We start from the raw sequence: 56,586 nt of genomic DNA on the forward strand, positions 1-56,586 counted from the left end.
GGCGAGCCGGGCGACGTACCCGACGCCGTAGGTGGCCATTGCGGCGATCAGTCCGATGGCCGGGCTGACGTCCGGGAAGAAGATCTTGTTGAAGACGATCGCGGCGGCCAGCGAGTAGAGCTGGAAGTCCATGAACTCCATGGCCGTACCGAGCCAGCCCGAGACGGCGGCGCGGGTCAGGTCGCGGGTGCTGCGCTGGGCGGAAGGCGTCTGCTGGGCGGCTATGACGCTGTCCTTCATCGTGAACTCCGTTGTTCGTGACCGAGGAAGCTGTGGGGGACGGGGGCAGGAGGGGTCAGGTACGGGGCCAGGTAGGGGGCGGCCAGGTAGGGGGCCGGACGCGGCGGCCTGATGCGGGGTCAGAGCTCGACGCGTCCGGCGTCCAGGGCGGGGAGCCGGTCCGCGACAGCTGCCGTGAGGGCGTCGTCGTCCGCCAGATCCGCCGCGCCCAGGACGCGCAGCAGCGCGCGTACCGTCTCGGCGGGGCGCATCGCGGTCCCCCAGCAGGCGGCGAGCGCCTCGGCGGCGGGATCGGAAGGCGCGCCGGAACGGGCGGGAGCACCGGCACCGGAGGAGGCGTCGGCCCGGCGGATGCCGTGCGCCCAGCCGGCGAGGGCGAGTTCCAGCACCGGGGTCACCGGGGTCACCGGGATCGCCGAAGGGCTCGCGCCGCGGGCGCGCAGTTCGCGCAGGGTGGGCAGCCAGCGCTCCATGATCTTCAGCGATCCGTCGGAGCCGATCTGCCGCAGCAGATGACGCATGGCGGGGTTGCGGAAACGTACGACGAGGTCTTCGGCGTACGCGACGGGGTCCGGGCCGCCCGCGGGGAGGGTGGGTGCCATCTCCGCGCACAGCGCCCGTACGAGACGCTCGCCCCAGTCCGTCGCCATGGTCTCGGCGATCGTGCCGAGTCCGGCGGCCAGGCCGAGGTGGGCGAGGGCGGAGTGGGAGCCGTTCAGCAGCCGCAGTTTGGTGAGCTGGTAGGGGGTCACGTCCGGGACGAACAGGGCGCCGTCGAGCTCCCAGGGCGGCCGGGGCGCGGAGAAGGAGTCCTCAAGGACCCACTGCCGGTACGGCTCGGCCGTCACGGCGAGCGCGTCCCGTACGCCGAGCGCGGCGGCGGCCGTCGCCCGGTCGGCTTCTCCGGTGGCGGGCACGATCCGGTCCACGACGGTCGCGGGGAAGGCGACGGCCCCGGCCATCCGGTCCAGGATCTCCGAGCGGTCCGGCCAGGCCGACGCACGGACGAAGTCGTGGACGACCCGGGCCAGTGCGGCGCCGTTGCCCGCCATGTTGTCGCAGGACACGACGGAGATCGGGGGCGCGCCCGCCCGCATCCGGGCGGCCAGGCCGGCGGCGAGCCGCCCGACCACCGTGGTGAGCGGGCCGTCGGGGGCGGCGGCGAGGTCGGCGGCGACGGGCCCCGCCGTGAGGTCGAGACCACCGGTCGACGTCGATCGGTGATAGCCCTTCTCCGTCACGGTCAGCGTCACGACCGTCACCTCGGGGTCGGCGAGCAGGGCGTCGACGGCCTCGGCGTCGGGCCCCATGGCCAGCGCGCCGACGACCGAGCCCACGACCCGTGTGAGGTGTCCGTCCGGACGGCGTTCGGTGAGCGAGTACAGGCAGTCCTGGTCCCGCAGGGCGCGCACGGTCCCGGCCGAGCGGGGCGCGACCGCGGTGATGCCCCAGGGCTCCCCGGAACGGGCGGCGGCGTGCTCGGTGTACACGGCCTGGTGGGCCCGGTGGAAGGCGCCGAGGCCGAAGTGGACGACACGGGTGCGCAGTTCGGCCGGGTCGACGGCGGGCCGCAGTCCGGGCGCGAGCCGGAGCAGTGCCGCACGGCTCAACTGGTCGTCGGTGCTCACCAGTCGTGCACCGACCCGTCGAGCTGGCGGGCGACCGGGAGGTAGCGCCGCTGGTAGGGGAAGCGCTCGGCCGCCTTCTCGTCGTACTCGACGCCGAGGCCGGGCTCGTCGGAGGGGTGGAGCATGCCGTCGGCGAACGTCACCCCCGTTCGGAACACCTCGGCGGCCTCGTCGGGGTGGCCCATGTGCTCCTGGATGCCGAAGTTCGGCACGGCGATGTCGAGGTGCACGGCGGCGGCCATGCTCACCGGCGAGAGATCGGTTGCCCCGTGGGAGCCGGTCCGCACCTGGTGGAGCGCCGCGAGGTCGAAGATCCGGCGCAGATGCGTGATGCCGCCCGCGTGGACGACGGTGGTGCGTACGTAGTCGATGAGCTGCTCGGTGATGAGGTGCTGGACGTCCCAGATCGAGTTCATCACCTCGCCGACCGCGATGGGTGTCGTGGTGTGCTGCCGGATCAGCCGGAAGGACTCCTGGTTCTCGGCCGGGGTCGGGTCCTCCATCCAGAACAGCCGGGAGGCCTCGACGCTCTTGCCGAACCGGGCCGCCTCGTTCGGGGTGAGCCGGTGGTGCACGTCGTGCAGGAGATGGAAGCCGAAGCCGAAGCGCTCCCGTACCGCCTCCAGATACCTGGGCGCGAAGTCGAGATAGGCCTCGGTGTCCCAGGGCTGCTCGTCCGGCAGCGCGGTCGCGGCGGGCTCGTAGACCTTGCCCTTGCGCACCCCGTACGTGCCCCCGACATCGGGCACGGCGGCCTGGGCGCGTACGGCCTTGTAGCCCAGCTCCAGATAGCGCTGGACGTCGTCGAGGAGCGAGGGCACGTCGGTGCCGCTGGCGTGCGAGTAGACGAGCACACCGTCGCGGGACCGGCCGCCGAGCAGCTTGTACACGGGCAGTCCGGCGGTCTTGCCCAGGATGTCCCACAGGGCGGTGTCGACGGCGGCGATCGCGGTCATGGTGACGGGCCCGCGCCGCCAGTAGGCGCCCTTGTAGAGGTACTGCCACATGTCCTCGATACGGGACGGGTCCCTGCCGATCAGCAGCGGCACCACGTGGTCGCGCAGATAGCTCGCGACGGCCAGTTCCCGGCCGTTGAGCGTGGCGTCGCCGAGGCCGGTCACCCCGTCCGTGGTGGTGATCCGCAGCGTGACGAAGGTCCGGCCGGGGGAGGCGACAAAGACCTCGACGCTTTCGATCCTGCTCACAGGCGCTCCTCGGTACTGTCGTGAAGTGCTTGTATACAAGCATCTGTCGTGCAGCACGGCAATACTTGTGGCGCAGTTCTACGTACGATGGGCGCATGGCTCAAACGAACGGGCGGACGAACCGGCGCGACATCTATCTGAAACTGCGCCAGATGGTCCTGACCCTCGAACTCGCTCCGGGCGCCGCCCTCTCGGAGAACGAACTCGCCGCGTCGATGGGCGTCAGCCGCACGCCGGTGCGGGAGAGCCTGATCCTGCTGGCCCAGGAGGGCCTGGTGCAGGTCTTCCCCAAGATCGGGTCGTTCGTGTCCCGGGTCGACCCCGGGCAGGTGGCCGACGCGCAGTTCCTCCGGGAGGCGGTGGAACTCGCCTCGCTGGACGATCTTCCGGCGGAACTCGACCCGGCGGCCGTCGGGGCGCTGCGGGACAACCTCGACCGGCAGCGGCGGGCGGACCTCGGCCTGGAGGAGTTCTTCGCTCTGGACGAGGCGTTCCATCAGGGCCTGATGCGGCTGAGCGGGCACGGGAACGTCTGGACGACCGTCGCCGCGGCCAAGAGCCACCTGGACCGGGCCCGCCGCCTCGGCCTCCACGAGAACGTGTCGCCGGCCGTGTTCGTCACCCAGCACCGGGAGATCTTCGACGCGATCGCCGACGGGAACCTCCCGCTCGCCCGCACGGCCATGCGTACGCATCTGCGAGCCGTCTTCGACGACATCGAGCGCATCCGCGCGCACTCACCCGAGCTGTTCGCCACCGACGCGTCGTCCGTGCCGGTGCGGCGGAACATCGTGGTCTGGGAGTGAACGCGCCGCGGCGCCGGCGGCCGGGTGAGTGGCGTGACGGCGGCCGGCACCGCGGCCTCGCGGCCTCGGAGATCTGCCCCTGTCCTGGCGGTGGTGCGACGGCATCCGCGAGGAGTCGGGCAGCCGGAGCCGGTGTCAGGTGTTCAGGGCCGCGAGCACCATGGACCTGGCCTCCTCCTGGATCTGCTGCAGGTGCTCCGGGCCGGAGAAGGACTCCGCGTAGATCTTGTAGACGTCCTCGGTGCCGGAAGGTCGGGCCGCGAACCAGGCGTTGGCGGTGGACACCTTGACCCCGCCGAGGGCGGCGCCGTTGCCGGGGGCCTCGGTGAGCACCGAGGTGACCGGCTCGCCCGCGAGGGTGTCGGCGGTGACCTGGCGCGGGGACAGCTTCGCGAGCAGCGCCTTCTCCTCGCGGGAGGCCGGGGCGTCGATGCGCGCGTAGGCGGGGGCACCGAAGCGCTCGGTGAGCCGCGCGTAGTGCTGGGAGGGCGTCTCGCCGGTGACGGCCGTGATCTCGGAGGCGAGCAGGGCCAGGATGATGCCGTCCTTGTCGGTGGTCCACACCGAGCCGTCGCGGCGCAGGAAGGACGCGCCGGCCGATTCCTCGCCGCCGAAGCCGAGCGTCCCGTCGGACAGGCCGTCCACGAACCACTTGAATCCGACCGGGACTTCGACCAGGGTCCGGCCGACGTCCGCCGCGACCCGGTCGATCATCCCGGACGATACGAGGGTCTTGCCGATCCCGGCCCCGGCGGGCCACTCCTCGCGGTGCGAGAACAGATAGGAGATCGCCACGGCGAGGTAGTGGTTGGGGTTGAGCAGGCCCCCGTCGGGGGTGACGATGCCGTGCCGGTCGGCGTCGGCGTCGTTGCCGGTGGCGATGTCGAACCGGTCGCGCTGCTCGATGAGCGACGCCATGGCGTACGGCGAGGAGCAGTCCATCCGGATCTTGCCGTCCCAGTCCAGCGTCATGAAACGCCAGGTGGGGTCGGCGAGCGGGTTGACCACCGTCAGGTCCAGCCGGTGCTGCTCGGCGATCCGGCCCCAGTAGGCGACCGAGGCACCGCCCAGCGGATCGGCGCCGATGCGCACGCCGGCGCCCCGGATCGCGTCCAGGTCCAGCACGCTCGGCAGGTCGGCGACGTAGGTGCCGAGGAAGTCGTGGCGGCCGGTGCCGGGTGCGGTCAGGGCGCGGGTGTAGGGGATGCGGCGTACGTCCTTCATGCCCGCGGTGATGATCTCGTTGGCGCGGTCCTGGATCCAGGAGGTCGCCTCTGAGCCCGCCGGGCCGCCGTTCGGGGGGTTGTACTTGAAGCCGCCGTCGGCGGGCGGGTTGTGCGAGGGGGTGACCACCACCCCGTCGGCGAGGCCGGAGGTGCGGCCCCGGTTGTGGGTGAGGATGGCGTGCGAGACCGCGGGGGTGGGCGTGTAGCCGTCGCCCTGGTCGATGAGGACGCTCACGTCGTTGGCGGCGAACACCTCAAGGGCCGTGACCCGCGCGGGCTCGGACAGGGCATGGGTGTCGGCGCCCAGGAAGAGGGGGCCGTCGGTGCCCTGGGCGGTGCGGTACTCGCAGATGGCCTGGCTGGTGGCCGCGATGTGGTCCTCGTTGAACGCCGTCGCGAGCGACGAGCCGCGGTGCCCCGAGGTACCGAACGCGACCCGCTGCCCGGGCTCGCCCGGGTCGGGGTGCAGCGCGTAGTACGCCGTGACCAGGCGTGCCACATCGACGAGGTCACCGGGTCCGGCCACCTGCCCCGCTCGCGCGTCCTGCATGTCCCGCTCCTTAAGCCTCAGGCAAGGTCGACCGTCGAGTCCGTTGCGTGCCGACCCATTCTCCCCTGCCCGGCCTTCCGGGACACACACCGCGCGGGACGCGATGTCGGCGCCCGCCGTGCCCGGTCGGCGGGGGCCCGGGACCCCGCAGGACGCCCGGGACCCCGCCCCCGACTACTCGACGTCCTTGACGACGGCGGTGAGCGTGTCCTCGTTCATGGTGTCGGGAACGTCGACACCGGAGGGGAGCTTGTAGGCCTGGCCGCGGACGGCCCCGCCCGGGAACTCACCGGTGTGGAGGTTGAAGTACCAGTTGCCGGGGTTGGCCCTGATGCCCTCCAGCAAGTCCTCGTCGTCGACGGTGACCGTGCCGAAGACGAACTTCTTGCCGTCCTCCAGCTTCTTCGTGAAGAAGGGGATCTTCACATCGCCGTTGACACCCTTGACGCCCTTGTGGAGGTGGCCCAGGGTCGGAGTCCCGGTCCCGGTGAAGGTGAACGCGTAGGAGACCTGGTCGCCCTGGATCCGCATCAGGGCGAGCGCGTGCCCGTCCTTGTCCCCCACCGCGGGACCGCCCTCGACCGGGACCTCGTCGGCACCGGTGAGGACCGAACCGAAGAAGGCCGCGTCCGCCTCGTTCTTCTCCCACCGGCCGACGCCCCGCGCACCGGCGTGCTCCGTACCGGATGACGCGTGCCCACCGGTGGCAGGGCCGCCGGACTCGGCGCTCGCGGCGGAGCCGGCGCCGCTCGCGCCGTCTTCCCCGTTGCAGGCGGTCAGCAGGAGCGCACCCGCGACGGCGGATACGGCGATCATTCCAAAGCGCTTGTTCTTCATGGCAGTCATGCCCTTCCCCGTGCTGCGACCGCGGCTGTTTCGCGGTCCGTCACCCACAACACGGACTGCCCTCACGACACCCCTCACCCCATGACAGCCCTGAGACACTCCTGAGACGGCTTCCGCTCACTCGCGACGCGCCCCTGACACGGAGCCCGGCACCGAGGGGCCCCGGAGCCTGTCGTGCCGGCCACCCCGAGGGCGATCCCGCTCACCCCAGGAAGCTCAGCCGGACCGTGCGGTCGGGGTTGTCCTTGTTGGTGTCGACCAGGCACACCGACTGCCACGTCCCCAGTTCCAGCCGGCCGGCGAGTACCGGCAGCGTGGCGTGCGGAGGGACGAGCGCCGGAAGGACGTGGTCGCGGCCGTGGCCGGGGCTCCCGTGGCAGTGCTGCCAGCGGTCGTCCGCCGGGAGGAGGGTGTGGAGGGCGGCGAGCAGATCCTCGTCGCTGCCCGCTCCCGTCTCCAGGACGGCCACGCCGGCGGTCGCGTGGGGCACGAAGACATTGAGCAGGCCGTCGCGGCCGCCCGCCGCCTCCCGCAGGAAGGCCTCGCACTCACGGGTGAGGTCGACGACCGTTTCCCTGGATCCGGAGGTGATGTTCAGGACACGGGTGGTGAAGGCATCGGACATGAACCAATCCTGACCCATACACCGGGCTCCACACCCGCGACGGCCCCGCACCCCTCGATCCGATCTCCGTCGCCCGTCGCCCGTCGCCCGTCGCCCGTCGCCCGTCGCCCGTCGCCCGTCGCCCGTCGCCCGTCGGCCCGCTCCGCGCCGCCTCCGCCGGCCGACCCCGTCGTACTCGACGCCACTCCGCGAGACGGCATTGACCGTACGAGGCCGAGCTGACTACGTTCGACGGCATGTTGCGTTCAGCTCTGCTCACCACGCGCGGTCACATCGACCTGCTGCGGGTGGCCTCCGCCGCGTGTCGCACCGGCCGCTGACGCCGTCCCACCGCTTTCCCCGCCGCGCCACAGCATGTCCCCGCTTCCGTACGCCCGCCCAACCCGGGCCGGAAGTCCGGCCGCTGAAGCGCGGCCTCACCGCTCCTGACGGCCCGGCCCCGCTCCCTCGGCTCTTCTCGTGCTCCCCCGGCTCTCTCGTGCTCTCTCGTGCTCTCTCGAAAGGCTGTTGCCGCGATGGCGACCGACGTTCACCGGCCGGAGGGCCCGCAGCGTGCTCCCGCCGGCTCCGACAGCGCCCGGGCGGGCAACCGGAAACACCGGCCGACGGCACCCGTCCCGGCCGTACGCGTGGCAGGGCTGACCCGCGCCTTCGACGGCCGCGCGATCATCGACAACCTGCAACTCTCCGTCGGCACCGGCGAGTTCGTGGTGCTCCTGGGTCGCAGTGGTTGTGGCAAGTCCACCCTCCTGCGCGTCCTTGCCGGGCTCGACCGCCACATCGAGGGCACCGTGCTCGTACCGCGTCGCAGGGCTGTCGCCTTCCGGGCACCTCCGCCGACGCCGTGGCGGAAGGTGTGGCGCACCGTACTGCTCGGACGGCCCGGCAGATTCCGACGTGCCGCCGCCGAACGGACACCGACCGAGGTCGGTCTCCTCAGCAGTCCCGGTTGCGGGCCCGGGGCATTCGCCGGCGATGAGGTCCAACGGGTCTCGCTGACAGACGTGTTGGCACGCGAGCCCGATCTTCTGCTGCTGGACGATCCGTTCGGCGCCCTGGACGTGCCGGCCCGGGTCAGGGCACAGCGACTCGTCGGCGAACTGTGGCAGCGCCGCGGCTGTGCCGTACTGCTGGCCACGCCCGACGTGGAGGAGGCCGTGCTGCTCGCCGACCGTGTCCTCGTGATGGACAAGGGTGCCATCGCGTACGAGGCCGCGGTCGAACTGGACCGGCCGCGTGATCGCACCGGCCCACGGTTCGCCGAGCTGTGCGCCGCACTGCGGGAGCACCTCGGCACCGAACCGGCCGCCTGAACCGGCCCGCCCGGGAAGATCCGCGCCGCCCGCACAGTTGGTAGAAGCGTGAACAACATCGGAGCGCGGGTACGGGAAGTCGATGTGGTCGTGGTGGGCGCCGGCCAGGCAGGCCTGTCCAGCGCCTATCACCTGCGGCGCACCGGCTTCGAGCCGGAGCGGGACTTCGTGGTCCTGGACCACGCGCCGCGGCCGGGCGGCGCCTGGCAGTTCCGGTGGCCGTCCCTGACGTATGGCAAGGTGCACGGCATGCACGCGCTGCCCGGCATGGAGCTGACGGACGCGGATCCCGACCGGCCCTCCTCCGAGGTCGTCGCCGAGTACTTCGACGCCTATGAGCACGCCTTCGACCTGCGCGTACGGCGGCCGGTCGACGTCAAGGCCGTACGTGAGGGCGACGCGGGCCGACTGCTCGTCGAGACGTCGGACGGTACGTGGTCGACGCGGGCGCTGATCAACGCGACCGGCACCTGGGACCGGCCGTTCTGGCCGCGCTATCCCGGTCAGGAGACCTTCCGGGGGCGGCAGCTGCACACGGCCCGGTACGCCGGCCCGCAGGACTTCGCCGGGCAGCGCGTCGTCGTGGTGGGCGGCGGCGCGTCCGGTACGCAGCACCTGCTGGAGATCGCCCCGTACGCGGCCGGGACCACCTGGGTGACGCGTCGGCCGCCGGTCTTCCGGGAGGGGCCGTTCAGTGAGGACGTGGGCCGGGAGGCCGTCGCCCTGGTGGAGGAGCGGGTCCGTCAGGGGCTGCCGCCGAGGAGTGTCGTGTCGGTGACCGGGCTGCCGCTCAACGACGCGATCCGGCAGGGCCTCGCGGACGGGGTCCTGGACCGGCTGCCGATGTTCGACCGGATCACTCCGGACGGCGTGGAGTGGGACGACGGGCGTCGCGTGGCAGCGGACGTCATCCTGTGGGCGACCGGTTTCCGCGCGGCGGTCGACCATCTGGCTCCGCTGCGGCTGCGCGAGCCCGGCGGAGGCATCCGTATCGAAGGGACCCGGGTGGCCGCCGATCCACGCATCCATCTGGTCGGGTACGGGCCGTCGGCGAGCACCATCGGCGCCAACCGTGCCGGCCGGGCGGCGGTACGGGACATCAGGCGGCTGCTGGCGGACGCTCCCCGGGTCACCGAGGCCGGCCCTGTCGCGCCGGTCACCCCGGTCGCCGTGGAGGCCGCCGGCTGACCGGCGGGATTCGGGGTGCGGGATACCTGCGTGGGTCGCGCCCGTGCGGGTCCGCGCCCACCGGTGTGATGACTTCCCGCGCCCCCGGAGGGGCGCGGCGGGCCCCGGGAGCGCCTCCCACGCCGTGGTCGCGGCCCGGCTCAGCCCGAGGACGCCGAGGCGCCCTTGCCGGCGCGGTTGAACTCGGCGACGTTCTTCTTGTGCTCCTCGTAGTCGGCCGTGAAGCGCGTGTCGCCCCGCTTGACGGTGACGAAGTACAGCCAGTCGCCCTGGGTCGGTGCGACCGCGGCACGCATGGCCTCCTCACCGGGATTCGCGATCGGTGTCGGCGGCAGCCCCATCCGCGCGTACGTGTTGTACGGGCTTTCGAGCTGCGTGTCGTTCTCGCTGGTCCGCAGGGTGCTGCGGTTGAGCGCGTAGTTGATGGTGGAGTCCATCTGCAGCGGCATGCCCCGGTCGAGCCGGTTGTAGATCACCCGGGCCACCTTGCCCATGTCCGCCTCGGTGGCGGCCTCCGCCTGCACGATGCTCGCGACGGTGACCGTCTGGTAGACGTTCATCGCGTTGCGCTCGGCCCCGGCCGTGACCGTGCCGCCGCCGAACTTCTTGTTCGCCGTGTCGACCATGTACGAGAGCAGGGAGGCGGGGGTCGACTTCTTGTCGAGGGGATAGGTCGCCGGGAAGAGGTAGCCCTCGGGGTTGCCGCTCGCGTCGTTCGGCAACTTGAGGCGGGCCTTGTCCAGGGACTTCTTGCTGGAGCCCGCGGGCAGGGCGAGGGCCTTGTCCATGGCCGCGTAGACCTGGCCGGTGCGCCAGCCCTCCGGGATCACCAGGGCCCGGGGTTCCTTCTTGTCGTCCGTGCTCAGCAGCGGCACCGCCACGGCGGTGGCCGCCACGACGGCGCCGGTCGCGATGAGGGCGGTCCGGCCCCGGCGCGTCAGTCGGATCGTTCTCCGTGGCGGAGTGGGCGGAGTGTAGTTCTGCATGCGGGCACGTTAACCCGCATATCGTCCTAAACTCGACATATCTTCATCTTGTTGGCTCCAGTTGGGCGTCCCGGCGGACCAGGGCGGCGTAACGCCCGTCCCGCTCCAACAGCTCCTCGTGCGTGCCCTGTTCGGCGGTACGCCCGCGGTCGAGGACCACGATCTGGTCGGCGCCCCTAATGGTGGACAGCCGGTGCGCGACGGTGATGGTCGTCCGGTTGGCGGACAGGGCGTCGATGGCCTCCTGGACGGCTCGCTCGGTGCGGGTGTCCAGGGCGCTGGTCGCCTCGTCGAGGATCAGGACCGGCGGATCGCGGAGGATGGTGCGGGCAATGGCGAGGCGCTGCTTCTCACCGCCGGAGAACCGGTGCCCCCGCTCCCCCACCACCGTGTCGTAACCGTCGGGCAGGGACGTGATGTGGTCGTCGATCTGCGCGGCCTTCGCGGCGGCGCGCAGCTCCTCGTCCGTGGCGTCGGGCTTGGCGAACCGCAGATTGTCGGCGACCGTGGCGTGGAAGAGGTACGTCTCCTGGGAGACGACGCCGATCCCGCGCGCGAGGGTGTCGAAGTCGAGGTCGCGCACATCCACCCCGTCGAGGGTGACGCGCCCGCCCGTGACGTCGTACAGACGCGGGACGAGGTGGCCGAGCGTGGATTTTCCGGCGCCGGTCCGGCCGACGACGGCGAGGCTGCTGCCGGCGGGCACGGTGACGTCGATGCCGTCGAGGATCGGGCCGCTCTTGTCGTCGTACCGGAACTCGACGCCCTCGAAGCGCACTTCGCCCTTGACCCGGTCGAGGTGGACCGGACGCTCGGGCTCGGTGATGTCGATGGGCAGGTCGAGGTACTCGAAGATGCGCTGGAACAGGGCGAGCGAGGCCTGGATCTGGACGCCGGTGGACAGCAGGCTGACGGCCGGGCGGAACAGGCCCTGCTGGAGCGAGACGAACGCCACCAGGGTGCCGATGGAGACCGAGGGGCCGCCGAGCTGGAGTGCCATTCCCGCGGCCCAGTAGATGACGGCCGGCATGGCGGACATGACGATGCCGATGACGGCCATCCGCCAGCGTCCGGCCATGTTCGACCGGACCTCCAGGTCGACGAGGCTCTCGGACTCCTCCGCGAAGGTGCGGGTGAGGGAGTCGGAGCGGCCCATCGTGCGGCCGAGCACGATGCCGCTCACAGAGAGCGACTCGGTGACCGTGGCGGCCATGACCGCCATCTGCTTCTGGCGCTGGGTGGTGATCTTCTTGCGTTCGTTGCCGACGCGACGGCTGATCCACACGAACACCGGCAGCAGGAGCAGCGAGACGACGGTCAGCCGCCAGTCGAGGGCGACCATCGCGACGATCGTGGCGACGACGCTGGTGAGGTTGGAGACCAGGGAGGTGGCGGTCGAGGTGACCGTGGCCTGCATCCCGCCGATGTCGTTCGCGATGCGCGACTGGACCTCGCCGGTACGTGTCCTGGTGAAGAAGGCGAGCGACATGCGCTGCAGCCGGTCGTAGACGGCCGTGCGCAGGTCGTGCATGACGCGCTGGCCGACCGTGGTGGAGATCAGGGTCTGCAGGACACCGAAGACACCGCCGAGCACGGCGCTGAGGATCATGCCCAGCGCGAGCAGGCTCAGCAGGCCGGTGCGGCCCTGCGGGATGGCGGTGTCCAGGATCTCCTTGAGCAGGAAGGGCGTGGCGACCGAGACCAGGGACGCGGCGCCGACGAGCAGGCCGACGACGGCCAGCCTGCCGCGGTAGGGACGGAAGAGCGTGAGGATGCGGCGCACCTGCCGGGGCTGTCCTGCCTCGACGGGTGGCGGCGTCCAGTTGATGTCGTCGCGGGGCATGGGCTCCTACGGGATGTCAGAAGAAGAGGACTGGCGGAGCATAGCTCATTGTTACCTATACTCACAATGAACTACATCCTGATATTGTTCCCGTCATGGACACCCCCGACGCCGACGGCCTGCTCGCCGAGCAACTGCTGCGGTTGACCCGCCGTGTGCACCGCATCCAGAAGCGCCATCTCCAGTCGCGGGGGCTCGGCGTCACCCCGGCCCAGTCCCGGCTGCTGCGTACCCTCGCCCACTACGGCTCGCCGCCGCGCATGGCCGATCTGGCCGAGCGGCTTGAGGTGGTGCCGCGGGCCGTGACCACCCTGGTCGACGGGCTGGAGGCGAGCGGCAAGGTACGGCGCGTACCGGACCCCACCAACCGGCGGGTCATCCGCATCGAGCTGACGGAGGACGGGGTGCGGGTGCTGCGGGAGCTGCACGGCGCACGCCGGGAGGCCGCGGAGGACATCCTGGAGCCCCTCACGGACGAACAGCGCGCGGTGCTGGGCGGACTGCTGGACACGCTGGTCGACGGTACCCCCGCCCCGCCCGACGGGGTCGAAGCCGTCCGGGGGCCGGGGCGCGACTGCTGAGAGCCCGTCACCCTGCCTGTCCCCCACCCCGAGAAGGCGTCCTGACGACGTCGGTCCAGACGGGCACGGAAGTCCACAGGTCCGGTGCCGGAAGTCCAACCCCCTGGCCACTTCCGCCCCTTGTCCCCCGGTCCGACCCCTAGGAGGGTGACAGCGCGGCGAACCCGCGCTCCCCCACCGAGGAGGTCCGATGCACGACGAGAACGCGACACCGGAACCCGACGAGAAGAACCCTGAAGGCCACTCCCGGCGCTCGGTCCTGCGCACGGCGGGCGTCACCGGAACGGGACTGGGCCTGGGGGTGGGCCTCGGCGCGTTCGCGGGTGGCGGCACCGCGCACGCCGCCGCGTCCGGGGCGCCGGCGGAAAGCGCCCCGGACGGCGAACCGGCCGCACCCGCCGCGCAGGGCCGAACCATGATCGGCGTGCCGTTCGAGCGGCGCGGCACCGTGCGGGTCGGGATCATCGGACTCGGCAACCGCGGCGGCGGCATGATCGACCTGTTCCTGGCCCTCGACGGCGTCCGGGTCGTCGCGCTGTGCGATCCGGTCAAGGACAAGACCGCGCGAGCCGCGGCCAAGGTGGTGGCCGCGGGCCAGCCCGCCCCGGCGACGTACACGAAGGGCGAGCACGACTTCGTCGATCTCTGCGCGCGCGGTGACCTGGACTTCGTGTACGTGGCGACGCCCTGGGACCTGCATTTCGAGATGGCGCGCACGGCCATGCTGAGCGGCAAGCACGTCGGTGTGGAGTGTCCGATCGCGATGCGGCTCGACCAGCTCTGGGAGCTGGTCGACCTCTCCGAACGCACCCGCAGACACTGCATGCAGCTGGAGAACTGCTGCTACGGACGCAACGAGATGCGGGTCCTGCGCATGGCGCACGCGGGGAAGTTCGGCCGGCTGCTGCACGGCGCCGGGGCCTACAACCACGATCTGCGCGGCCTGATGTTCGACCCGGACTACTACGAAGGTCCCTGGCGGCGGCTGTGGCACACCCGGCTGCGCGGCGATCTCTACCCGAACCACGGCTTCGGCCCGGTCGCCAACTACATGGACGTCAACCGCGGTGACCGCGTCACCCGCATCTCCAGCTTCGGCACACCCTCGCTCGGTCTCGCCGAGTACCGCGCCGAGCACATGCCGCCGGGCGACCCGAGCTGGAAGGAGACGTACATCGAGAGCGACCGGACCATCAGCCTCGTGCAGACCGCCAAGGGGCGGGTGATCCGGCTCGAACACGATGTGTCGACGCCACATCCGTACTCGCGGATCAACAGCCTCGGCGGCACGAAGGGTGTCTTCGAGGACTACCCGGAGCGGATCTATATAGAGCCGGACCACACGGACGACGCGTGGGGCGACTTCTCTGCGTACGCGGAGTGGGACCACTGGCTGTGGAAGGAGCACTCCGACCCGCCGGGCGGACACGGCGGGATGGACTACATCATGCTGTTCCGGCTGATGCAGTCCATCCGGCTCGGGCTCGTACCGGACTTCGACGTCTACGACGCCGCCACCTGGACCGCTCCGGTGCCGCTGAGCCACGCCTCGATCAAGGCGCACGGGGCACCGCAGGCGATCCCGGACTTCACCCGCGGTCTGTGGAGGAAGGAACGGCCTGGCATGGACTCTCCGAAGCCGCAGGACGACTGACGGCGGGACGGGTGACGGGGGGACGGGTGACGGGGGGACGGGTAACCGCTGGGCGATCAGCCGCAGGGCGGGTGACGGCGGTGCGGCTGGTGAGGCCTGCGCGGCTGGTGAGCACGCCCTGCACGGTCGTCAGGCGCCGGTCGTAGCACCCGTCCGAGCCGTACAGCCGGTAGCGCTCGCTCGTGGTGGCAACGGCATGCCGCTGGTCGCGCGGCACGTTCGCGGTGTAGGTCGCGTCGCCCGTGTAGCTGTCGTCGAGCCGGGACCATGCGGTGCGCCGGCCACCGCGGGTCTCCACGACGGACGCCCGGTCCCCCAGGGACAGCACGGTCCGCAGTCGGTCCCCCGCACCGAGCGTCGTGGTGCCGTCCATGGTGTACGTGCGGTCCGTACGGGTGGTCACCGCGGGCCCGCGCCCGTCCACGGTGACCTTCTCGTCGTCGGTCCAGGTGCCGTCGAGCGCGTCCGTGTTCTCGCCGTCGGTCCAGCGGTGCACGGAGGTACCGGTCAGCTCACGGTCGATCGTGGTCGCGACACGGCCGTGCGAGGTGTCGACGTACCCGGACACGGTCAGCCGGTGCCCGGCATCGCTGTCCAGCCGGTGCTCGGAACCGGGCGTGTACGTCGACGAGTTCGTGAGGTCGCCGGCCTGGTGGGCCGTGAGCTTCCCGGTGACCCGGGTGCTCTTCGCGTCCTGCCAGACGAGGACGTTCACCGGGGTGCTCCAGCCGCTCTGTCCCTCGGGAACGCCCACTACGGAGACGTCGATCCGGTGCGGACGGCCGTCGTTGAGCAGTCCCGCGAACGGGGTCAGGTCGTACTCGACGGGCTTGATGTCGAAGGCGCGCGGGCCCGGGATCACGTACCAGAGGAAGGGGTTGGACCAGCCTCCGGTCCATACGGTGGGGAACGGCGCGGCGATGCCCGCCAGTTTGCCGTCGACCTCGATCCGCACCTCGCGGTAGGGGCCGTCACCGGCCTTGCAGGAGTATGGAGCGGCGTCGGGGACGGTCAGATACCAGTACTCCTCGCAGCCGCCGCCCGACCCCGTGGCGTACACCTCGGCGACTATGCGTTCGCTGTTGCGGGGTGTGGTGAGGGTGCCGTCCTGGAGGGTGAGGACGCGGTCGGGGACCGCGGTGGCCTTGCCGGCGGCCCGCTTCTCGGCCGGATCGGCCGGGGCTGCCAGGTCTGCCGGGTCCGCAGGGTTCGCCGGGTAGAAGGCCAGAGTCACCTTGACGTCGATGATTCCGGTGTAGGTGTCGTCGACGACGTTCCCGATCAGCATCTCGACGTCGTGACTGTCGCGGAACGTGTCGCTGTAGCGCGTGACGTCCTTCTCCACGGACCACTCGATGCCGTCGGGCGAGGGCTGCGGAGTGGACGTACGGAACACCTCGACACCGCCGATGTGCAGATACCCGAGCCGGTCGTACTGTCGCCCCTTGACCTTGCCGTCGAGGCGCAGCACGACCTTGCCCCAGCGGTCGCCGCAGCCGCGCGGAGGCGCGTACGTGCCCTTGTACGGCGTGAAGTCGCGGAACTGCGCCTCGGCGACCGTCACTTCGCAGGACGCGCCGGCCGGCCTGGTGACGGGCGGGGCGGCGGTCAGCGGGTCGTGCCAGTCGGTGCCGAACTCGGCGGGCGGGTCGGCGAGCCGGGTGGCCGTCGGGGATTCCGTCGGCGGGGCTTCCGTCGGCCGGGCGGCCTGGGCCGGTCCCGCTCCGAGGAGGGTGCTCGCCACGAGGGTCGCTCCGGCGAGCATGGACATGATGAACCGTCTTCTCATGAGCGGTGTTCTACGGGGAGTCGGCCCGGCCCGCAATGCTGCCTCGGGTCGTGACGGGTGTCCGCCCAGCCGATGGCGGTCTGGCACCGGCTGTTAGCGGTCGGGCACCGGCCGTCGACGGCCGGCTTCGAGCTGCCGGCGTGGCTGGCGATCTGCCGACTGCCGTTGCCGGGGTCGGCCCGGGCCGTATGGGCTACGCCGACCGGGGTCCGCCGCCCGACTCGATGGACGGACCGGTGCTCGTCCTCCGTCAGGAGGACGCGGGCGGCACGGAGCGGTACTTCACCGGCTGCCGACAGGCCGCGCGCGTGGACAACGCGGACGAGGCGGGGAACGGAGACCTGGTGGTGAGGGCCGGTGGTGAGGGGCGGTCAGGCCTTGAGGTCCGCCCTGTCGCCCATCACCACGACCGGGTGCCGGTCCGGGTCGAGCGTGCGCAGCAGGTATTTCATGCCCGACTTGGACAGGCTCACGCAGGCCGACGTACCGCTGCCGTGGTCCATGTGCAGCCAGATACTGCCGCCCTTGGACTGCCCCTGAGGGCGGGTCGGGTCGTTCGGCGAAGTGCCCTTGACGCGGTTGTAGTCGATGGCGATGACGTAGTCGAAGTCGTTCCAGTGCGACTTGGCCCAGTAGTGCGGGGCCTGGAAGCCCGAGGACTGCGTGTACGGGAGCTTGGCGCCGGGGTCGTCGAGGACACCGCCCGAGTCGCTGAGCGTGAACACGCCGACAGGGCTGCGCTTGTCGCCCTCGTTGTGGTCGGTCGTCCAGCCCTTCTTGCCGTTGTGCCCTTCCCAGCTGCGGGTCTTGTCCCAGGTGGCGCCGGACTTGGTGTAAAGGACGATGGTGGACTTCGCCGAGTCCTTGCCCTGTCCGTAGACCGCGACGACCTGCCGGGAGTTCGCGGGGATCTGCTTCTGCAGCTTGTTCCCCACGTCGGGGATGCGCTTGAGGTCGACCGTGCGCGCCTGCTCGGGCCGGGACCCGTCCCCCGCCTGCCCGTCGCTCTTCTTCCCGCTTCCGCCGTCCGAACCGCCGCAGGCCGCCAGTGGCATGACCAGGGCGCCCAGGACCGCGGCCACGGCCGTCGTGCGCATCCCTCCGCGTATGTGCATCCGTCCATCGTCGCACCACGACGCGGGCGACCGTGCCCACCCCCGCGGCTTACCGGTCATATCCGGGCGGTCCGGGCCGAATCTTTGCCCCACGACGGAAAAGCGTTTGCCTGCGGACACGCTGCGACGCGAACCTTGCACGGTTTGTTGCCTCGCCACCTCCGTACTACGAGCCCTTTGGGACGTCATGCAGATTCAAGACCTTCCGTATCCCGACCCGGGTGTGCCGGACGCACGCTCGGGGCCCAGATTCCTGGTATGGCTCGGCCGGAATCAGCTCGGTGGACAGATGAAGGCCCTGGTCTGGGGGCTGCTGCACTTCCTGTCCGTGTCCGCACTGCCCTTCTGCGTCGGCTTCGCCGTCCAGGCCGTCGTGGACCGCTCCGGGGCCCGACTGGGCCTCGCGGGCGGGCTGCTCGCCCTGTGCGGCTTCGGTATCGCGCTGGGCGACACCATGCTGCACCGGGCCGCGGTCACCAACTGGATCACCGCGGCCGCGCGCGTGCAGCAGCTGCTGGCACGCAGGACCGCCCTGCTGGGCTCCGCGCTGACCCGCCGCGTCGCGGCCGGCGAGATCGTGGCGGTTTCGACAGGCGACGTCGAGAAGATCGGCTGGTTCGTGGAAGCCGTGTCGCGGTTCACCGCGGCCGCGGTGACGGTCGTGCTCGTCTGTGTCGCCCTCGTCGTCTACCAGCCGGCACTCGGCGTCGTCGTCGCCGTGGGCCTGCCCGTCCTGGCGCTGTCGGTGCTGCCGCTGCTGCCCCGGGCCACCCGCCGCGCCGACTTCCAGCGCGAGAAGGCGGGACGCGCCACCGAACTGGCCTCGGACACCGTCGCGGGCCTGCGCGTGCTGCGCGGGATCGGCGGCGAGGAACTGTTCCTCGACCGCTACCGCCGTGCCTCCCAGGAGGTCCGGCACGCCGCCGTGCGCAGCGCCCGCATGTGGGCGCTGATCCACGCGATCCAGGTCTTCCTGCCCGGTCTGCTGCTGATCGTGGTCGTCTGGCAGGGCGTCCACCTGGCCCGCGAGGGCCGGATCACCGTCGGCGAGATGGTCACCGTCTACAGCGCGGTCATGATCCTCACCTACCCTTTGCGACACTTCACCGAGATCGCGATGGCCTACTCCTTCTCCCGGCCGTCCGCCAGGCGCGCGGCGCGGGTGCTGTCGCTCGAACGGGCCACGGACGGCGAGGGATCGCGCGAGGCCGTCGTGCCGACCGGGGACCTGTACGACCCCGCGACCGGGCTGCTCGCGCCCGCGGGACGGCTCACCGCTGTGGTGTGCGGTGACCCGGACGCCGCGGGCGAACTGGCCGAACGGCTCGGCGGTCATACGGCGGAGTCCTCGGAACTGCCGTCGGCGCTGGTCGGAGGGGTACCGCTCGACGAGCTGCCCCTCGGCTCCGCCCGCAGTGCCGTCCTCGTCCAGGACAAGGATCCGGTCCTGCTCTCCGGAACGCTGCGCGAACTGCTCGACGTGCCCTCCTCGGGAGACGTCAGTCCCGAGGAGGCGCTGTCCGCGGCCCAGTGCGGCGACGTCCTGGACGCGCTCGCCCAGGGTTCGCTGGACGCCGATGACCCGATGGACGCCCGGATCACCGAACGCGGCCGGTCCCTGTCCGGCGGCCAGCGCCAGCGTCTCGCACTGGCGCGGTCGCTGGTCACGGCTCCGGGCGTCCTGGTCCTGGACGAACCGACGTCCGCGGTCGACTCGCACACCGAGGCGCGGATCGCCGAAGGGATCCGCTCCCTCCGCGAGGGACGCACGACGGTGGTCTTCACCTCCTCGCCGCTGCTCCTGGACCACGCGGACCGGGTCGTGCTCGTCCACGAGGGCGAGGTGGCGGCGGTCGGCGTGCACCGCGAACTGCTGCACAGCGACACGCGATACCGCGCCGTGGTGACCCGTGAGACCGACGACGAGGCCGCCGAACAGGAACTGAACCAACTGCAGGAACTGGCAGAGATCGAGGAGACGGCATGATCGGCGTGGCGCCCCCGGCCTACGATCCGGCGGCCCCGACGACAGCAGAGACCCTGCCCGTCGGCGCCCCCGCGACCGTACGTGCCTACGTGACCGAACTGTTCCAACGACATCGCCGGACCTTCCTGGTGCTCGTCACCGTCAACACGGTCGCCGTCGTCTCCTCGATGGTGGGCCCCTATCTGCTGGGCTCCCTGGTCCAGCACGTCTCCGAAGGCGCGACCGCCGCACGCGAGCTGCACCTGGAGCGCACCGCCGCGCTGTTCGCCGTCGCCCTGGTCGTGCAGGCCGTGTTCGTGCACCAGGTGCAACTGCGGGGGGCCATGCTCGGCGAGCGGATGCTGGCCGACCTGCGCGAGGACTTCCTCGTACGGGCCGTGGGGCTGCCGCCCGGCGTCCTGGAGCGGGCCGGCACGGGCGATCTGCTCTCCCGGATCACCACCGACATCGACCGGCTGGCCAACGCCATGCGTGAGGCCGTGCCCCAGCTGGCCATCGCCGTGGTGTGGGTGGCGCTGCTGCTCGGCGGCCTGGTCGTCACCGCCCCGCCGCTCGCTCCCGCGGTGCTGGTCGCCGTCCCGATCCTGCTGGTCGGCTGCCGCTGGTACTTCAAGCGCGCGGCGTCCGGCTACCGCTCCGAGGCCGCAGGCTACGCGGCCGTGGCCGCCGTGCTCGCCGAGACCGTGGACGCCGGGCGCACCGTCGAGGCGCACCGCCTGGGCGAGCGCCGCATCGGCCTGTCGGACCAGCGGGTCAAGGAATGGACCGCCTGGGAGCGGTACACCCTCTGGCTGCGGTCGGTGCTCTTCCCGGTCATCAACGTCACGCACACCACGGTCCTCGGCTCGGTCCTGATGATCGGCGGGTACTTCGTCCTCCAGGGCTGGATCGACGTCGGCCAGCTGACGACGGGCGCCCTCATCGCGCAGATGCTCGTCGACCCGGTGGGCCTGATCCTGCGCTGGTACGACGAGCTGCAGGTGGCCCATGTGTCGCTGGCACGACTGGTGGGCGTCCGCGAGATCGAGCCGGACGCGGGTGACGGGGCTCTGGCCCCCGACGGGCGTGACGTGCACGCCGACGAGGTGCACTTCGGCTACCGGGAGGGCGTCGACGTGCTGCGCAAGGTCTCCCTGGAGGTCGCGCCCGGCACCCGGCTGGCCCTGGTCGGCCCGTCCGGCGCGGGCAAGTCCACGCTGGGCAGGCTGCTCGCCGGGATCTACGCGCCCCGCACGGGCCAGGTCACCCTGGGCGGTGCCGAACTGTCCCGGATGTCCGCGGAACGGGTCCGCTCCCATGTGGCCCTCGTCAACCAGGAGCACCACGTGTTCGTGGGCGCCCTGCGCGACAACCTGCTCCTCGCCCGTACAAGTGCCGGCGACGCCGAGCTGTGGGCCGCCCTCGGCGCGGTCGACGCCGACGGGTGGGCGCGGGCGCTGGCCGACGGCCTCGACACCGAGGTCGGCTCGGGCGGGGTCGCGCTCACGCCGGCCCAGGCCCAGCAGATCGCGCTCGCACGCCTGGTGCTCGCGGACCCGCACACGCTGGTCCTGGACGAGGCCACCTCGCTCCTCGACCCGCGGGCGGCCCGGCACCTGGAGCGCTCCCTGGCCCGGGTCCTCGACGGCCGCACCGTGGTCGCCATCGCCCACCGGCTGCACACCGCCCACGACGCGGACGTCATCGCCGTCGTGGAGAACGGCCGCATCAGCGAACTCGGCAGCCACGACCAGCTGGTCACCGCGGACGGCGCGTACGCGGCGCTGTGGCGGTCCTGGCACGGGTGACCGGCCGCCCGGACGGTCCGTCCGTGATCGCTCCGCCCGTGGGCGGACCGACCGTGGGCGGACCGACCGGGCCTGCGGACCGACGCCGGCCGGGTCTGACCGGCCCTCCCCCGCACTTCCCTGAGCGGGCCGACGCGCCCGGCCGGGCTCCGTGGCGTTGCGCGGTGTCGCAGGTGGGTGGAAGTGTGGAGGTCGGCACCGGCTCGGGGAGCGCCCGGGAACCGCCCGGTTCCACGTGTTCCGTACGGGCGAGGCCTGGGCCGGGCGGTCCGCGTACCCGCCGCCGAACTCGGTGACAACAGGCCGGCCCGCACCACCTGGAGGTACCCGTGGACAGCGCCGACGGCTGGGGAGACGATGTCTACCAGCCCGACGGATCCGAGGTTCAGGACGACGCCGGACTGCTCGACGCCGAGGACACACTCGAAACCGACGGTGTGAGCGACCCTCTGGACCGCGGCTGGTCTCCTCCGGAACGCCCCTGGGCGGTGGAACGCAAAGACGTGACAGCGGCCGAGCGCCACCGCGGCGAAACCCTCGACGAACGTCTCGCGGAAGAACTCCCGGACATAGCGGCACCCGACGGCGACGGCATCGGGGACTGCCCCGACTCGGACGGCGAACCCCTGGACAACGAAGTGGGCGACGTCCGCTCCGGACGTCTCGTGGCCCCCGGGGAAGGAGCGCACGAGGACGGAGAGAGCGGGCTGATCGCCACCGACGTGGGCATAGACGGAGCGGCTGCCTCCGCGGAGGAGGCCGCCATGCACATCGTCGACGAGGACTCCCTGTCCGGCTGACCACGCCTCCCTCGCCGCCCTGTCCGCGCGCCCCTCCCCCACGCAAGGAGCACTCATGCAGCAGGACAAGCACCCCGACTACCACTCCGTCGTCTTCCGTGACCGCGCTGCCGGATACGCCTTCCTGACCCGGTCCACCGCTGCCAGCGACCAGACCATCGAGTGGGACGACGGCCGGACGTACCCCGTGGTGGATGTGGAGATCTCCTCGGAGAGCCACCCCTTCTACACGGGCACGGCCAGGACCGTGGACACCGAGGGGCGGGTCGCCCGCTTCGAGAAGCGGTACGGCGGCGGAGGCCAGGACAAGACGTCGGGCGGCGGCGACGCGTCCTGACCCCGCCGGAACGGGTGTGCCCCGGCGGCGGGTGACAGCTGCGCCCTGTCCGCCGGCCGCACCCCTCGATCCCCTGGCGCGGTCGCTCGGCCGCGCCGACTTCAGATGAAGTTGAGCGCGGCCGCGCCGCCCACTCCGCCCAGCACCATGAACGCCGGCATCAGCACCTTCAGCTCCACCCAGCTGCCCGCCCGGAACCGCAGCGCCTTGGGCGGCCCGATCGGGTACCAGCGCTTGCGGCCGACCGGGATCGGCCACAGTATCGGGCAGCCCGACACCGTCAACGCGTCCCCGATGTCGTGCACCAGCGCACCGAGGACGATCGGCAGTCCGAGCCACAGGTACTCCTGGCCGGGCTCGGTGAAGAGCCAGTCGGCTCCGTTGCCGGGCTTGTCCAGCACACCCGCGACGATCCACGCACTCGTCGCGGCCAGCAGCCAGACCAGGACGTCGGCGCTCGAACCACGCGTCGCCCGCCAGAGCAGCCCCTCGATGGCGAGCACCATGTGCACGAACAGAAGAGCCAGAACCGCCCAGCGGCCTCCCGTGATCGCGGCGACCGACGCTCCGGCACCGATCAGCACAGCCCACAGCCAGGTGTGTGTCAGCGTCCGGTGCCCACCCGAGCGCCGCGGGTCGCCGGGCTTCCTCGTCCCCTTGTAGACGGCGTACGAGAGCTTGTCGACGATCTCGCACAGGCCCCGTGACACCGGCCCGAAGGCCCGCGAGATGGTGGCGGCCTTGTGGTCCAGATCCGGGGCGAGGGCGGCGCCCGCGCAGATCAACGCCCCGGTCAGGAGCACCGGCCACGGCATCGTGTGACCGGAGGCGGCCGCCGCCGCTCCGACGCCCAGCCAGGCCGCCGCCCCGGAGAGTGAGTGTGCTGGTCCCATCATGGCCGTGCCCCGCCCCATTCCTCTTGTGCTGACCGCCAGTTGTCCCCGTGAGCTGACACCTGGTCGGCGACACAGCGTAGCGTTCGTGATCTTCGGCCTCGCATCCGATTCCCTCATCGGGTCGGATGACAGGCAAGATGGGTGTGTGACCCTTATCGATCAGCTGCCGCAGTCCGCAGATCCCGACGCCCTCTACGAAGCCTTCGAGTCGTGGGCCCGGGAACGCGGTCTCACGCTCTATCCCCACCAGGAGGAGGCGCTGATCGAGGTGGTCTCGGGTGCGAACGTGATCGTGTCGACCCCCACCGGGTCCGGCAAGAGCATGATCGCGGCGGGGGCGCACTTCGCGGCGCTCGCCCGTGACGAGGTCACCTTCTACACCGCGCCGATCAAGGCGCTCGTCTCGGAGAAGTTCTTCGAGCTGTGCAAGATGTTCGGCACCGAGAACGTCGGCATGCTGACCGGTGACGCGTCCGTGAACTCCGACGCCCCGGTCATCTGCTGCACCGCCGAGGTCCTTGCCTCGATCGCCCTGCGCGACGGCAAGCGTGCCGACGTCGGCCAGGTCGTGATGGACGAGTTCCACTTCTACGCCGAGGCCGACCGCGGCTGGGCCTGGCAGATCCCGATCCTCGAACTGCCTCAGGCCCAGTTCATCCTGATGTCGGCGACACTCGGCGACGTCTCCATGTTCGAGGAGGACCTGACCCGGCGGACCGGCCGTCCCACCTCGGTGGTCCGCTCGGCGACCCGTCCCGTCCCTCTCTCCTACGAGTACAAACTGACGCCGCTCACCGAGACGCTCACCGAGCTCCTGGAGACGAGGCAGGCGCCCGTCTACATCGTGCACTTCACCCAGGCGCAGGCCGTGGAGCGGGCACAGGCGCTGATGAGCATCAACATGTGCACGCGCGAGGAGAAGGACCAGATCGCCGCCCTGATCGGCAACTTCCGGTTCACCACCAAGTTCGGCCGCAACCTCTCCCGCTACGTACGGCACGGCATCGGAGTGCACCACGCCGGCATGCTGCCCAAGTACCGCCGCCTGGTCGAGAAGCTGGCGCAGGCCGGTCTCCTGAAGGTCATCTGCGGCACGGACACCCTCGGTGTCGGCGTCAACGTGCCCATTCGCACCGTGCTGTTCACCGCTCTGGCGAAGTACGACGGCACGCGCGTACGGACCCTGCGCGCGCGGGAGTTCCACCAGATCGCGGGCCGGGCCGGCCGGGCAGGCTTCGACACGGCGGGCTTCGTCGTGGCGCAGGCTCCCGAGCACGTCGTGGAGAACGAGAAGGCCCTTGCCAAGGCCGGCGACGACCCGAAGAAGCGTCGCAAGGTGGTGCGCAAGAAGGCCCCGGAGGGGTTTGTGGGCTGGACGGACACCACGTTCGAGAAGCTGATCTCGTCCGCGCCGGAGCCGCTGACCTCGCGTTTCCGGGTCACCCACACGATGCTTCTGTCCGTGATCGCACGGCCCGGCAACGCCTTCGCCGCGATGCGTCATCTGCTGGAGGACAACCACGAGCCGCGCAAGCAGCAACTGCGGCACATCAGGCGGGCGATCGCCATCTACCGGTCGCTCCTCGACGGCGGAGTCGTGGAGAAACTCGACACGCCGGACGCAGAAGGACGCATCGTGCGCCTCACCGTCGACCTGCAGCAGAACTTCGCTCTCAACCAGCCGCTGTCGACCTTCGCTCTTGCCGCCTTCGACCTCCTGGACCCGGAATCGCCTTCGTACGCCCTGGACATGGTGTCCGTCGTGGAGTCCACGCTGGACGACCCGCGGCAGATTCTGGCCGCTCAGCAGAACAAGGCCCGCGGAGAGGCCGTGGGGGCGATGAAGGCGGACGGTGTCGAGTACGAGGAGCGCATGGAGCGGCTCCAGGACGTCTCGTACCCCAAGCCGCTGGAGGAGTTGCTCTTCCACGGGTACGACACCTACCGCAAGAGCCACCCGTGGGTGGGCGACCATCCGCTCTCCCCGAAGTCCGTCATCCGCGACATGTACGAGCGGGCCATGACCTTCACCGAGTTCGTGTCCCACTACGAACTCGCCCGCACCGAGGGCATCGTGCTCCGCTACCTGGCGAGCGCCTACAAGGCCCTTGACCACACCGTCCCGGACGACCTGAAGTCGGAGGACCTGGAGGACCTGATCGCCTGGCTCGGCGAGATGGTGCGCCAGGTCGACTCCAGCCTCCTCGACGAGTGGGAGCAGCTCGCCAACCCCGAGGTGATGACGGCCGAGGAGGCCCAGGAGAGGGCCGACCAGGTCAAGCCGGTCACGGCCAACGGGCGCGCCTTCCGGGTCCTTGTCCGCAACGCCATGTTCCGGCGCGTCGAACTCGCCGCCCTCGACAAGGTCGCCGAACTCGGGGAGCTCGACTCCGAGGCGGGCTGGGACGCCGATGCCTGGGGCGAGGCCATGGACGACTACTGGGACGAGTACGACGACCTCGGCACCGGCCCCGACGCACGCGGCCCGAAGCTCCTGCTCATCGACGAGCAGCCGGAGAACGGTCTGTGGCGGGTCCGGCAGACGTTCGCCGACCCGAACGGCGACCACGACTGGGGCATCAGCGCGGAGATCGACCTCGTGGCCTCCGATGCCGAGGGACGTGCCATCGTCAAGGTCACCGCCGTCGGTCAGCTGTGAGCACAGGAGAACGCGACACATGACGAACCCAGCGGAAGGACTCGTCGATCTGCTCGACCTGGAGCAGATCGAGGTCAACATCTTCCGTGGCCGCAGTCCGCAGGAATCCCTGCAGCGGGTCTTCGGCGGGCAGGTGGCGGGCCAGGCCCTCGTCGCCGCCGGCCGCACCACGGATTCGGAACGGCCGGTGCACTCACTGCACGCGTACTTTCTGCGTCCGGGCCGGCCGGGCGTGCCCATCGTGTACCAGGTGGAGCGGGTACGGGACGGACGGTCGTTCACGACGCGTCGTGTCACCGCGGTGCAGCAGGGCCGCACGATCTTCAATCTGACCGCCTCCTTTCACAAGCCTGAAGAAGGGAGCTTCGAGCACCAGCTGCCGCCGGCCCGTGAGGTCCCGGACCCCGAGTCGCTCCCGAGCGTCACTCAGGAGATCAAGGAACATCTGGGCGCGCTCCCCGAGACGCTGGAGCGCATGGCCCGGCGCCAGCCCTTCGACATCCGCTACGCGGACCGGTTGCGCTGGACACCCGAGGAGATCGAGCACGCCGAGCCGCGCAGCGCCGTATGGATGCGCGCCGTCGGACCTCTGGGGGACGACCCGCTGGTCCACACCTGCGCGCTCACCTATGCGAGCGACATGACTCTCCTGGACGCCGTCCGTATCCCGGTGGAACCCCTCTGGGGCCGGCGCGGTTTCGACATGGCCTCCCTGGACCACGCCATGTGGTTCCACCGGCCGTTCCGCGCCGACGAGTGGTTCCTCTACGACCAGGAGTCCCCGATCGCGACGGGTGGCCGGGGGCTGGCCCGGGGGCGGATCTACGACCAGGAGGGGCGCCTGCTCGTTTCCGTCGTCCAGGAAGGACTGTTCCGTAAGCTGGAGGGCTGACCGGACACCGGGCCGGGTCAGAGGTTTCTGCGCCGCAGCCAGCCGAGGAGGCGCCCGGGGCGTCCCGGTTCATCGATCGCGGGTCGCTCCTCGGCAGACCGTCGTACGCCTGCCTGTCGTCGTGCTCCTGCTTGAGATCGCGCGTCAGCCACCTGTCGGGCGTCGGTCACCTGCCGCGCGTCGGTCAACTGCCGCACTTCGGCCGGGTATCGCTCTGCTGCCGGGTGTCGTGGCACAGCAGGATGTCGTGCCACGGCCGGGTGTGGCTCTGCGGCCGGATGCAGTGCTCCGGCCGGATGCCGTCCCTGGACCGGACGCCGTCCGACCACATGATGCCGCCCTTCGGCCGGACGCCGCTGCTCTCCCGGGCGCCGTTGCCCGGCCGGACGTCCCACTCCGGCCGGGCGCCGCAGCTTGGTGGCCTCCCGCAGCTCGACGGGCTGCCGGTGGTCGTACGGCGTGCGGTGTCCCCCGACAGGCGTCGATCGGTCGTACCCCACCTCCGGAGTCCCGGTCTCCGTCGTCGGCCGCGGGGCGGCCCTGCGGTCGCGTGCCTCCTCCAGTCCGTTCGCCAGGTCGGCCCGGAGCCAGCTGATCTCGTCCGGATCAGTCGCTGTCGTGATCCGGTCCGTGATGTGGGCGGCGGGCGTGTCGGGCGCACCGTGGGTGATCTGTTCGGGCCGGTACCGGTCCAGGTAGGCACGCTCGTACGGATCGGGGACGATCTCGGCGACCTGGACGGGGTCGAGCAGCGACGCCACGACTGCGGCACGAGCCCACGGGTCCTCGTTCTGCCGAAGCAGGAACCCGAGGTGCCGACCGCGCCAGTTCCGGGCCCGCAGGTCCAGTCCCGTCTTCAGCTGATCGCGCAGGGTCTCGGGCACACGGCCGTTCAGCAGCGGCGCGTGCTTCTTGTCGTCGGCGAACTGCCGCAGTTCCTCGGCTAGATACAGCCACACCACGGCGCGGTAGCGGTTCAGGTAGAACTTGACGGGAACGACGAGACCAAGGCGGGCGAAGCGCGTGAACCGGGCGGTCGTGACGTCCATGAGGGCCGCACCCTCCGAGGTGCCGACTACTTTGACGCGTTCCCGCAGCGTCTCGGGGAAGCCTTCCTCGGCCCGCACCCTGTCGATCTCCGCACGGCTGACGCGATGGCCCCCGCCGCCTTCGTCAGGCACTGTGCGGATGCGCCCGAGTCGTACGGCGAGGTCGAACTCGCCCCGCTTGAACCCCAACTCACGCGCGGCGCGGCTCAGCGCGAGTGTCGAGGCCTGTGTCGGGGTCACTCCGACAGGCGCGATCGGACTGGACGTAACGGGCTGTGTGGCGGACTGTGTGACGGACTGCGTGATGGCGTTGCCGGACATGGTGGTTCTCCCCCGTGCAGCGGTGTGCGCTTTGCGTGCGCTTGCTTCGGGAAAACCGTAGCCGGTTCACCGCGCCTCGCGCCGAGCCTGTGGATAACTTCGATCGCGATGGCGACTGCGCAGGTCAGATGTCTATGGAGGGCGAGTGTTCCGGATGTCGGGCATCGACGTGGAGATGCTCGCCGACGCGATTGACGAGCAGAGTCATCTCGTACGCGACCTGACCGATGTCGGCTTCGGCCGCGCTGAGCACGCACAGACAGCTGCCGGTGCCTGCCGCCGTGACGAAGAGCACCGCGTCATCGAATTCGATCATGGTCTGGCGGACGCGGCCGGCGCCGAAGTGCCTGCCCGAGCCCTTGGCCAGGCTGTGCAGGCCGGATGAGACGGCGGCGAGATGCTCGGCGTCCTCCCGCCTCAGACCTGTGCTCGCACCGGTCACCAGCCCGTCGTTGGACAGCACGAGTGCGTGGCGTATGTGCTCGACACGCTGGGTCAGGTCGTCGAGCAGCCAGTCGAGTCCCCGGTTCTCCGCCATGATCCGTCTCCCCGTGATGTGTGGCTCCCCCGGGCCGGAGGATCCGATCGACCAGCCTTCCCCACCGTCGCCGTCCGGGCAAGGAGGATAGGGGCATGGCACACAAGATGACCGATGAGGAATGGCGGGCGTTCGTCTCGCACGGAACCCGCACCGGCAAGTTGTCGACCGTCCGGGCCGACGGCCGCCCGCATGTGGCACCGATCTGGTTCGTGCTCGACGGCGACGACCTGGTCTTCAACACGGGGAAGGACACCGTCAAGGGGCGGAATCTGGCTCGGGACGGCCGGGTGGCTCTGTGCGTGGACGACGACCGGCCTCCGTTCGCGTACGTCGTCGTACAGGGGCGGGCCCGGATCTCGGAGGACCTCGACGACGTCCGGCTCTGGGCGGGACGGATCGGCAGCCGGTACATGGGCGAGGAGCGCGCCGAGGAGTTCGCGGCGAGAAACGGCGTACCCGGCGAACTCGTCGTACGCGTGCGGATCGAGAAGGTTCTCGCGGAGGGTTCGGTCTCCGACTGACCGCCGGGACAGGTCGAGTCGCGCGGGCTGAGCGCTCGGTCGGCCGCGCGTCAGCCGACCAAGTCCTCCAGCCGATCAAGTCCCCGAGCCGAGCAAAACCTTCAGCCGACGGAGTCGAGGAGCCGGGCGGTGTGCATCCGCCCGGCCCTCGACGAGACGTACCAGCACCTCGTTTCCCGAGTCGCGGTCGCGGTCGCGGGCGTCGCAGAGCACGACGGGGGTCCCCCGGCCGAGGTCGAGGGCCCGCGCCACTTCGTGGGCGCCGTACGTGCGCGCGTCCGCGAAGCAGTTGACCGCCACCACGACGGGGATGTGCCGGTGTTCGAAGTAGTCCACCGCCGGGAAGCAGTCCTCAAGCCGGCGGGTGTCCTCAAGGACGACAGCACCGAGGGCGCCTTGCGCCAGTTCGTCCCACAGGGACCAGAATCTGTCCTGTCCCGGCGTTCCGAACAGGTAGAGCGACAAAACTGTTGGAATATGACGTAGAGGTGCGGGGGAACGATCGCGTCCCGCTCGGACGTGTGCGCCGCCTCGTGTTTCGCGTCGCCGTTCGATCGTGTCGCTCACCGTGCGATGCGAGATCATGCGGTGCATGAGCGACGACCATACGCATGTCCAGGAGTTCTTCTCGGCCCGCGCGGCCGGCTGGGACGACCGGTTCCCCGACGACGGTCCGGCGTACGCGGCGGCCGTCTCCGAGCTGGGGCTCCGGGAGGGCGATCACGTGCTCGACGCGGGTTGCGGCACGGGACGGGCTCTGCCGGCCCTCAGAGACGCCGTGGGGCCCTCCGGGGCGGTCCTCGGCGCGGATGTGACGCCGGCCATGCTGGAGGCGGCGGTACGCGCAGGGCGTGACCGGGCGGGGCAGTTGCTCCTCGCCGACGTGTCACGGTTGCCGCTGCGCGCGGAGTCGCTCCATGCCGTCTTCGCGGCCGGGCTCATCGCGCATCTCCCGAACCCCGCCGAGAATCTGCGGGAGTTGGCGCGGGTCGTACGGCCCGGCGGGGTCCTGGCGCTTTTCCACCCGATCGGCAGGGCGGCCCTCGCGACACGCCAGGGGCGGCGGACCACCCCGGACGACCTGCGCGCGGAGGGCAACCTCGGCCCGCTCCTGTCCGCCTCCGGCTGGCGCATGACGGCTTACGTGGACGAGGACGCTCGTTTCCTCGCTCTGGCCGCGCGCCGGCCTTGAAACGCCGCCCAGGACCGTCCGGTTCGCGAGCCGGCCGGAGGCGGACTGCGGTGTGCCGAGCCTGCGTGGCCGCGATCCACGATCGGCACGCTCGACGAGGGCGTTCGGCAAGGGTTCACGACACCGCCCCCTTTTGGTGTCGAAGTTTCAACTCTACGTTGAACAGAGACAGATGGGCGATGACCGAAAACGCAGTACGCGGGGGAAGGTGGCCCGAATGTCCGGCACGATGGCTCGATTCCGGAAGCTCTTTTCGCGCCCACGGACTGCCGAGTCCGGGCGCCCCGCGCGATCGGCCGTGCCTCGTCCGAAGAAGCAGACGCACAACCTGTTCGAAGCCGCTGCGGCCTACGTGGCGGCGGGTGTCGAGGACGACCAGGACAGGGTCGACGAGGCCGCGGCCTGGGTGTCACCGGAAGCTCTCTCGTTCGGTGTGAACGAGTTGGCGTGCCGGGCCGTCATCGCGCTCGCACGAGAACGCGACGAGTCGCCCACCGCGGTGGCCCGGACGCTCCTCGGCCTGCCGGTCGCCTAACAGCGAGGAGCGGGGCGATAGGGGCCGGGGCGAAAGCGGAATCAGCGCGACCGCAGGTGGTCGTTCCGCCCGCGTTCTTGAGCTACGGGGCAGGTCCCCGCGTGTTCCGGCCCCGTGACAACGGCCTCGGCGCGCATTAGGGTGCGCCGACGGATGTAGCGAGGGGAGGCCGGGATGGCCGGGATGGCCGGGACGGACGATGAGGCCGTCGCCACCGGGGACGATGACGCACTGTATGTGCTGACGGCGGTGCTCTTGACGCCGGCGCAGTTCCCCAGCGTGCTGGGCGACGACTATCCGGAGGCCTGCGCGGCACTCGGCCTCGCACCCCTCGCCGACGGGTACGGGCTGGTGCTGGGACAGGACGGCGACGGCGCGCGGTGGACCGTCGTCATCGACGACGTCTCGCTGGTGGCCGTCGCCATCGCTTCCTGGGACTGCGGCATGGAGTACGACCTGTCGCCGGACGACCGCTCGATGGTCGCCGCGCTGCCCGGGTGGCCGCTGGCCGTGGCCGTCGCGGCGCCCGGTGTGCCCGCCCCGCACGATCCCGCACCCGACGTGGCGGAGCAGGCGCCGCTGTGTCCGCCGGACGCGTCCGCCTGGGGTGCGGCCCAGCGGCGCCTGGGTGCGGACGAGATCGCACTGCAGTGGGCCGCCTGGCGTGAACAGATCGACGAGACCGAATTCGCCGCTTCGACGGACGAGAAGGCCGCTCCCGGTGACGGCACCGCCCGGACCGGCGAGAACCGTGAGGACGAAGACGGTGCCGACGAGGACGGCGGGTCGGTGCCGCTCACCGGCGTCCAGCGCGTTCTCTCCGAAGCGCACTCGTACGTGGACACTCCTCCGCCGCTCGGCCGTGTGCGCTCGTCCTTCGCTCCGGGGGACGCCCGAACGCTGCGCGCCGACGGTCCTGGCTGGTCGTTGGTGGCACGGACCGACGACATCGCCTTCGTACTGCTCGACGAGAGGCCCGGCGAGATCCTTCCGGTCGGCCGCGGGCCCGCATTGCCCGGCCTTCTGGAGGCTCTGGACAAAATAGCCGTACGCCCGAACTGAACCCGGCGGGCCGAAACCGTGCGCCGTCGGAGCCGTCGCCACCCGTGGGCCACACCGTCGGCAGGCCCACGAGCGGAGACGAGGTCAGTTCCTGCGCTCCGCGGAGGAACTGACCAAGAGGAAGCGTCCGAGGAGGAAGTGTCCGAAGAGGAACCGATCGAGCGGGTGTCTCAGCGGCCGAGTTCCTTGCGGCCGACGCGGCGCAGCCTGCGCCGCTGTGAGGGGTCCAGCGTCAGATACGCCGCCGCGGGAACTCCGAGGACGATCAGTAGGGCGACCCACCAGGGCAGCCAGAAAAGCAGGACGATGCCGACCGCGACACCGCCTACAGCTATCTTCGCGTTCCTTGACATGTGCGTAGCCTCCTTAGCGGCCACTGCCGCTCTCTGTCCTGAGAACGGACCCGCGCTCCCAACGGTTCCGGACCACGACCCTGATACGACCCTGAGGTGCGCCCCCTACTCGACCCTGAGGGGTTCTCCGACCTCGTACATGTGCCTCAGAGCCTGACGGTAGGAGTCCACGAGCCCCGTCTCGGCGTAAGAGATACCCAACTCCCGGCAGTGGGCGCGCACCAGGGGCTGGACGAGCCTGAGATGCGGGCGGGGCATGCTCGGGAACAGATGGTGCTCGATCTGGTAGTTGAGACCGCCGAGGAACCAGTCCGTCAGGGGTCCTCCGCGGACGTTGCGTGAGGTGAGCACCTGACGGCGGAGGTGCCCCCACCCCTCACCGTCGGGATCGGGCATCTCCATCCCCTTGTGGTTCGGCGCGAAGGCCATGCCCAGGTGCAGCCCGAAGAGCGCCTGGTGGATCGCGGCGAAGACGAGCGCCGTGCCCAGCGGCATGGTGCTCAACAGCAGGGTCGCGTACGCGGCGAGGTGCGCGATCAGCAGGGCGGCCTCGACCGGACGTTCACGAGGAGGCCGCCGCCGCAGGTCCTGGAAGCCGTGGATCTTCAGTGCGACGCCTTCCAGGAGCGTGAGCGGAAAGAAGAGCCACGCCTGATGGCGGGTGAGCCATCGCCGGAAGCCCGTGCGGTCCACTGTCTGCCCGCTGGTGAAGACCAGCACGTCGGCTTTGACGTCGGGATCCTTGTCGATGTGGTTGGGGTTGGCGTGATGCCTGTTGTGTTTGTCGTTCCACCAGCCATAGCTCAGCCCCAGCAGCAGATTCGCATGGACCAGGCCGATCGCTCGGCCCGTCGAACGGTTGCCGGTGATCTGCGAGTGGCCGGCGTCGTGGCCTATGAAGGCGGTACGGGCGCACAGTACGGCGAGCAGCGGTGCCAGGAGCAGCACCCACCAGGAGTGGCCGATCAGGACGATGCCCGCGACGACGGCTGCCAGGGCGAGCGCGTTACCGGCGATGGTGAGCGCGTACCAGCCCTGTCGACGGTTCAGGAGCCCCCGCCCTTTGACCGTGCGCAGGAGTGGGGTGAACTCGCTGGCGGCAGTGGGCCTGGAAGGCGGCTCCGCCACGACTGTGGCTATTTCGGGCATGGCTGGACTCCGGATCTCTGGAGGGAGCGGGCCAGGCGGGAAGCAGCGAGGCCTGACCTGTAGAAACGTACGGATCAGCGACCGTCGGGGACCATGACGCCACCACCCGGGTCCGGGCGGGGGAAAGCTGGACCGTGGGGTGGACCTGACACCACCCCGGAGCAAGAAGTGACTGGCATCACAGGTCGAACACTTGGCCCGCCCCTTGTCGCGCTGTACCCTCGGCGACCTCCGCCCCCGGTAGTCAAAATTGAGGAACACGCTCATCCCTGTGCAGAGGATTCCTGCCCCCACCCCCTCCGAAATCGCCGAACTGGCACGCTGCTGCGCTGTCTTCGTCCCCGCCGACCCCGCCCGCACGGGCAGCGTCGCCTTCTGGCTGCCCGACGGCGAGGAGCCTCCGGCCATCGGTTCCGGCACTGATCACGGATCCGGCTTCGCTTACGGATCCGACTCCGCTCACGGGTCCGATCCCGACTCCGACTCCGACTCCGACTCCGGCTTCGGCTCCGGCTCCTATTCCGGCTTCGGTCGCGGCTCCGTGGAGGAGCTGTCCGTCGCCCTTCCCTGCGAGGGCGGGGTCGAGTTGGTGAGGGTGCCGGCCGTCGTCCTGCCGGTGCGGCTGGCGCTCCCGGTCCTCACGCGCGCGCGTGCCGCCGCGGGGACCCACGGTTCGACCGCCTTCTGGGGTGCCGCGGCCGTACTGGCGCTGCAATTCGCCGCGCGCGGCCTGCTGTTGCCCGGCCTGAGCTCCGGTGACCACGACGCGTGGCGCGCGGGCCCCCTGGGCTCGCGGGACCTGGAGCGGATCCGTGAGCTGGCCGCCGCGATGCCGCCGCACGCCCACGCGGTGCCCGTCGAGGAGACCGAACCGCTGCGACTGCCCGATCCGGAGTGGCTGCTGCGCGCCTTCCTCGACGCCGTCGCCGACACCCTCCCCCGCTCCCCCGCGGCGGCACTCGCCGCAGGCGGCCCGGCTTTCGCCGCCACCGAACCGCAGCATGTGCCCGAGCATCGCGCGTGGGCGGCCGATGTCGCGGCGGGCCACGACGCCGGCGTACGGATCTCGCTGCGCGTCGAGGTACCGGGCCTCGCGTCGGCCGTGTCGGACGAGAACCGGTTGCCGTTCCGTGCGGTGCTGCAACTGCACAGTGTCAGCGATCCTGCCCTGCTGGCGGACGCGGCCGAGGTGTGGAGCGGGTCCAGTCCGGCCTTCGGCCCGCGCGCGCGGATGGACGCCCTGCTCGCGCTGCGCCGCGCCGCCCGGGCCTGGGCGCCACTCGCACCCCTGCTGTCGGCGACCGTGCCCGACTCGATCGAACTCGCCGACGAGGAGGTCACCGAACTTCTGGGCGAGGGGGCACGATCGCTCACCGCCGCCGGCGTGGAGGTGCACTGGCCCAGGGAACTGGCGCACAAGCTGACAGCCCGCGCGGTCATCGGCCCCCCGGACGACGAGCAGGCCGGTGGCGGACCGGCCTCGGACACGCCCTCTTTCCTGTCGGCCGACGCGCTTCTGACGTTCTCCTGGTGGTTCGCACTGGGTGACCAGCGGTTGACGCGCCAGGAACTGGACCAGCTCGCCGAGGCGAACCGCCCCATGGTGCGGCTGCGTGACCAGTGGGTCCTCGTCGATCCGCAAGAGGTACGCCGCGCCCATACCCAGCAGGACCGCAAACTGACGCCCGTCGACGCGCTGAGCGCCGTTCTCACGGGTTCCACGGAGGTCGACGGCCGCAAGGTCGACGTACGGCCCACGGGGTGGCTGGCGACGCTGCGGGACCATTTGTCGGACCCGGAGGGGCAGGAGCCGGTCGGACAGCCGCCCGCGCTGGCCGCGACCCTGCGCGACTACCAGCTCCGCGGGCTCAACTGGCTGGCCCGGATGACGTCGTTGGGGCTGGGGGGCTGTCTGGCGGACGACATGGGCCTCGGCAAGACGATCACGCTCATCGCGCTGCATCTGCACCGGCAGACCGACGAGTCGGCGGCGGGCCCCACACTCGTCGTCTGCCCGACGTCCCTCATGGGCAACTGGCAGCGCGAGATCGAGAGGTTCGCCCCCGGCACGCCCGTCCGCCGCTTCCACGGGGCCCGGCGGAGCCTGGAGGACCTGGCCGACGGCGAGTTCGTCCTCACGACCTACGGCACCATGCGCCTCGACTCGGCCCGCCTGGCGGACGCTTCCTGGGGCATGGTCGTCGCGGACGAGGCACAGCACGTGAAGAACCCGTACTCGGACACGGCCCGGCAACTGCGGAAGATCGACGCACGCGCGCGTGTGGCGCTCACCGGCACCCCGGTGGAGAACAACCTCTCCGAACTTTGGGCGATCCTCGACTGGACGACACCGGGTCTGCTGGGCAGGCTCGGCACGTTCCGCAACCAGTACGCGAAGGCCGTCGAGGGAGGGCAGGATCCTGGGGCGGCGGACCGGCTCTCCCAGCTCGTGCGGCCGTTCCTCCTGCGTCGCCGCAAATCCGATCCCGGCATCGCGCCGGAGCTCCCGCCGAAGACGGAGACCGACCGGGCCGTGTCCCTCTCCAAGGAACAGGCGGGTCTGTACGAGGCCGTGGTCCGCGAGACCCTCGCGGAGATCGCGGGCGCCGACAGCATGGCGCGGCGCGGACTGATCGTGAAGCTGCTCACCGGGCTGAAGCAGATCTGCAACCACCCCGCGCAGTACCTCAAGGAGGACCGGCCGAAGATCGCCGGGCGCTCCGGAAAGCTGGAGCTGCTGGACGAACTGCTCGACACCATCCTCTCCGAGGGGGCATGCGTTCTGGTCTTCACGCAGTACGTGCGTATGGCCCGCCTGATCGAGCGCCATCTGAACGCGCGCGGTGTGCACTCGCAGTTCCTGCACGGAGGTACACCCGTTCCTGAGCGCGAGGCCATGGTCGAGCGCTTCCAGGAGGGCGAAGTGCCCGTCTTCCTGTTGTCGTTGAAGGCAGCGGGCACGGGCCTGAACCTGACGCGGGCCGAGCATGTCGTGCACTACGACCGCTGGTGGAACCCGGCCGTCGAGGCCCAGGCCACCGACCGCGCGTACCGCATCGGCCAGACGCGGCCGGTGCAGGTGCACCGGTTGATCGCCGAGGGGACGATCGAGGACCGCATCGCGGACATGCTGGTGCGCAAGCGGGAGTTGGCGGACGCGGTGCTCGGATCCGGGGAGTCGGCCCTCACCGAACTCACCGACGCGCAACTGGCCGACCTGGTGGAACTGCGAGGAGGCGCCCGATGAGCGATCCGTACGAGAACACTCCGGAGCGCGTTTTCGCCGCCCTGCCGCCCGCGCAGGGCCAGGGCTTCGCCCGGAGCTGGTGGGGACAGGCCTGGCTCAAGGCGCTGGAGGACGCCACGCTGGACCTGAAGCAGCTGAAGACGGGCCGTCGGCTCGCGCGCGCGGGAGCCGTGGGCGCCGTGTCGGTCCGCCCCGGGCGCGTCACCGCGGTGGTCAACGACCGGGACCACACGGCTCATCGCGCGGACGTCCTGCTCCAGGAGCTGTCCGAGGAGCAGTGGGACCGGTTCCTGGGCATGGCGGTCGAACGGGCGGGGCACATCGCGGCACTGCTCGACCGCGAGATGCCGCCGCATCTGGTCGAGGACGCGGCGACCGCCGGGGTCGAACTCCTGCCGGGGCTGGGCGATCTGGAGGCGGAGTGCGACTGTGACGCGTGGGACCACTGCGGTCACACCGCCGCGCTCTGCTACCAGGTGGCGCGACTGCTGGACCAGGATCCTTTCGTGCTGCTTCTCCTGCGCGGGCGCGGTGAGCGAGAACTGCTCGACGAGTTGCAGCTGCGCAGCGTCCCCCAGGCCGGGACCGTCGCGGTGCGACAGGAGACGTACGCGGGCGTGGACGCCGCCGAGGCCTACGCCGGGGGGGAGATCCTGCCGCCGCTGCCCGAGCCGCCCGCCGTGCCCGCGGAACCGGGCCAGCCGCCGTCGCTGGACACGGAGACCGATCCCGCGCCCGGGGTCGATCCGTCCGCCCTGGAGTTCCTGGCGGCGCAGGCCGCCCGTGAGGCGCACCGGCTGCTCGTCGACGCGCTCAGGGCGGGCCACGAACAGCGCCCCGCGGAGGCCGGACTGACGCCTGCGCAGGATGCCGTACGGCTGGCCTCGGGCAGGCCCGAGGTCTCGGTGGCCACTCGGCTCGCGGAAGGGTCGGGGCGCGACCGCGAAAGCCTGGCGCTCGCGGTTCGCTCCTGGGACTACGGGGGTGCGTCCGCACTCGACGTACTTGAGACGGACCGGCCGGCGGAGGGGGAAACGCTCGCACGCGCGCGTGCGGCCCTGGAGTCGGCCTGGGAGGAGCACGAACGGCCCGTCCTGCGCGCGTCCCGCGGCCGCTGGACCGTCGTCGGCGGACAGACCCAGCTCCGGCTGGGGCCGGACGGCCGCTGGTGGCCCTACCGCAAGGAACGGGGCCGCTGGGCTCCCGTCGGCCCGGCCTCCCAGGACCCGGCGACGGCACTGGCCCTGGCCGACGGGCGGGAGTGACACCAGACCGACGGACGGGAGGGGCACCGGGTCGCGGGACGGCGGGGCACAGGTCCGCGGGACAGGCAGGACCTGGCCCACGTCCACCGGATGAGCGCTGGACGCCCGGCGTTCATCCAGCGGACGTACGGCGTTCGGTGCGAGGGCGAAATCTGGCGACAGTCATCGAACTTGTGCACCAGGAGGCCCCATGTCCCCGTACGCCGCAGGCCGGCGCCGTGTCCACCGTTCCGTCGCCACGGGCGTGCCGCTCGCCGTGCTGGCCGCTCTCGTGGTGGCGGGTCCCGCGGTCGGCGCGCCCTCGGGGGACGCGCGGGTCACGGGCTCCGCGACGCTCGGCGACATCCCTCTCGGGGCGTTCAGCAACGGGCTGCTGACGGGCACCGTGGCCGAGGACCGGGGTGTGGACCTCGGTGGCATCGGGAGCGACATCTACCCGGCAGGCCGCAAGGGAGAGTTCTGGACCGTCACCGACCGTGGCCCCAACGGCCAGATCAAGGTGGACGGCGTGAAGCGCCGTACGTTTCCCGTGCCCGGCTTCGACCCGGCGATCGTGAAGATCCGGGTGTCCGGTGACTCGGTGAAGATACTGGACGCGATTGCGATCACCACCGGTTCGGGCAAGCCCGTCACCGGCCTGCCCAATCAGAAGGTACGCGACGAGGCTCCGTACTCCTACGACGCGAAGACCCCGCTCTCGTACGACCCGAACGGTCTGGACACCGAAGGGATCGTGCGCTCCAAGGACGGTAGTTTCTGGCTCGTCGACGAGTACGGGCCCTCGTTGGTCCACGTCTCCGCGCGCGGGAAGGTACTCACCCGGTACGTCCCGAAGGGGCTGAACCTGACCGGCGCGGGCTATCCGGTGGTCGAGGCGCTGCCCGCGGTCCTGCTGCACCGGAAGATCAACCGCGGCTTCGAAGGGCTCGCCCAGCTCCCGGACGGCGACCTGGTGCTGGCCGTGCAGAGCCCGCTGTCCCTGCCGGACACGGATGCGGGCGATGAGTCCTTGACCGCGCGTCTGCTGCGCTTCTCACCGAAGAAGCGGGCCGTCACCGCCGAGTACGCGTACCGGTTCGACCCGGTGGGCACGGTCGATCCGGGTGAGGACGACACCTCCGAGCTGAAGATCTCGTCCGTGGTGGCCGTGGGCCGCGACGAGCTGCTGGTGGAGGAGCGCACCGACAAGGCCGCCCGGCTGCAGGTGGTGAAGCTGAGCCACGGTGCCGACATCCTCGGGGACAAGTGGGACGACAGCACGACGTCGCCCTCCCTGGAGCAGTTGGAGGATCCCGCCGCAGCCGGTGTTCCCGTGCTGCGCAAGCGCCTTGTCGTCGACCTCGGAAAGGTGAACGGGGTACCCGGGAAGATCGAGGGCGTCGCGCGCGTGGACCGTGACACGCTCGCGCTGATCAACGACAACGACTTCGGGATGACGGACGGGACAGAGGCCTTCGACGCCCAGGGACGCCTGGTGGACAGCGGGATCGAGACCACTGTGACGTACGTACGCCTGCCGCGCGGGATCTGAACGGACGGCTTCGCTCGGCGTTTTCGCCCTCCACGCGTGCGTGAAGCACTCCGGACCGACTCCTGCCGCGCGCGTGGCTCACCTCAGCGGCTTGGTGAGCTTGCGGTTCCCCTCGGCTCCGTCGGCGGCCAGGCTGCACGCGACATTGTCGATGCCGACCTCGAAGCCCGCAGGGTCGGGGTACTGCACCAGCGTGCCGCGGACGGTGCCGGCGGGCTGCTTGGCCGCCTTGCTGTCCAAGGCGTCCCGGCAGAGGCCCGATGCCGCCTTCTTGAGGGCGGCATCGGTCGTGTACGCGCCTTCCAGTTCGGCCACCGTCACGACCTCGGCGTCGTGCTTCTGGTCGCACGGACGCTTCACCGCCTGGCCCGGCCGACCGCCGTCGATGTCGAAGCAGTCACCGGCCCGCAGCATGTAGTACGGCACCTCATCGCTCGCGAGGGACGGGAGGAGCGACTCCACACCGCTGGGCAGCTCGGACGGCACACCGGAGGGCAGGGAGGACGGCAGCTCGCTCGGGAGCCGCGACGGAACACTCAGCGAGGGCGACGGCGACCGGTCCTTGGTGGAGCTGCGCTCCGTCGGCGGCTTCTTGTCCGACGAGCCGTCATCACTGGTCATTACCAGGGCCACCGCGGACACCGCGCCGATCCCCAGGATCACGGCCAGCAGGAACAGGAGCGTCCTGCGGCGCCCACCGGAGCCGCCCGGCGGTCCGGGTGGCGGCGAAGACGGGGGAGGCTGCTGACGGCCTCCCCCTCCCCCGCCGTTCCACGGCGGACCACCACCTCCGGGGGGCGGTCCGTAACCGTCAGGAGGAGGGCCGAAGCCGCCGGGCGGGGGCGCGTACCCGCCACCACGGTAGGGCGGCGTGTTGTCCGGCGGCCGAGGAGGCTCGGGCGGTAAGGGCGGCGTGGCCATACCATCAAGAGTCGCCTCGAACCGGTCACGAAGCGACCCCTGCGCGGAACTTCATGCGGAACTTACTGCGTAACTTGTCACGGACGCATGGCGTGGACCGCATGTTTCCGGACGCTTCCGCGCAGAGGTCGTTCGTCGGCCCGGTACGCGGTCAGCCACGAGCCCCCAGCAAGTGGTCCATGGCCAGCTGGTCGAGACGCTCGAACGCCATACCGCGCGCGGCGGCCGCCTCGGCGTCGAAGCCCTCGAAGGAGGCACGGTCCGCGAGCAGCGCCTGGAGGCCGTCCGAGGCGGTGGGCTGCGCCAGTTCGTCCAGGCGCGAGACCCGCAGGGCTTCCTGGACCTCGGGGTCGGCCCGGAAGGCTGCGGTCCGCTCCTTCAGGATCAGGTAGTTGCGCATGCAGCCCGCGGCCGAGTCCCACACGCCGTCGTAGTCCTCGGTCCGCGGCGGCTTGAAGTCGAAGTGCCTCGGGCCCGCGTAACCGGCCGTCTCCAGGAGGTCGACCAGCCAGAAGGCGGAGCGCAGATCGCCCGCTCCGAAACGCAGGTCCTGGTCGTACTTGATGCCGGACTGGCCGTTGAGGTCGATGTGGAAGAGCTTGCCCGCCCACAGGGCCTGGGCGATGCCGTGCGTGAAGTTCAGCCCGGCCATCTGCTCGTGGCCCACTTCGGGGTTGACGCCGTACAGCTCCGGCCGCTCCAGGCGCTCGATGAAGGCCAGCGCGTGACCGACCGTCGGCAGGAGGATGTCGCCGCGGGGCTCGTTCGGCTTGGGCTCGATCGCGAAGCGCAGATCGTAGCCCTGGGAGGTCACGTACTCACCGAGGAGGTCGAAAGCCTCCTTCATGCGGTCCAGTGCGACCCGTACGTCCTTCGCGGCGCCGGACTCGGCGCCCTCACGGCCGCCCCACGCCACATAGATCTGGGCGCCCAGCTCGACCGCCAGGTCGATGTTGCGGATCGTCTTGCGCAGCGCGTAGCGGCGCACGTCCCGGTCGTTGGCGGTGAAGGCGCCGTCCTTGAAGACGGGGTGCGTGAAGAGATTCGTGGTGGCCATCGGCACGGTCATACCGGTCGTGTCGAGAGCCTGCCGGAAGCGCTTGATGTGCGATTCGCGCTCGGTCTCCGAGGACCCGAAGGGGATCAGGTCGTCGTCGTGGAAGGTCACTCCGTGGGCGCCGAGTTCCGACAGGCGCTGCACCGACTCGACCGGGTCGAGGGCGGCCCGGGTGGCGTCGCCGAACGGGTCCCTTCCCTGCCAGCCGACGGTCCACAGGCCGAAGGTGAACCTGTCCTCGGGGGTGGGCTGGTAGTTCATGCCGCGGCTCCTTGCTTGCTCCGACTATTTCGTCATGGCGCTTAACAAATTAGTATGCGGAGGCATCCCTGGGAAGAGACAAGATGTCCCGGAAGAGGGGCAGCGGGCGGAATCCGGGCTGTGCCACCCTGGACAAAACCCGAAAACACCAGGTCAGACCCCGCGGAGCCGCGGAAGAGGGAGAGCTCGATGTCAGCATCCGAGGGTCCGCTCGTCGTTGGCGTGGACACGTCCACCCAATCCACCAAGGTTCTGGTGGTGGACGTGGCCACCGGCAAGGTGGTGGCCAGCGGTCAGGCGCCGCACACCGTGTCCTCCGGGGCGGGCCGCGAGAGCGACCCGCTCCAGTGGTGGGACGCGCTGCGCGAGGCGCTGCGCCAGTGCGGGGACGCGGCCCGTGAAGCCGCGGCCGTCTCCGTCGCCGGCCAGCAGCACGGTCTCGTCACACTCGACGCCCAGGGCGCTCCGGTGCGTCCCGCGCTGCTGTGGAACGACGTGCGGTCGGCTCCGCAGGCCCGCCGTCTCGTGGAGGAGCTGGGCGGGCCGAAGGCGTGGGCCGAGCGCACCGGCAGCGTGCCGGGTCCGTCCATCACCGTCACCAAATGGGCGTGGCTCGCCGAGCACGAGCCCGAGTCCGTCCGCGCCACCGCGTCCGTGCGCCTGCCCCACGACTACCTCACCGAGCTTCTCACCGGGCTGGGCACGACCGACCGGGGCGACGCCTCCGGTACGGGCTGGTGGGCGTCCGGGACGGAGGCGTACGACGAGGAGGTCCTCGGCCACGTGGGGCTCGACCCTGCCCTGCTGCCCCGGGTGGTCCGGCCCGGCGAGGTCGCCGGAACCGTCCGCGACTCCGCCGATCTGCCCTTCTCGAAGGGCACGCTGGTCGCTCCCGGCACCGGTGACAACGCCGCCGCCGCGCTGGGCCTGGGGCTGCGCCCGGGCACCGCGGTGCTCAGCCTCGGCACGTCCGGCACCGTGTACGCGGTGTCGACCCGGCGGCCCGCCGACCCCACCGGAACCGTGGCGGGTTTCGCCGACGCACGGGGCGACTGGCTGCCGCTGGCCTGCACCCTCAACTGCACCCTCGCCGTGGACCGCGTCGCCGCCCTCCTCGGTATCGACCGCGAGGCCGTCGAGCCCGGTACGAGCGTGACGCTGCTCCCCTACCTGGACGGAGAGCGCACCCCGGCCCTGCCGCACGCCTCGGGCCTGCTGCACGGGCTGCGGCACGACACGACGGCGGGGCAACTGCTCCAGGCCGCGTACGACGGGGCGGTCCACTCGCTGCTCGGCGCTCTCGACCTGGTGCTCGACGAGGACGCGGACCGTTCCGCGCCGCTCCTGCTCATCGGCGGGGGCGCCCGGGGCAGGGCATGGCAGCAGACCGTACGACGGCTTTCGGGGCGTGCTGTTCAGGTGCCCGAAGCCAAGGAACTGGTCGCGCTCGGCGCCGCGGCGCAGGCCGCGGGAGTACTGACCGGCGAGGATCCGGCGGCGGTGGCCCGGCGCTGGAACACGGCACGCGGGCCGGTCCTTGAGGCCGGGGAACGGGACGAGGCGGCGCTCGCGCGGATAGCCGGGGTAATCTCCGACGCGGCCCCGCTGCTGGAGCGGGAGGCCGATCAACGCTGACGGCTTCGCCTCCGGGGAGCGGGGCCGGTTGCCACCGGCTCCCCGGGGCGCCAGCACGGACAGGACAGCCCCCAGGGGACCGGCCGGACGAGGACCGACTCAGGCACATGACCGCACCGCTCCACGAGGCCCACCCCAGTAGTCCCGGCCGACGGCTGCCCGATACGCAACAGGGCATGCGCCGCCGCAACCTCTCACGGGTACTGCACACCGTGAACGCCGACGGGCCGCTCTCCCGCGCCGCCGTCGCCTCGCGCATCGGCCTGACGCGGGCGGCCGTCTCGACCCTCGTGGACGAGCTGATCCGTTCCGGGCTCCTCGACGAGCTGGGCCCCGAGCGGCCGGGGAGGGTGGGGCGGCCCGGTTCGGCGCTGGCCCTGAGCGGACGCGGCCCGGCGGGGATCGGTGCGGAGATCGGCGTCGACCACCTCGCCGTGTGCGCGGTCGATCTGCGTGGCAAGGTGCGTGCGCGGGTCGTGCGGCACTGCACCAACCGCGGCCGTGCGCCCGAACCCGTGCTGAGTGAACTGACCGTGCTGGTACGCCGGATCGTCGCCGAGGCCGACCAGGAGGGGCTGTGGCCTGCAGGTCTCGCCGTCGCCGTGCCCGGTCTGGTGGCGCGCGACGCCCGCACCGTGGTGCGCGCCCCGAACCTCGGCTGGCTCGACACGGACCTCGCACCCCTGCTGCCGGACGTACTGCCGCTGACTGTCGACAACGAGGCGAACTTCGGCGGGCTGGCCGAACTCTGGCTCAACGAGGACGCACCGCGCGACTTTCTGCACGTCTCAGCGGAGATCGGCATCGGCGGAGCCGTGGTCGTGGACGGGCGGCTGCTGCGCGGGACGCGTGGCTTCGCGGGCGAGTTGGGGCATGTGCCGGTGCGGCCCGAGGGACCCGCGTGCGCGTGCGGCGGGCGCGGCTGTCTGGAGCAGTACGCCGGTGAGGAGGCCGTGCTGCGCGCGGCCGGCCTGGAACCGGGCGAGGACCGGGTCGGGCTGCTGGCCGAGCACGCCGCGGGAGGCGACAAGAACGTACGGCGGGCCCTGCGCGACGCCGGTACCGCGCTGGGCATCGCGCTGACGGGCGCGGTCAATCTGCTGGACCCGCAGGCCGTCGTGCTGGGCGGGGCACTGTCCGGGCTGGCGCCCTGGTTGCTGCCCTCGCTGGAGCGGGAGCTGGCCCGCAGGACGGCGGGTCCCGCCTGCCCGGTGTCGATCTCCCGACTCGGCCCGGAGGGCCCGCTGCTGGGCGCCGCGCACTCCGTCGTGCGGGCTGTGCTCGACGATCCGGCGGCGGTGGGGCGCGGGGCGTAGGCGCCCCCACAAGCGGACGACGAGCGACAAGTGGGCGAGAAGCCGACGTTACTGTAATCACCCTTCCGGGTGGCCGAGTTGTCCACAGTCACAGTGCTGTCCACGGACCCGGGCGGGCCTCTCCTCCCCAACCGGCAAGACCCGTACCGTGTTTCACGTGAGGACGCGCGACTACGGGTCTCCGCACGAAACCGGCGCAGCCCTGGCTCGTTGAGCCCTGTCCCCACGGCTTGAACAGCATCCGCCGTCTTGACCGCATCCACCGTCTGAACCGCATCCACCGTCTGAACCGCATCCGACGTCCGAACCGCAGCCGCCGTCCGTTCCAACCGCCGTCCCGAGGCTCGTGCGTGTCCCGCCCCGCCGAGCACATCGTCCCTCCGAGAGGAAACCTGTGGACCGAGCCACGTACCTGCCAGCCACCCTGCCCAGCCGGCGGCGCCTGCTCCAGAGTGCGGCCCTCGCCACGCTCTCCACCGCACTGCTCCCCACCATGCGGGCGGGCGCGGCGCCGCGGGGCCTCGACTACCCGCAGTCCGAGTGGTCCCCGGCGAGCACGTCCAACTACACGGTGGCCAACCGTCCGACGAGCCACCCCGTCGACTTCGTCGTCATCCACGTGACCCAGGCGACGTACTCGGACACCCTCGCCATCTTCCAGAACCCGAAGAAGCAGGTGTCCGCGCACTATGTCGTCAGGTCCGCCGACGGCCACATCGCTCAGATGGTGCGCGAACGCGACATCGCCTGGCACGCGGGGAACTGGGACTACAACACGCGCAGCATCGGGATCGAGCACGAAGGCTGGGTGGACAAGCCGGAGTACTTCACCAACGCCCTGTACGAGGAGTCGGCGAGACTCACCGCGGCGATCTGCACCAAGTACGCGATCCCCAAGGACCGCTCACACATCCTCGCGCACTACGAGGTACCGGGCAGCGACCACACCGACCCGGGCCCGCACTGGGACTGGACGCGCTACATCAGACTCGTCAACTTCGCCTGAGGGAAGGGAGACGTGCACGAGTGGAGCCTGCATGTAAATGTGCACGTGAACGTTGGCGTGGGCGTGGGCGTTCGGACGGACCGCGACGCTTGTCCGTGTCCGCCGCCCGAGTGACGATGTCACCAGCCGCGTCACGTCCAGTCCCATCGCTTTACGGGAGGCCGGGTTGACCGATCCATGGGTGGCCCTGAGTCCGGGCGCCGACCCTGTCGAGCGGGTTCGCGTGTTGCGCCGCGCCCACGAGACGTTCACCGAGGCGGGTACGGTCTCGCGACCGGTGCGGTCCGTGGTCGCCGACTCGTGGCGGCGTTCGGCACGGGCCGGCGTCGGACCGGACGGCTCCGCGCGTGTGGACCTCACCGACGGAGACCTCGGGTCGTATCGGGCCGAGCACCCGTTGGCGGCGGTGATGCCGCTGTTCCGTGAACTCATGGGCACGTTCGCGTCGGACGGCGAGCACCTCCTCGCGGTCTGCGACGCGCAGGGCAGACTCCTGTGGGTGGAGGGCCATCCCGGCACCCGGCAGAAGGCGGACGGTATGAACTTCGTACCAGGTGCGCGGTGGGCGGAGTCCGCCATGGGCACGAACGCCCCGGGTACGGCGGTCGCGCTCGACCGGCCGGTGCAGGTGTTCGCGGCGGAGCACTTCACCCGGCGCGTCCAGCTGTGGACGTGCGCGGCGGCTCCGGTGCACGATCCGCGCACGGGACGGCTGCTCGGCGCCGTCGACATCACCGGCGGGGACGGGCTGGCGCATCCGCACAGCCTGGGGTTCGTGCAGGCCGTCGCGCGCGCCGCCGAGTCCCAGCTGGCGCTGCTCACCCCGGTACCGGTCGCCACCGACGCCCTGCAACTGACCGCTCTGGGCCGGGACGAGGCCCTCCTCGTGACGGGCGGCCGCAAACTGCGCCTGAGCCGCCGGCACAGCGAGCTCCTGGTGCTGCTGTCCCGGCATCCGGACGGCCTGACGGGCGACGAGCTGCTGTGCGCCCTGTACGAGGACGAGTCGGTGACACCGGTGACGCTCCGCGCGGAACTGGCCCGCCTGCGTCGGCTGCTCGGGGCCGGGGTCCTCGGTTCACGGCCCTACCGGCTCGCCGTTCCGGTCGAGTCCGATGTCGCGGTCGTGGAGCGCAGACTCACCGTCGGCGCGATCACGGCGGCTGCGGCGGCGTACGCCGGTCCGTTGCTACCCGGTTCCCAGGCCCCGGCGGTGGTGCGGCTGCGCCGACGGCTCGCGGACGGACTGCGCGCGGCCCTCGTCTCCGGTGGTGACCCCGACCTGCTGGCGTGCTGGGCCCGAGCGTCGTGGGGTGAGGACGACCTGGATGTATGGAGGGCGCTTGCCGCCGTCCGCCCGACGGCTCCGATACGGACGCGACTGGCAGAACTGGAGGCGGAGCAGTCCGCGTACCCGTGGCGGGCACGGCACTGACGATCACGACCAGGTCAGCCACGCAACGTATCTGCAACCTCCCCGTCCCTACGCTCGCCGCGAGAGCTGTCCAACGGCAGGCGGCCCTTCCTCGGGAGGCAGAGCACATGACCCGTTACGCGGCGCCCGGCACCGAAGGCGCGATCGTCTCCTACCAGTCGCGGTACGACCACTTCATCGGCGGCGAGTACGTGGAGCCCGCTCGTGGACGGTACTTCGAGAACCCGAGTCCGGTGAACGGGCAGCCGTTCACGGAGATCGCGCGGGGCACGGCCGAGGACGTGGAGCGGGCCCTGGACGCGGCGCACGCCGCCGCACCCGCCTGGGGCCGCACGTCGGTGACCGCGCGGGCCGACATCCTGCTCAAGGTCGCGGACCGGATGGAAACGAACCTGGAGAAGCTCGCGGTCGCGGAGAGCTGGGAGAACGGCAAACCGGTCCGGGAGACCCTGGCCGCCGACATCCCCCTCGCCATCGACCACTTCCGCTACTTCGCGGGGGCGATCCGTGCGCAGGAGGGGTCACTCGGCGAAATCGACGACGACACGGTGGCGTACCACTTCCATGAGCCGCTGGGCGTCGTGGCGCAGATCATTCCGTGGAACTTCCCGATCCTCATGGCGGTGTGGAAGCTGGCGCCGGCACTCGCGGCGGGCAACGCCGTCGTGATCAAGCCCGCCGAGCAGACCCCGGCGTCCATCCACTACTTGATGAGCCTGATCTCGGACCTGCTGCCGCCGGGCGTCGTGAACATCGTCAACGGCTTCGGTGTCGAGGCGGGCAAGCCGCTGGCGTCCAGCGCGCGGGTGGCGAAGGTCGCGTTCACCGGCGAGACCACGACTGGGCGGCTGATCATGCAGTACGCCTCCGAGAACATCAAACCGGTCACGCTCGAACTGGGCGGCAAGTCGCCGAACATCTTCTTCGACGACGTATGCGCGCGGGACGACGACTTCCGGGACAAGGCGCTCGAAGGTTTCACGATGTTCGCGCTGAACCAGGGCGAGGTGTGCACCTGTCCGTCCCGGGCGCTCGTCCAGCAGGGCCACTACAGCGAGTTCCTCGACGCGGCGGTCGCCCGGACCGAGCTGATCAAGCCCGGTCATCCGCTCGACACCGAGACGATGATCGGCGCTCAGGCCTCCAACGACCAGCTGGAGAAGATCCTCTCCTACCTGGACATCGGCCAGCAGGAAGGCGCCAAGGTACTGACGGGCGGTCACCGTATCGAGTACGACGGCGAGTTGGCGGGCGGGTACTACGTACAGCCGACGATCTTCCAGGGCGACAACAGGATGCGCATCTTCCAGGAAGAGATCTTCGGTCCCGTCGTGTCCGTCACCTCGTTCACGGACTTCGACGACGCCATCGAGCTCGCCAACGACACGCTGTACGGACTCGGTGCCGGCGTGTGGACACGGGACATGAACACGGCGTACCGCGCGGGGCGCGCGATACAGGCGGGCCGGGTGTGGACGAACTGCTACCACGCGTACCCGGCGCACGCGGCGTTCGGCGGCTACAAGCAGTCGGGTATCGGCCGCGAGAACCACAAGATGATGCTGGAGCACTACCAGCAGACGAAGAATCTGCTGGTGTCGTACTCGCCGAAGAAGCTCGGCTTCTTCTAAACGCATGAGGCGCCTGACATGGGCTTTCGCCCGTCAGGCGCCTCTCGCGCAGCCCCCTCCGGGCCGAGCCCGGCTTGCGCAGATCCGGAGGATCTTGTGAGTGCGGGCGGCCGTGAGGTCGTGGGTCCGTCCTGGCAGCGCCGGCGACAGCCACACAATCTCACCCGCTGGGTCCGTGACGGCCTGCACGTTCACTCCGTGCCGCTTGTGTTTCGGGAAGTAGTCGTCCCTGCCGTCGCCGACGCGGTCGCACTCTGCGAGCGTGCCGTCCAGGAGGACGAAGTCCGGGTCGTGTGCGCGCAGTGTCTTCAGCAGGCCCGGCGCCTGCTCGGCGAGCAGAGCGGTGACCGCGGTGACGTAGGCGTGGGCAGTGCCGACGGATATCCCGAAAGCCGCGGCGGTACGGGCGAGGGTGTCGTGGCGGTGCAGGTACACGAGTGCGACCGGCGCACGGCGGTGCGGCGGGAGTTTGCATCGCCGGTCATCCTCGCGGGTGACGATAAGCATGGTGACCCACTCGACCAGGGCGTGGGGCAGGTCGAGTGCGGCAGGATAGGGAAGCAACGGGGCTCCTGTGCTGCTGAGTTGAGACGTCGAACACCTCCCTCAAAGGCACGGGAGCCCTGTCCGTTGCGCACCCCGACTCCACACCGCCCCGTGACCCGATCAGCGGCCACGCTGAAAAGGCTCAGTGACTACATAGGGCTGCGGCCGTGCTGCTGAGGGCTGCGAAGTCGGCGTGCGCGGTCTCGATGGCCTCGGGGTATGCCTGGGTCTTCTCGTGCTCGGCCAGCGCCGGGTAGACGCTGGAGAGGCTGGGGCTGTGCCCCTTGCGGCGGCCGATGGGAATGAGCAGGCCGGGCTGGATGTCCTGGACTGTCTCGCCGTTCGCGCGGCGCCGGAGCATGGCGTGGAGCATGTCGTCGGTGATGACGGGGGGCCTCCGCGGTAGCCCTGGCGGGGTGCGGCGTCTTTCGATGAGTGCCTGTCGCTTGCATCTCGCTGACGTGGAGGACTACGGCCACGCCGTCTCGCACACGTCGATCAGCACCTTGCCGACGGCGCCGCCCTCGACGGCGGCGTGAGCCTCGGACGTCTGCTCGAGCAGGTAGTGATGCACGGGCAGACCGTGCTCCTCGCCGACACCGAAGGCGCCGTCGGCCAGCGCTGCGGTGATGTCCTCGGCTGCCGCGCGCAGTGCCGACCCTCCGACGGTGTAGAGCAGCACCCACTGGAAGCGTGCGTTGGTGGACAACGCCTGCCCCACGCCGAAGGCGACCTCGCTGCCGCCTTCGCTGGCATAGATCGCGATCGTCGCGCGGGGCCGGATCACCTGGAGGTCGAGGCGCAGGTTCTGCGCGGGGGCCACCTCGACGACGATGTCGACACCGTCAGGAGCCAGGTCACGGATGGCCGTGACCGGGTCGCCCTCGCGGTAGTTGACGGTGTGTCGGGCGCCGGCCGCCTTCGCGAGCGTGGCCTTCTCGTCGCTGCTCACCGTGCTGATCACGATGGCGCCGGCCCACCTCGCGAGCTGGATGGCCGCGTTGCCGACCGCGCCGGCTCCCCCCGCGACGAGCACGGTTAGGCCGGCCAGCGTACCCGGGGCGAGCCGCTCGGGGCCGTCCTCGGACGTGGTCAGCGCACGGTGAGCGGTGACGGCGGGGACGCCCAGCGCGGCACCCACGTCGAACGACGAGGTGTCGGGAAGCGTGGTGACGTTGTCGACGGGCAGCACCACCAGCTCCTGCGCCGTGCCCCCTGGACGGGCGTGCTGCGCGAGCATCGTCCAGACCCGATCGCCGACCGCGATGTCGGTGACGCCGGAGCCGACGGCGTCGACCACACCGGCACCGTCCTGGCCGGGCACGATCTCGGGAAAGGTCATCTTGCCAAAACCGCCGGAGCGAAACTTCCAGTCGGTGGGGTTGACCCCGGCGCGGACGATCCGCAGCCGGACCTCGCCCGGCCCGGGGTCCGCGGCCGCCCGCTCGACCAGGTCGAGCACGGAGGAGTTGCCGCTCTGGGTGTAGACGACGGCGCGCATCAGCTGTTGCTCAGTTCCGGGCCGTCGGCGTGGCCCTTGACACGATGCCGCGAGTTGCGTGGTGTTGCCATCGGCTTAGCCTCAATATCGTTCAGTCGGTGGATTTGGATGGTGATGTGCGGGCTGTGTTCGGGTTGGGGCCGACGTGACTGGTGGGAGCGTTTCGCTGCGCATATCAGGACTTTGCGTTTGACGACTCGGGGGTGGGAGCGCTTTCGGCGTGGTGGGTTGAGGTGTTGGGTGAGTCGTCAGATGGCGTGACTCTGCTGACGCCTCACCACGTCGACGAGGACTGAGCCGAGGACCTCAAGGAAACCTGACGGCAGTCACGCCGGGGGGCTTGGCGTGCCGAAGGCCGCCCCGATGAGGGCTCCACCGTCCACTGGCGTCACCGACCCCGTGACGAATCGTGAGTTCGGCGACACGAGCGTCGCAGCCATGTTCGCGAACTCGCGCGGATCCCCGATGCGTCCCAGCGGCACCCTGTTCCCCAGTCGATCCTTGGAGAGCTCCGGCTGCCTGTCGATCATCTTGTCGACGAGCTGTATGTCGAACAGCCCAGCCATCAAGGTGTTGACGCTGATGTTGTGTCGCCCGACTTCGAGGGCCAGTGTCTGGGCGTAGCCGATCACGGCTGACCACACGGTCACTGGGGCTGCCATGTTGACGGCCGGTCGTTGAACGACCGCAGAGACGACGTTGAGGATGCTGCCGCCTTCGGTGGTCATATAGGGCAGCGTGGCTCGCACGGACCTCACCACGTAGTAGAAGTGCCGCTCGAATGCCGTCACCCAGACGTCGTCAGTCAGCTCCGAGATGGGTCGAATGGGCGGCCCACCGTCGTTGGTGACGAGGACGTGCACGGCTTCTCCGAACCGAGCGACCGTCGAAGCCGTGACCCGGCCGATGTCGTCCGCATTCGAACAGTCGGCGGCCAGCCCCAGGACCTTGCCCTCTCCGTGCCTGCGAGAAAGTTCTTCAGCGGCCGCGGCGGCCTTCTCCGCACGTCGTCCGAAGATCGTCACGAAGGCGCCTTCGTTGAGCAATCGATCGGCGATCGCGAAGCCCACCCCGTCGCTTCCGCCGCCGACGATGGCTACCTTGCCTGTCAGCCCAAGGTCCATCAGTTGACTCCGATCGAGGTCAGGAACGATTCGGCATTCCCGTGGAAGACGTCGTCGAGGACGTCCGGCGCGAAGCCCTGCTCCTGCCACTCCCGGACCAACTTTTCATGGCTGAGCATCGGGTAGTCGGCGGCAAAGAACACCTTCTCGCGGAGCCGTTTGCCGATCTCGCGCTTGAGCTCCTCGGGGTAGTAGCGCGGCGACCAACCGTGCAGCTCCATCCAGACGTTGGCCTTGTGCAGCACGATCGCGATCATCTCCGACTGCCACGGCCACGCCACCCGCGCCGCGATCACGTTCAGGTCCGGATAGCGCGCCGCGATCCGGTCGACGTAACGCGGGTGACAGCTCTCGAGCTCGAGGCCCATGCCGCCACGCATCCCGGCGCCGTTCGCTGACATGCCCACGAGCATCAGCACGGGACGGTTGGCCTCGACGCACAGGTTCAGGCACTCCTCCCACTCCGGCTGGTCCGGCGTCCCAGCCGCAGAGAACGGGTGAAGTCCCATCCCGACCAGGCCCGGACCGTCACTGAGGCAACGCTCCAGCTCCCTGACATGGTCGGGCCGTGTCGGATCGATCCCGATCCAGTTGCCGAGCACCACGTCGGAGTGCGCGCGCGTGTAGTCGAATGCGTAGTCGTGCTGGTCCCGCATCGCACCGACGTCCATCTTGTAGGTGTACGCGAGGTCGAGCATCACCTTGGTGTTGGCCTGGCGGAACTGGGCCGCTTGCTCCTCCTCGCTGACGAAGGTCATGTCCCACTTGAAGTAGTCACGTACCGCTTCCCGGGTCTCACTGGTCTCGAAAGGGCTGCCCTTCCAGCCTTGCTCGGTCCCCCAGTGGGAGTGGAAGTCGATCAGACGGGGCGGTGTGGTCATCGTGCTGTTCCTTCGGAGGTGGCCGCTGCCTTGCGTCGTGTCTCGACCTCGTCGGTGAGGTCGCGTTTGAGGACCTTGCCGGTGGGACCGAGGGGGAAGGTGTCGAACAGCTCGAGGTGTTGAGGGAGCTTGTACTTGGCGACCTCGTCCTTCATGAAAGCGATGAGGTCCTCCAGGGTGGGCTCCGCGCCGGGCCGGGGGATGACGCAGGCGCAGGTGTTCTCACCGAAGTAGTCGTCGTGGATGCCGATCACGGCGGCATCGGCGACGTCGGGGTGCCTGACCAGAATCTCCTCGAGCTCTCGGGGCCAGATATTCGCGCCGCCATGGATGATCATGTCCTTGGACCGACCCGAGATGGTGAGCCTGCCGTTGGCGTCGAGGTGACCGCGGTCGCCAGAGCGAAACCAGCCGTCGGTGGTCCAGCTCTCCCTGTTCTTGTCCGGGTTGCGGTAGTAGCCCACGCAGATGGTGGGACCGTTCTTCACGATCTCGCCCTCGATGCCGGTGGGCGCGTTTGCATCGTCGGAATCAAGGACGCGGACCTGCATGAACTCATAGGGCCGACCGACCGTGCCGACCGATTCCCCGTAGGGCTCGTCGGGATCGGTGCACGAAGTGACACCGCTCTCGAGCATGCCGTACAGGTCGATGACCGGGCAGCCCAACTGCTCGTTGGCCTCCCTCAGCACCTCGACCGGTGTGGACGACCCGCCGGTCTGGACGAAGCGCAGCGACGACAGATTCCTGCTGCCGAGGCTCTCGTCCCTCAAGATCGCGAGGAGAGCCGTCGGCGCGGTGAGGAACGACGTCACCTGGTGGCGTTCCACCAGGTCCAGCAGCGCGGTCGGTGAGAACTTCTCCATCAACACGCCTCGAGCCCCGGCGTTCGCCACCTGAACGATGGTGCCGAAACCAGCATTCAAGCCTACGGGGAGGAAAACGAGGAGGGTGGCATCGCCGTCGATGCCCCTCTCCTCGCTTTCACGGCGAGTCATGTAAAGCGTGGTGTTGGCGGTGTGCATCACGGCCTTGGGCTCACCGGTCGTTCCCGAGGTGAACGCGATCCGCATGACGTCGTTGGCGTCGGCAGGCCGATCCGGCGCCGGGTCGGCAGGGTCCAGGTCACGACGAAGCTGGTCCAGGCTGACCCAGGTGTCCTTGTCGAGTGCGGTCGGGGACTCGCCGGTGGTCACCGCCACCGTGTTGACCAACTCCGGAAGCCGGTCGCGGATCCCGTCGATCATCTCGGTGTAGTCAAAACCCCGGAACCGGTCCGGCACCACGATGGTGTGTGCTTCGGAGAACCGGAGGATGAACTCGATCTCACGCGCCCGGTAGTCCGGCGGGAACTGACAGAACACCGCACCCAAGCGGACGACAGCGGCCAGCACGAACACGAATTCGATCCGGTTCGGCAGTTGCACCGCCAGCACATCTCCCCGCCCGACACCCCGCCGGGCCAGACCCGATGCCACCTCGCCACTGATCTGCCACACCTCACCCCAGGTCACCTCCGAGTGATCGTCAACATAGGCGACCTCGTCCGGGAACTGATCAGCGTTGCGCCTGAAGGCATCAGCCAAAGTCTCCTCCGACCAGTAGCCCGCTGCGGTGTACTTCTCAATCAGCTCCGGCGTGAGGAGTGTGTCCTTCCGGGTGATGGCCATGAGGTCTCCTTCGATGGATACCTGTCCATCGACGACCCGAGCGGGCCGCGAGGACACTTACTGACGTCTTTATCATTAAGTAGCTCACGACTATGCCCAGGTGCCGCGCGAGTGTCAAGGCACACGAGGCGAGCCCGCCCTCGGCCGCGTCCTCACGCAACCACTGCCCGCAGACCGAGCGCGGTGGGCGGGATGCTCGGGGCTCGACGTGCGTCAGTCGCTGTCGCCGACGGAGTCGGGTTCAGCGTCGAGGGCATCGAGGACCGCGTCGCCGTTCGCCTTTGCCCATTCGGTCAGCACGTGAATCGGTTCGAGCAGCGTCGCTCCCAGTGGTGTCAGCTCATACTCGACGCGGGGCGGCACCTCGGCGTAGGCGTGACGGCGGACGAGTCCGTGCGCCTCCAGCCGCCGGAGCGTCTGCGTGAGCATCTTGCGCGAAATGCCGCCGATCAGCTCGACCAGCTCACCATGTCGAACCCGGCCGTCGCTGAGGCCGTAGAGCACGACCGCGGTCCACTTGTCGGCGAGCAGCTCGACCGTCAGACGCGCCGGGCAGTCGGCGAGGAAGCCGTCGCCGGGTTCAAAACGGCTCATGGTTCCTCAGGTACCTATGAGTTCCTGTGGCGAACATAGGCTGTCTGCTCCCCTTCCCATTCCACTTGCGGGAGAGTCATGCGAGTCATCACCCAGCAGGAGTTCGGCGGTCCCGAGGTGCTCACCGTCGTGGACGCGCCCGAGCCCCAGCCCATCCCGACCGAGGTCCTCGTCCGCGTCAAGGCGATCGGCCTGAACCCGTTGGACACGCGCATGCGCGCCGGCGAGTTTCCCGTGCAGCTGCCGTTCACCCTCGGCTGGGACATCAGCGGCGTCGTCGAGAAGGCGCCCCACACGTGGCGACTCAAGCCCGGCGACGAAGTGTTCGGGATGCCGCTGTTCCCGCGGATGGTGAGCGGGTATGCCGAGCTCGTGGCGGCGCCCGCGCTGCACCTGGCACACAAGCCGGCGGCGCTCTCGCACGTCGAAGCCGCGGCGCTGCCGTCCGTCGGACTGACGGCATGGCAGGGCCTCGTCGACCTTGCCGACGTGACCGCGGGCGACCGCGTCCTGGTCCACGGCGGTGGCGGCGGGGTCGGCCACGTCGCGATCCAGATCGCGAAGGCACTCGGCGCGCACGTGATCACGACCGCCAGCGGGAGCAAGCGGGAGTTCGTCGAGGAGCTCGGCGCCGACGAGGTGATCGACTACACGGCCGTCGACTTCGCCGAGGCGGCTCGCGACATCGACGTCGTGCTCGACACGATTGGTGGTCACACCGTCGAGCGGTCGATCGCGGTGCTCCGCCCAGGCGGTCATCTGCTGACAGCGGTAGAGGACGACGATCCGGAGCTCGCCATCCGGTGCGAGGCAGCCGGCATGCGCTTCAGCGGCATCGTGGTCGACCCCGATCCGGTCGGCTTGCGCGGTCTTGTCGAGCTCGTCGAGCAGGGCAGCCTTCGAGTCCACGTGCAGGAGACGTTCCCCTTCGAGCGCGTCGTCGATGCGCACCGAGCGCTCGAGAGCGGCCACCTCCAGGGCAAGCTCGTCCTCACCGTCTGACTCCTCCATGCGGCCACGCGTGAGCGAGGCATCATGGAGGGAGCGCGCGGCTATGAGTTCCGCAGCAGCGCGTCCACGAGCTGCCGCGGTTCGTCGAGCATGATGTCGTGACCACGGTCGATGGTGCGGAAGTTCCACGACGGGTCACCCTCCGAGGCGTTCCCGGTCGTCGCTGCAGGGGTTCTCGTATCCTGCGTCGCCGCTCGAGCCACACGCGCTCAGTGGGGCCACGACTGCGGCCGCGAACACGCCCGTGCGGTGGCGAATTGAAAGTCTGTTAATGATCT

Annotated in this window: 46 protein-coding genes and 4 pseudogenes (1 of these 50 cut by a window edge); 25 read left to right on the forward strand and 25 right to left on the reverse strand. The window is 70.4% G+C overall.

Annotated elements, in window-relative coordinates; translation table 11 throughout:
- The 3 genes from ACH4DZ_RS23460 to manD all read right to left on the reverse strand — a co-directional run.
- Positions 1-240: the 5' portion of an MFS transporter gene (locus tag ACH4DZ_RS23460; protein ID WP_398289255.1), read on the reverse strand. It extends 1,155 nt beyond the left edge of the window; only the first 240 of its 1,395 coding nucleotides appear in the window; the start codon lies at positions 238-240; its stop codon lies beyond the left edge, outside the window.
- Between the two features lie 119 nt (positions 241-359).
- Positions 360-1,868 carry a mannitol dehydrogenase family protein gene (locus ACH4DZ_RS23465; protein WP_398289256.1) on the reverse strand — a complete coding sequence of 503 codons (1,509 nt, stop codon included), beginning with the start codon at positions 1,866-1,868 and terminating at the stop codon, positions 360-362.
- Positions 1,865-3,073, reverse strand: a complete 1,209-nt coding sequence (gene manD, locus ACH4DZ_RS23470; protein ID WP_398289257.1) for a D-mannonate dehydratase ManD — start codon at positions 3,071-3,073, stop codon at positions 1,865-1,867. The genes ACH4DZ_RS23465 and manD overlap by 4 nt, the downstream gene beginning before the upstream one ends.
- A 95-nt stretch (positions 3,074-3,168) precedes the next feature.
- Between manD and ACH4DZ_RS23475 the strand changes: the two genes are divergently transcribed.
- The gene (locus ACH4DZ_RS23475; RefSeq protein ID WP_398289258.1) at positions 3,169-3,879 is read left to right on the forward strand and encodes a GntR family transcriptional regulator; all 711 of its coding nucleotides are present in this window, start codon (positions 3,169-3,171) and stop codon (positions 3,877-3,879) included.
- 135 nt (positions 3,880-4,014) lie between these two features.
- On the opposite strand, the gene pgm is transcribed toward ACH4DZ_RS23475, so the two are convergent.
- The 3 genes from pgm to ACH4DZ_RS23490 all read right to left on the reverse strand — a co-directional run bounded on the left by pgm (position 4,015) and on the right by ACH4DZ_RS23490 (position 7,126).
- Complete coding sequence (pgm, locus tag ACH4DZ_RS23480) at positions 4,015-5,655, reverse strand: phosphoglucomutase (alpha-D-glucose-1,6-bisphosphate-dependent) (protein WP_398289259.1); 1,641 nt, start codon at positions 5,653-5,655, stop codon at positions 4,015-4,017.
- Between the two features lie 174 nt (positions 5,656-5,829).
- Positions 5,830-6,501 carry a CHRD domain-containing protein gene (locus ACH4DZ_RS23485; RefSeq protein ID WP_398289260.1) on the reverse strand — a complete coding sequence of 224 codons (672 nt, stop codon included), beginning with the start codon at positions 6,499-6,501 and terminating at the stop codon, positions 5,830-5,832.
- 202 nt (positions 6,502-6,703) lie between these two features.
- Positions 6,704-7,126, reverse strand: coding sequence for a secondary thiamine-phosphate synthase enzyme YjbQ (locus ACH4DZ_RS23490; RefSeq protein WP_398289261.1), 423 nt, complete (start codon positions 7,124-7,126; stop codon positions 6,704-6,706).
- Positions 7,127-7,362: 236 nt separating this feature from the next.
- Between ACH4DZ_RS23490 and ACH4DZ_RS23495 the strand changes: the two genes are divergently transcribed.
- From ACH4DZ_RS23495 to ACH4DZ_RS23505, 3 genes are all read left to right on the forward strand, one after another.
- Positions 7,363-7,446 carry a putative leader peptide gene (locus ACH4DZ_RS23495; RefSeq protein ID WP_366784861.1) on the forward strand — a complete coding sequence of 28 codons (84 nt, stop codon included), beginning with the start codon at positions 7,363-7,365 and terminating at the stop codon, positions 7,444-7,446.
- A 195-nt stretch (positions 7,447-7,641) separates the two neighbouring features.
- Positions 7,642-8,439 carry an ABC transporter ATP-binding protein gene (locus tag ACH4DZ_RS23500; RefSeq protein WP_398289262.1) on the forward strand — a complete coding sequence of 266 codons (798 nt, stop codon included), beginning with the start codon at positions 7,642-7,644 and terminating at the stop codon, positions 8,437-8,439.
- A 48-nt stretch (positions 8,440-8,487) separates the two neighbouring features.
- Positions 8,488-9,627 (forward strand): NAD(P)-binding domain-containing protein, encoded by a 1,140-nt coding sequence (locus ACH4DZ_RS23505; protein WP_398289263.1) that lies wholly within the window; start codon positions 8,488-8,490, stop codon positions 9,625-9,627.
- 140 nt (positions 9,628-9,767) lie between these two features.
- Here the strand turns inward: ACH4DZ_RS23505 and mltG are convergent, their stop codons facing one another.
- Both mltG and ACH4DZ_RS23515 read right to left on the reverse strand, forming a co-directional pair.
- Entirely contained in the window at positions 9,768-10,613 is an 846-nt protein-coding gene (mltG, locus tag ACH4DZ_RS23510; RefSeq protein ID WP_398289264.1) for an endolytic transglycosylase MltG, read from the reverse strand.
- 43 nt (positions 10,614-10,656) lie between these two features.
- On the reverse strand, positions 10,657-12,456 hold the full coding sequence (locus ACH4DZ_RS23515) for an ABC transporter ATP-binding protein (RefSeq protein ID WP_398289265.1): 1,800 nt from the start codon (positions 12,454-12,456) through the stop codon (positions 10,657-10,659).
- A 95-nt stretch (positions 12,457-12,551) separates the two neighbouring features.
- Here ACH4DZ_RS23515 and ACH4DZ_RS23520 point away from each other — a divergent pair, with 95 nt between their 5' ends.
- Complete coding sequence (locus tag ACH4DZ_RS23520) at positions 12,552-13,037, forward strand: MarR family winged helix-turn-helix transcriptional regulator (RefSeq protein ID WP_398289266.1); 486 nt, start codon at positions 12,552-12,554, stop codon at positions 13,035-13,037.
- A 190-nt stretch (positions 13,038-13,227) separates the two neighbouring features.
- Positions 13,228-14,691: a Gfo/Idh/MocA family protein gene (locus ACH4DZ_RS23525; RefSeq protein WP_398289267.1), complete on the forward strand. Its 1,464-nt coding sequence runs from the start codon at positions 13,228-13,230 to the stop codon at positions 14,689-14,691.
- Between the two features lie 106 nt (positions 14,692-14,797).
- Here ACH4DZ_RS23525 and ACH4DZ_RS23530 read toward each other — a convergent pair.
- Positions 14,798-16,480 (reverse strand): annotated as a pseudogene (locus tag ACH4DZ_RS23530) (peptide-N4-asparagine amidase); the annotation flags it as partial.
- Between the two features lie 371 nt (positions 16,481-16,851).
- Positions 16,852-17,595, reverse strand: coding sequence for a hypothetical protein (locus tag ACH4DZ_RS23535; RefSeq protein WP_398289268.1), 744 nt, complete (start codon positions 17,593-17,595; stop codon positions 16,852-16,854).
- A 187-nt stretch (positions 17,596-17,782) separates the two neighbouring features.
- Between ACH4DZ_RS23535 and ACH4DZ_RS23540 the strand changes: the two genes are divergently transcribed.
- The 4 genes from ACH4DZ_RS23540 (at position 17,783) to ACH4DZ_RS23555 (ending at position 22,506) form a co-directional block, all read left to right on the forward strand.
- Positions 17,783-19,582, forward strand: a complete 1,800-nt coding sequence (locus ACH4DZ_RS23540; RefSeq protein ID WP_398289269.1) for an ABC transporter transmembrane domain-containing protein — start codon at positions 17,783-17,785, stop codon at positions 19,580-19,582.
- Positions 19,579-21,369 (forward strand): ABC transporter ATP-binding protein, encoded by a 1,791-nt coding sequence (locus tag ACH4DZ_RS23545; protein ID WP_398289270.1) that lies wholly within the window; start codon positions 19,579-19,581, stop codon positions 21,367-21,369. The genes ACH4DZ_RS23540 and ACH4DZ_RS23545 overlap by 4 nt, the downstream gene beginning before the upstream one ends.
- Positions 21,370-21,698: 329 nt before the next feature.
- A complete protein-coding gene (locus ACH4DZ_RS23550; RefSeq protein WP_398289271.1) occupies positions 21,699-22,169 on the forward strand; it encodes a DUF5709 domain-containing protein in 471 nt (156 codons plus the stop codon).
- A 55-nt stretch (positions 22,170-22,224) separates the two neighbouring features.
- Positions 22,225-22,506: a type B 50S ribosomal protein L31 gene (locus tag ACH4DZ_RS23555; protein ID WP_398289272.1), complete on the forward strand. Its 282-nt coding sequence runs from the start codon at positions 22,225-22,227 to the stop codon at positions 22,504-22,506.
- Between the two features lie 101 nt (positions 22,507-22,607).
- Here the strand turns inward: ACH4DZ_RS23555 and ACH4DZ_RS23560 are convergent, their stop codons facing one another.
- A complete protein-coding gene (locus tag ACH4DZ_RS23560) occupies positions 22,608-23,402 on the reverse strand; it encodes a metal-dependent hydrolase (protein ID WP_398289273.1) in 795 nt (264 codons plus the stop codon).
- 145 nt (positions 23,403-23,547) lie between these two features.
- On the opposite strand from ACH4DZ_RS23560, the gene ACH4DZ_RS23565 reads away from it, so the two are divergent.
- Both ACH4DZ_RS23565 and ACH4DZ_RS23570 read left to right on the forward strand, forming a co-directional pair.
- The gene (locus ACH4DZ_RS23565) at positions 23,548-26,061 is read left to right on the forward strand and encodes a DUF3516 domain-containing protein (protein WP_398289274.1); all 2,514 of its coding nucleotides are present in this window, start codon (positions 23,548-23,550) and stop codon (positions 26,059-26,061) included.
- 19 nt (positions 26,062-26,080) lie between these two features.
- Positions 26,081-26,953 (forward strand): acyl-CoA thioesterase, encoded by an 873-nt coding sequence (locus tag ACH4DZ_RS23570; RefSeq protein WP_398289275.1) that lies wholly within the window; start codon positions 26,081-26,083, stop codon positions 26,951-26,953.
- Positions 26,954-27,464: 511 nt separating this feature from the next.
- Here ACH4DZ_RS23570 and ACH4DZ_RS23575 read toward each other — a convergent pair.
- Positions 27,465-28,323: pseudogene (locus ACH4DZ_RS23575) on the reverse strand (DUF6397 family protein); the annotation flags it as partial.
- A gap of 124 nt (positions 28,324-28,447) precedes the next feature.
- Positions 28,448-28,861, reverse strand: coding sequence for a roadblock/LC7 domain-containing protein (locus ACH4DZ_RS23580; protein WP_107018871.1), 414 nt, complete (start codon positions 28,859-28,861; stop codon positions 28,448-28,450).
- A gap of 95 nt (positions 28,862-28,956) precedes the next feature.
- Here ACH4DZ_RS23580 and ACH4DZ_RS23585 point away from each other — a divergent pair, with 95 nt between their 5' ends.
- Positions 28,957-29,385 carry a PPOX class F420-dependent oxidoreductase gene (locus tag ACH4DZ_RS23585; protein ID WP_267024442.1) on the forward strand — a complete coding sequence of 143 codons (429 nt, stop codon included), beginning with the start codon at positions 28,957-28,959 and terminating at the stop codon, positions 29,383-29,385.
- A 101-nt stretch (positions 29,386-29,486) separates the two neighbouring features.
- On the opposite strand, the pseudogene ACH4DZ_RS23590 reads toward ACH4DZ_RS23585, so the two are convergent.
- A pseudogene (locus ACH4DZ_RS23590) lies at positions 29,487-29,850 on the reverse strand (GTP-binding protein); the annotation flags it as partial.
- 127 nt (positions 29,851-29,977) lie between these two features.
- On the opposite strand from ACH4DZ_RS23590, the gene ACH4DZ_RS23595 reads away from it, so the two are divergent.
- From ACH4DZ_RS23595 to ACH4DZ_RS23605, 3 genes are all read left to right on the forward strand, one after another.
- The gene (locus ACH4DZ_RS23595; protein WP_398289276.1) at positions 29,978-30,577 is read left to right on the forward strand and encodes a class I SAM-dependent methyltransferase; all 600 of its coding nucleotides are present in this window, start codon (positions 29,978-29,980) and stop codon (positions 30,575-30,577) included.
- A 229-nt stretch (positions 30,578-30,806) separates the two neighbouring features.
- Positions 30,807-31,112, forward strand: a complete 306-nt coding sequence (locus tag ACH4DZ_RS23600; protein ID WP_398289583.1) for a hypothetical protein — start codon at positions 30,807-30,809, stop codon at positions 31,110-31,112.
- A gap of 183 nt (positions 31,113-31,295) precedes the next feature.
- Complete coding sequence (locus ACH4DZ_RS23605; RefSeq protein WP_398289584.1) at positions 31,296-32,174, forward strand: hypothetical protein; 879 nt, start codon at positions 31,296-31,298, stop codon at positions 32,172-32,174.
- 170 nt (positions 32,175-32,344) lie between these two features.
- Here ACH4DZ_RS23605 and ACH4DZ_RS23610 read toward each other — a convergent pair whose 3' ends face one another.
- Positions 32,345-32,527, reverse strand: a complete 183-nt coding sequence (locus ACH4DZ_RS23610; protein ID WP_398289277.1) for a hypothetical protein — start codon at positions 32,525-32,527, stop codon at positions 32,345-32,347.
- A 105-nt stretch (positions 32,528-32,632) separates the two neighbouring features.
- Positions 32,633-33,676 (reverse strand): acyl-CoA desaturase, encoded by a 1,044-nt coding sequence (locus tag ACH4DZ_RS23615; protein ID WP_398289278.1) that lies wholly within the window; start codon positions 33,674-33,676, stop codon positions 32,633-32,635.
- 271 nt (positions 33,677-33,947) lie between these two features.
- On the opposite strand from ACH4DZ_RS23615, the gene ACH4DZ_RS23620 reads away from it, so the two are divergent.
- From ACH4DZ_RS23620 to ACH4DZ_RS23630, 3 genes are all read left to right on the forward strand, one after another.
- Positions 33,948-36,923, forward strand: a complete 2,976-nt coding sequence (locus tag ACH4DZ_RS23620) for an SNF2-related protein (protein ID WP_398289279.1) — start codon at positions 33,948-33,950, stop codon at positions 36,921-36,923.
- Entirely contained in the window at positions 36,920-38,188 is a 1,269-nt protein-coding gene (locus ACH4DZ_RS23625) for an SWF or SNF family helicase (RefSeq protein WP_398289280.1), read from the forward strand. Before ACH4DZ_RS23620 ends, ACH4DZ_RS23625 begins: the two co-directional genes overlap by 4 nt.
- A gap of 190 nt (positions 38,189-38,378) precedes the next feature.
- Positions 38,379-39,719 carry an esterase-like activity of phytase family protein gene (locus ACH4DZ_RS23630; protein ID WP_398289281.1) on the forward strand — a complete coding sequence of 447 codons (1,341 nt, stop codon included), beginning with the start codon at positions 38,379-38,381 and terminating at the stop codon, positions 39,717-39,719.
- A gap of 78 nt (positions 39,720-39,797) precedes the next feature.
- Here ACH4DZ_RS23630 and ACH4DZ_RS23635 read toward each other — a convergent pair whose 3' ends face one another.
- Positions 39,798-40,340 carry a hypothetical protein gene (locus ACH4DZ_RS23635; RefSeq protein WP_398289282.1) on the reverse strand — a complete coding sequence of 181 codons (543 nt, stop codon included), beginning with the start codon at positions 40,338-40,340 and terminating at the stop codon, positions 39,798-39,800.
- A gap of 451 nt (positions 40,341-40,791) precedes the next feature.
- Complete coding sequence (gene xylA, locus ACH4DZ_RS23640) at positions 40,792-41,958, reverse strand: xylose isomerase (RefSeq protein ID WP_398289283.1); 1,167 nt, start codon at positions 41,956-41,958, stop codon at positions 40,792-40,794.
- A gap of 189 nt (positions 41,959-42,147) precedes the next feature.
- Here xylA and xylB point away from each other — a divergent pair, with 189 nt between their 5' ends.
- The 5 genes from xylB (at position 42,148) to ACH4DZ_RS23665 (ending at position 48,981) form a co-directional block, all read left to right on the forward strand.
- Complete coding sequence (gene xylB, locus ACH4DZ_RS23645; protein WP_398289284.1) at positions 42,148-43,593, forward strand: xylulokinase; 1,446 nt, start codon at positions 42,148-42,150, stop codon at positions 43,591-43,593.
- 107 nt (positions 43,594-43,700) lie between these two features.
- Positions 43,701-44,909, forward strand: coding sequence for an ROK family protein (locus ACH4DZ_RS23650; RefSeq protein ID WP_398289285.1), 1,209 nt, complete (start codon positions 43,701-43,703; stop codon positions 44,907-44,909).
- Positions 44,910-45,303: 394 nt separating this feature from the next.
- Positions 45,304-45,915 carry an N-acetylmuramoyl-L-alanine amidase gene (locus tag ACH4DZ_RS23655; RefSeq protein WP_398289286.1) on the forward strand — a complete coding sequence of 204 codons (612 nt, stop codon included), beginning with the start codon at positions 45,304-45,306 and terminating at the stop codon, positions 45,913-45,915.
- Between the two features lie 166 nt (positions 45,916-46,081).
- On the forward strand, positions 46,082-47,350 hold the full coding sequence (locus tag ACH4DZ_RS23660) for a GAF domain-containing protein (protein WP_398289287.1): 1,269 nt from the start codon (positions 46,082-46,084) through the stop codon (positions 47,348-47,350).
- Between the two features lie 107 nt (positions 47,351-47,457).
- Positions 47,458-48,981 (forward strand): aldehyde dehydrogenase family protein, encoded by a 1,524-nt coding sequence (locus ACH4DZ_RS23665; protein ID WP_398289288.1) that lies wholly within the window; start codon positions 47,458-47,460, stop codon positions 48,979-48,981.
- Between the two features lie 60 nt (positions 48,982-49,041).
- Here the strand turns inward: ACH4DZ_RS23665 and ACH4DZ_RS23670 are convergent.
- The 7 genes and pseudogenes from ACH4DZ_RS23670 to ACH4DZ_RS23700 all read right to left on the reverse strand — a co-directional run.
- Positions 49,042-49,545, reverse strand: a pseudogene (locus ACH4DZ_RS23670) (transposase family protein); the annotation flags it as partial.
- A 124-nt stretch (positions 49,546-49,669) separates the two neighbouring features.
- The gene (locus ACH4DZ_RS23675) at positions 49,670-49,900 is read right to left on the reverse strand and encodes a hypothetical protein (protein WP_398289289.1); all 231 of its coding nucleotides are present in this window, start codon (positions 49,898-49,900) and stop codon (positions 49,670-49,672) included.
- A 96-nt stretch (positions 49,901-49,996) separates the two neighbouring features.
- Positions 49,997-51,028: an NADPH:quinone reductase gene (locus tag ACH4DZ_RS23680; RefSeq protein WP_398289290.1), complete on the reverse strand. Its 1,032-nt coding sequence runs from the start codon at positions 51,026-51,028 to the stop codon at positions 49,997-49,999.
- 326 nt (positions 51,029-51,354) lie between these two features.
- Positions 51,355-52,152, reverse strand: coding sequence for an SDR family oxidoreductase (locus ACH4DZ_RS23685; RefSeq protein WP_398289291.1), 798 nt, complete (start codon positions 52,150-52,152; stop codon positions 51,355-51,357).
- Positions 52,152-53,033, reverse strand: a complete 882-nt coding sequence (locus ACH4DZ_RS23690) for an amidohydrolase family protein (protein ID WP_398289292.1) — start codon at positions 53,031-53,033, stop codon at positions 52,152-52,154. The genes ACH4DZ_RS23685 and ACH4DZ_RS23690 overlap by 1 nt, the downstream gene beginning before the upstream one ends.
- Positions 53,030-54,703: a class I adenylate-forming enzyme family protein gene (locus ACH4DZ_RS23695; protein ID WP_398289293.1), complete on the reverse strand. Its 1,674-nt coding sequence runs from the start codon at positions 54,701-54,703 to the stop codon at positions 53,030-53,032. The genes ACH4DZ_RS23690 and ACH4DZ_RS23695 overlap by 4 nt, the downstream gene beginning before the upstream one ends.
- Before the next feature lie 213 nt (positions 54,704-54,916).
- On the reverse strand, positions 54,917-55,297 hold the full coding sequence (locus tag ACH4DZ_RS23700; protein ID WP_398289294.1) for a winged helix-turn-helix transcriptional regulator: 381 nt from the start codon (positions 55,295-55,297) through the stop codon (positions 54,917-54,919).
- 78 nt (positions 55,298-55,375) lie between these two features.
- Between ACH4DZ_RS23700 and ACH4DZ_RS23705 the strand changes: the two genes are divergently transcribed.
- Positions 55,376-56,299 (forward strand): NADP-dependent oxidoreductase, encoded by a 924-nt coding sequence (locus tag ACH4DZ_RS23705; protein WP_398289295.1) that lies wholly within the window; start codon positions 55,376-55,378, stop codon positions 56,297-56,299.
- Positions 56,300-56,586 lie beyond the last annotated feature (287 nt).

The sequence above is a fragment of the Streptomyces sp. NPDC017991 genome (genome assembly GCF_044328075.1).
Lineage (GTDB): Bacteria > Actinomycetota > Actinomycetes > Streptomycetales > Streptomycetaceae > Streptomyces.

Bases quoted from the DNA above. Each gene is read 5' to 3' on its own strand.
- ACH4DZ_RS23560 (WP_398289273.1), bottom strand. From the start codon at position 23,402: ATGATGGGACCAGCACACTCACTCTCCGGGGCGGCGGCCTGGCTGGGC.
- ACH4DZ_RS23630 (WP_398289281.1), top strand. From the start codon at position 38,379: ATGTCCCCGTACGCCGCAGGCCGGCGCCGTGTCCACCGTTCCGTCGCC.
- ACH4DZ_RS23605 (WP_398289584.1), top strand. From the start codon at position 31,296: ATGGCCGGGACGGACGATGAGGCCGTCGCCACCGGGGACGATGACGCA.
- ACH4DZ_RS23615 (WP_398289278.1), bottom strand. From the start codon at position 33,676: ATGCCCGAAATAGCCACAGTCGTGGCGGAGCCGCCTTCCAGGCCCACT.
- ACH4DZ_RS23580 (WP_107018871.1), bottom strand. From the start codon at position 28,861: ATGGCGGAGAACCGGGGACTCGACTGGCTGCTCGACGACCTGACCCAG.
- ACH4DZ_RS23500 (WP_398289262.1), top strand. From the start codon at position 7,642: ATGGCGACCGACGTTCACCGGCCGGAGGGCCCGCAGCGTGCTCCCGCC.
- ACH4DZ_RS23570 (WP_398289275.1), top strand. From the start codon at position 26,081: ATGACGAACCCAGCGGAAGGACTCGTCGATCTGCTCGACCTGGAGCAG.
- ACH4DZ_RS23625 (WP_398289280.1), top strand. From the start codon at position 36,920: ATGAGCGATCCGTACGAGAACACTCCGGAGCGCGTTTTCGCCGCCCTG.
- ACH4DZ_RS23490 (WP_398289261.1), bottom strand. From the start codon at position 7,126: ATGTCCGATGCCTTCACCACCCGTGTCCTGAACATCACCTCCGGATCC.
- ACH4DZ_RS23675 (WP_398289289.1), bottom strand. From the start codon at position 49,900: ATGCTCCACGCCATGCTCCGGCGCCGCGCGAACGGCGAGACAGTCCAG.
- ACH4DZ_RS23585 (WP_267024442.1), top strand. From the start codon at position 28,957: ATGGCACACAAGATGACCGATGAGGAATGGCGGGCGTTCGTCTCGCAC.
- xylA (WP_398289283.1), bottom strand. From the start codon at position 41,958: ATGAACTACCAGCCCACCCCCGAGGACAGGTTCACCTTCGGCCTGTGG.
- ACH4DZ_RS23665 (WP_398289288.1), top strand. From the start codon at position 47,458: ATGACCCGTTACGCGGCGCCCGGCACCGAAGGCGCGATCGTCTCCTAC.
- ACH4DZ_RS23595 (WP_398289276.1), top strand. From the start codon at position 29,978: ATGAGCGACGACCATACGCATGTCCAGGAGTTCTTCTCGGCCCGCGCG.
- ACH4DZ_RS23635 (WP_398289282.1), bottom strand. From the start codon at position 40,340: ATGACCAGTGATGACGGCTCGTCGGACAAGAAGCCGCCGACGGAGCGC.
- ACH4DZ_RS23525 (WP_398289267.1), top strand. From the start codon at position 13,228: ATGCACGACGAGAACGCGACACCGGAACCCGACGAGAAGAACCCTGAA.
- ACH4DZ_RS23650 (WP_398289285.1), top strand. From the start codon at position 43,701: ATGACCGCACCGCTCCACGAGGCCCACCCCAGTAGTCCCGGCCGACGG.
- pgm (WP_398289259.1), bottom strand. From the start codon at position 5,655: ATGCAGGACGCGCGAGCGGGGCAGGTGGCCGGACCCGGTGACCTCGTC.
- ACH4DZ_RS23690 (WP_398289292.1), bottom strand. From the start codon at position 53,033: ATGACCACACCGCCCCGTCTGATCGACTTCCACTCCCACTGGGGGACC.
- ACH4DZ_RS23705 (WP_398289295.1), top strand. From the start codon at position 55,376: ATGCGAGTCATCACCCAGCAGGAGTTCGGCGGTCCCGAGGTGCTCACC.
- ACH4DZ_RS23520 (WP_398289266.1), top strand. From the start codon at position 12,552: ATGGACACCCCCGACGCCGACGGCCTGCTCGCCGAGCAACTGCTGCGG.
- ACH4DZ_RS23535 (WP_398289268.1), bottom strand. From the start codon at position 17,595: ATGCACATACGCGGAGGGATGCGCACGACGGCCGTGGCCGCGGTCCTG.
- ACH4DZ_RS23545 (WP_398289270.1), top strand. From the start codon at position 19,579: ATGATCGGCGTGGCGCCCCCGGCCTACGATCCGGCGGCCCCGACGACA.
- ACH4DZ_RS23680 (WP_398289290.1), bottom strand. From the start codon at position 51,028: ATGCGCGCCGTCGTCTACACCCAGAGCGGCAACTCCTCCGTGCTCGAC.
- ACH4DZ_RS23695 (WP_398289293.1), bottom strand. From the start codon at position 54,703: ATGGCCATCACCCGGAAGGACACACTCCTCACGCCGGAGCTGATTGAG.
- xylB (WP_398289284.1), top strand. From the start codon at position 42,148: ATGTCAGCATCCGAGGGTCCGCTCGTCGTTGGCGTGGACACGTCCACC.
- ACH4DZ_RS23700 (WP_398289294.1), bottom strand. From the start codon at position 55,297: ATGAGCCGTTTTGAACCCGGCGACGGCTTCCTCGCCGACTGCCCGGCG.
- mltG (WP_398289264.1), bottom strand. From the start codon at position 10,613: ATGCAGAACTACACTCCGCCCACTCCGCCACGGAGAACGATCCGACTG.
- ACH4DZ_RS23515 (WP_398289265.1), bottom strand. From the start codon at position 12,456: ATGCCCCGCGACGACATCAACTGGACGCCGCCACCCGTCGAGGCAGGA.
- ACH4DZ_RS23600 (WP_398289583.1), top strand. From the start codon at position 30,807: ATGGCTCGATTCCGGAAGCTCTTTTCGCGCCCACGGACTGCCGAGTCC.
- ACH4DZ_RS23540 (WP_398289269.1), top strand. From the start codon at position 17,783: ATGCAGATTCAAGACCTTCCGTATCCCGACCCGGGTGTGCCGGACGCA.
- ACH4DZ_RS23610 (WP_398289277.1), bottom strand. From the start codon at position 32,527: ATGTCAAGGAACGCGAAGATAGCTGTAGGCGGTGTCGCGGTCGGCATC.
- ACH4DZ_RS23485 (WP_398289260.1), bottom strand. From the start codon at position 6,501: ATGACTGCCATGAAGAACAAGCGCTTTGGAATGATCGCCGTATCCGCC.
- ACH4DZ_RS23475 (WP_398289258.1), top strand. From the start codon at position 3,169: ATGGCTCAAACGAACGGGCGGACGAACCGGCGCGACATCTATCTGAAA.
- ACH4DZ_RS23495 (WP_366784861.1), top strand. From the start codon at position 7,363: ATGTTGCGTTCAGCTCTGCTCACCACGCGCGGTCACATCGACCTGCTG.
- ACH4DZ_RS23555 (WP_398289272.1), top strand. From the start codon at position 22,225: ATGCAGCAGGACAAGCACCCCGACTACCACTCCGTCGTCTTCCGTGAC.
- ACH4DZ_RS23685 (WP_398289291.1), bottom strand. From the start codon at position 52,152: ATGGACCTTGGGCTGACAGGCAAGGTAGCCATCGTCGGCGGCGGAAGC.